This window comes from Streptomyces sp. NPDC045968 (assembly GCF_056430475.1).
In genome coordinates this window covers 114,000-170,989 of record NZ_JBWKLF010000002.1, presented here as the reverse complement: position 1 = coordinate 170,989, position 56,990 = coordinate 114,000, and the positions used below count along the sequence as shown (strand labels likewise).

Genomic DNA, 56,990 nt, shown 5'->3' with positions numbered 1-56,990 from the left:
CTTCTCCCTGGCGCTGAACCCGTCGGCGGGTACCGTCCAGCAGGGCGGCTCGGTCACCACCACCGTGCTCACCAACACCACCACCGGCACGGCCCAGTCGGTGACCCTCACCGCCACCGGCCTCCCCTCCGGAGTGACCGCCTCCTTCAGCCCGGCGACGGTCCAGTCCGGCCAGTCCTCGGTACTTACCCTCTCCGCCACGTCCAACGCGGCGCCCGGCGCCTCCCAGGTCGTCGTCAAGGGCCAGGGCGCCACCCTCTCCCACACCGTCGACTACACGCTCAACGTCGGCGGTACGCAGCCCGGCACCGACCCGCCGGACATCTCCGTCACCAACGTCCAGGCGCACCTGACGCAGTTCGGCACCATCGCCTCACAGAACGGCGGCCACCGCCGGGCCGGCAGCGCGGGACACACCCAGTCGCTCGCCTACGTGAAGGGCAAGCTCCAGTCCGCCGGATACACCGTCACCGAGCAGAACTGCTCCACCTGCACCTACCCGTCCAACAACCTGATCGCCGACTGGCCAGGCGGTCCCACCGAGCAGACCGTCATGTTCGGGGCGCACCTCGACGGCGTATCGGCGGGCCCGGGCATCAACGACAACGCCTCGGGCTCCGCGACCCTGCTGGAGAACGCGCTCGTCCTCGCGCAGAAGAACCCCACCATGACGAAGCACGTGCGCTTCGCCTGGTGGACGGACGAGGAACAGGGACTCAACGGCTCGGAGTTCTACGTCAACCAGCTGACCAGCGCCCAGCGCACCGCGATCAAGGGGTACTACAACTTCGACATGGTCGGCTCCACCAACGCCGGCTACTTCATCAACAACGTCAACTCCACCACCTCCGTCCCGCTCAAGGCGTACTGGACCTCGCTGAATCTCGCCCCCGAGGAGAACGTCGAGGGCCAGGGCCGCAGTGACGACGCGTCCTTCCAGGCCGCCGGCATCCCCACTTCCGGTTACGCGGCCGGCGCGAGCGCCCGCAAGACGTCGGCGCAGGCCGCCAAGTGGGGCGGCACCGCCAACGCCGCCTACGACCCCTGCTACCACAGCTCCTGCGACACGACGAACAACATCAACGCGACCGTCCTGAACCGCAGCGCGGACGGAGTCGCCTACGCCGTTTGGAAGCAGGCGGTCGGCAGCGACACCCCGGCGCAGGACTTCTCCCTCGCCACCAGCCCGGCGTCCGGCAGCGCCGCCCCGGGCGGCAGCGTCACCTCGACGGTGCAGACCACCACCCTGAGCGGCAGCGCGCAGACCGTGGCCCTGTCCGTCTCCGGCGCGCCCAGCGGCGTGACCGCGACCCTGAGTCCGTCCTCCGTTCAGTCCGGGAACTCCTCGACCCTCACCGTTCAGATCGGCGCCACGGTCCAGCAGGGCACCTACACCCTCATGGTCACGGGCAGCGGCACGGTGAGCCACAGCACCACCTACACGCTCACCGTCGGCGGGGGCGGCGGGACGTGCACCGCACGTCAGCTCGTCGTCAACGGCGGCTTCGAGAACGGCACCAGCCCATGGACCACCACCTCGGGCGTCATCACGAACCAGGCAGGACAGCCACCGCACGGTGGTTCCTACACGGCATGGCTGAACGGGTGGGGCAGCACCCGCACGGACAGCGCGTCGCAGTCACTGACCATCCCGTCGGGCTGCGCCGATCACCGGCTCTCGTTCCATCTGCACATCGACACCGACGAGACCGAGAACGTCGCCTATGACACCTTCACCGTGTCCCTCGGCGGCCAGACCCTGGCGACGCTGTCCAACCTGGACGCGAACACCGGATACGCGCTGAAGTCCTATGACGTCTCGCAGTTCGCGGGCCAGACCGTCACCCTGAAGTTCAACGGTGTGGAGGACCAGTCCCTCCAGACCTCCTACGTCGTGGACGACGTCACCCTCCAGGTGAGCTGACCCGCGGCAGACCCCGACGACCGGCGTCCGCCCCCGGCCCCACGGCCGTGACGGGCGCCGGTCGACTCGTCGGGGAGGCCCGACTGTCGTACCCTCCCGCTAGATTGCCCGCATGAGTGAATTCGTACTGGTAGCAGGCGCGTGGCTGGGATCGTGGGCCTGGGACGAGGTGGTGCCCGAACTGCGGGCGGCGGGGCACGGCGCGCACCCGTTGACACTGACCGGCCTCGCCGAGAAGAAGGGCCTGGCGGCCGGCCAGCAGACCCATGTCCAGGACATCGTCGAGGAGGTGGAGCGCCTCGGTCTGCACGACGTCGTCCTGGTCGGGCACAGTTACGCGGGCATTCCGGTCGGACAGGCCGCCGAGCGGCTGGCGGACCGGCTGACCCGGGTGGTCTTCGTGGACTCCAGCGTTCCGGCCGACGGCGAGTCGTTCGCCTCGGCCTGGTGGCAGGGCCGGGAGAAGCTGGAGACCCCGATCAGGGACAACGGAGGCTTCTGGGCGCCGCTTACCGCCGAGGACTGCGAGGGCCAGGACCTGACCGCCGAACAGACCGCGCGGATCGTGGCCGGAGCGACCCCGCATCCGGGCGCCACGCTGACCGAGCCCGCCGTCCTCGCGCGCCCGCTCGACGAGCTTCCGGCGACGTACGTCAAATGCCTGCTCGACGGCGCCGAGCCCAGCGAGGACGTCGCCGAGCTGCTCAGGAGCGAGCACTGGCAGCTGGTCACGATGGACACCGGGCACTGGCCGATGTTCTCCAGGCCCGCGGAACTGGCCGCGATTCTGCACCGGGCGGCCGTAGGCGGCTGACCACGGTGATCGATTGGCGGGGGTGGGAGCCGAGGCCTAACGTCGATGGGGTGAGCCACTGCCTTCACCGCTGATGCGAGGCACACCCATGACGAGCTCCCACGCGAAGCCCTCCCGTACTGCCGCCGCCCCGGAGCGGGGCCGCGGCAGCGGGATGGCGCTGCTGGTCATCGCATCCTGCCAGTTGATGGTGGTCCTCGACATCACCATCGTGAACATCGCCCTGCCGCACATCCAGACCTCGCTGGGCTTCTCCACCGAGACGCTGTCGTGGGTGATCAACGCCTACACGCTCACCTTCGGTGGTCTGCTCCTGCTCGGAGGCCGGCTGGGCGACATCCTCGGCCGCCGCAGAGTCTTCATGTTCGGCATCCTGCTGTTCGTCTTCGCCTCTCTGCTCGGCGGGCTCTCGCAGGAATCCTGGCAACTGCTCGCCGCACGCGCCCTCCAGGGCGTCGGCGGCGCCATCGCTTCCCCCACGGCCCTCGCGCTCATCACCACGACCTTCCGCGAAGGACCCGAGCGGAACCGGGCCTTCGGTGTGTTCGCCGCCGTGTCGGCGGGTGGCAGCGCGATCGGCCTGCTCGCGGGCGGGCTGCTCGTGGAGTGGCTCGACTGGCGCTGGATCCTCTTCGTGAACGTGCCCATCGGCCTTCTGATCGTGTTCGCGACGCCCCGTTACATCCGTGAGTCGGAACGTCACCCGGGACACTTCGACATCCTCGGCGCGCTCACGTCGACCGCGGGCATGGTGTTGCTCGTCTACGGCTTCATCCGCGCCTCCGAGGACGGCTGGCGCGACGGCCTGACGCTCGCCGCCTTCGCCGCAGCCGTCGTGCTGCTCGTCGTGTACCTGCTGATCGAGAACAGGTCGAGGCAGCCCATCACGCCCCTGTGGATGTTCCGCGACCGCAATCGCGCCGGCTCCTACGGAATGATGCTGAGCCTCGCCGCGGCGATGTTCGGCATGTTCTTCTTCCTGACGCTCTTCGTCCAGAACATCCTGGGCTTCAGCCCCCTGCGGGCCGGTCTCGCCTTCCTGCCGGTGAGCGTGATCATCGCGGTCGGCGCGGGAATCGCCTCGCAGCTGCTGCCCCGGTGGGGCCCCAAGCCGTTCATGGTGGTGGGCGCGGTCCTGGCTGCGGCGGGACTCGCCTGGCTGACGCTGACGGACATCGACAGCACGTACCTCGGCAGCATCCTCGGGCCCATGCTCGTGTTCGGTCTCGGCATGGGTATGCAGTTCGTCTCGCTGACGCTGATGGCGGTGTCGGGGGTGGAGCCCCGCGAATCCGGGGCGGCCTCCGGCATCCTCAACGCCACGCAGCAGGTGGGCGGGTCGCTCGGCCTGTCCATCCTCGTCACGATCTTCGGTACGGCCAGCCGTAACGAGGCCACCGACCAGGTCCCGCGCTTCATGGCGGAGGCGACCCCCGCCGAACTCCTGGAGTTCCGCAGGACAGGGGAACTGCCGGGGAGCTGGGGCGACCAAGTGCTGACCTCGGGCATTTCGAGCGCGTTCATCGGCGCCGCCGCCCTGGCGATCGTCGCGGCGTTGATCGCCCTGATCGTCATCCAGGTACGCCCCGGCGACCTGGAGCGCCTGCGCGGCGGCGGTGCCATGCCGCTCGGACCGGCCGGGGACGGCCCCGAGGAGGCGGCCGACGCCGGCGCGCCCTCCGGAGCACCGCCCCGCAGCTCCGGCCTGCCCGACGGACCGGCCGACGGACCCGCCGACAGGCCCCCACCCGCGCGCTGACGCGCCCCTCCCCGCCCGGACAGAGCATCCGGCGAGACCCCACACGTGATCATGGTGGCTGAGACGCGTTGTCGCGATACGGGCTGCGACGCGCGGAGCGGAGCACGTACACTCGGCCCGCACTCGCGCCCACCGGCGGGGAGTGTACGCAACTGATACACGGAGAAGTTCGACATGAGTTCCGCAGACAGGTCCGAGGCACCGATCTACGCCAGTCTCGTGCAGGAGCAAGGGGACGTACTGGCCGAGGTCCGCAGGGTGGCCGAAGAGGCACTCCGCGACGCGGAACGCGCGATCGACTTCAGCGACCTCCGGGCGCCGGTCGCCTTCCGGTGATCCCGGCCACACCCGCCGCCTGACCACCGACTACCCGGCCGAACGGCCCTGACTGGGAACCCGTTCACCCGTTCGATAGGTTGACCGGTCATGTGGGCTATGAGCGCTGTCGCATACCGTCGGCTCGGCACGGCCGGCTCCGTCGCGGCCGTCATGGGCGGCTGGGCCGCCGGAAAACTGCCGGCCCGCGACCCCTGGGGACTGTGGGTACCGCACGGGTCCGCGCTGACCACGTCCGCCGCCGTCCTCGCGTACGCCGGACTGACCCTTCTCGTCGTCGCCTGGTGGCAGTACGGCCGGGCGGGCGCCTCGGTACGCGAGTCGCTCGTCACCCTCGTCTGGTGGACGGCGCCGATGCTGCTGGCACCGCCGCTCTACAGCGCCGACGTGTACAGCTACATCGCCCAGGGCGCCATGGTCATCGAAGGGCACGACGTGTACGTCGTGGGGCCCTCGGTGCTCGACCCCGGCGGGCTCGGCGGCGACGCCGCCGCGAGCGTCGGCGGGCACTGGACGGACACCCCCGCACCGTACGGCCCCTTCTTCCTCGTGCTCGCCCGCGCCGTGACCTGGCTGACGGGCGGGACGATCGTGCCCGCCGTGCTGGGCATGCGGCTCATCGCCGTGGGCGCGCTCGTGCTGATCGTGTGGGGGCTGCGGCACCTCGCGCGCGAGCACGGCAGGAGCGAGAGCGCCGCTCTCTGGCTCGGGGCGCTCAATCCGCTGCTGCTCATGCATGTCATCGGCGGCATGCACAACGACGGGCTGATGATCGGGCTCATGCTGGCGGGCGTGGTCCTCGCCGTGCGGGGCCGCTGGGTCACGGGCAGTGTGCTCGTCGGGCTCGCCATGATGGTCAAGTCCCCGGCGGCCGTCGCGCTGCTGTTCATCGGCGTCCTCGTGGCCGGAGCCGCCACCGGCCCGTACGCCCGTCGGCTGGCGAAGGGCCTGCTGGGGCCCGGTCTGGTCGCGGCGGCGGTCGCCGTGGCGGCCACCCTCCTCGCCGGAACCGGCTTCGGGTGGCTGCACACGCAGAGCGTCGCGAGTACCATCCACACCGCCCTGTCGGCGACCAGCGACATCGGGCTCGGCCTGGGCCACCTGTTGCACCTGACCCTCGGCACCGACCCGGCCACGGCCAAGTCCGTCGTCCAGACGCTGGGGCTCGCGGCAGCGGTCGCACTGATCCTCCACCTGGCCTGGCGCGCCCATCGCGGACGTGTGGAACCGGTGCCCGCCCTCGGGCTCGCGCTGCTCGCCCTCGTCGCTCTCTCGCCGATGGTGCAGCCCTGGTACCTGCTGTGGGGGACAGCGGTCGTCGCCGCCACCGCCTCGCACGGCCGCGCCCGCACCGTCGTGACCGTACTGTCGGCGGCCCTCGTGTACGAGACACATCCCACGGGGAGCACCCCGCCCTACGGCTTCGTCCTCGCGGCTGTCGCCTGCGTGATCGGCACCCTGCTCGTCCGCCGCGACCGGACCGCGCCGGACGGAGTCCGGCTGCCGGGCCCGCGCCGTGCCGGGCCTGCCGGCGCCGGGGAATCCAGCGCCCGACGGGTGGGCTCCGGTTCCGTTTGACATGCGGTGGCCGGGTGGGAGGGTTGTCGGTGTGCCGGGTGCCGCTCCGTGCCCGGCCGTGTGACCGCCGCGCGGGCGACGCGAAGGAGGACGGGCGATGAAGGGTGACCGGACGTCCCAGATCTGCGGGCACCTCGACGACGTACGGCCCGTGACCCCCGACAGCCAGGACTCCTGCCCGGAGTGCGTGGCGCGGGGCGACACCTGGGTGCACCTGCGGGAGTGCCAGAGCTGCGGACACGTCGGATGCTGCGACTCCTCGAAGAACAAGCACGCCACCGCCCACTTCACCGCCAGCGGCCACCCGCTCATCCGCTCCTTCGAGACGGGCGAGGGCTGGTGGTGGTGCTACGTGGACCAGGTGTCCTTCGACATCGAGGGCGTCCTGCCGGCCCGCCCCGTCTGAACGTCCAGGGCGTCCAGGAGCCAGTCGTGGGCGGCGCCCGCCGTCGGCTGCGACGGCCCCGCCAGCTCGGCGACGAGCTGCCAGTAGCGGTCGATACGGGGATCCTCCGCGAGCACCCCGGCGAGCCGGCGCCGGAAGCCGCGAGTGTCGCGCGCGCCGTAGGAGCGGGCGTAGGCGGAGACGAAGCAGTCGAGTGCCTCACCCTCGCACCCCGGCCGCCGGGCCCGGAGCTCCGGTGACGCCAGGGCGTACGCCTCACGGAGACCTTCGTAGAGCACGGCCGGACGGTAGCCCTTGTCGGCCCGGTGCGCTTCCGGCTGGCAGTGCGCGGCGGCGACGTGCACGCCGGAGACGAAGGCGAACAGCCGGGCGAAGGACAGCACCTGGGCCGGGGTCGGATCGGCGGGTGGCTGCGGGATCGCCTGGTCGACGACCGCTGAGACCAGCGGTGCGGGAAGCCGAGGCGGCAGCCAGTGCCGCCAGAAGCGCGCAAGCAGGGTGGTGTCGGGCGGGAGCTGTACGACGCCGATCAGCGCGAGCCGTTCCGCGCGTTCGTGCGGGGTGCAGTCCTGGAGCAGTTGGAGTGCGGCCTCACGCCAGCGCAGGGCGGCGAGCCGGGAACCGAGCTCCTTCAGCCGGCCCGCGATGACGTCCTCCAGCGCGTCCTCCTCGTCGAGAACCCGGCCCACGTCCGGCACGGGCAGGTCGAGCGTGCGCAGGGAACGGATGAGACGCAGCCGGTCGACGGCCCCGGGGCCGTACCTGCGATGGCCGCCCGTGCTGCGGGTGGCCTCCGGCAGCAGCCCCCGGTCCGAGTAGAAGCGGACGGTCTTGACGGATACGCCCGCGTGCTCGGCGAGCTCTCCGATGCTCCACATGCCGTCAGGCGCCAACGCTTGTACCTCCCTCAGGGGGAGTTACTACGGTACCGGCGACGGCGGGCGGCCCCTGGGGCAGGGGCCCCGCGGACCCCACCTGCGAGGAGACGTACATGACGGCATTCATCCTGGTGTCCGGCACTTTCACCGGCGGCTGGGTCTGGCACGACGTGGCCGCGGGGCTACGGGAGTCGGGCGCAGACGCCTATCCGGTGACGCTCACCGGCATGGGAGAGACCGGCCCTCCGGCGGAGCCCGGCACGGACCTGGAGACGCACATCCAGGATGTCGTGAGCCTGATCGACCAGCTGGACGTGCCGGAGGTGGTGCTCGTCGGCCACGCCTACGGCCTGTACCCGGTGCTCGGCGCCGCCGGCCGGCGCCCGGACCGCGTCGCCCGGATCGTCAACATCGACGGGGGCCTGCCCCAGGACGGCGACCCGGCCCTGGGCCTCGTACCCGACCAGGCCGTCAGGGACCGGCTGCTGGGCCCCTCCGGACCGGCCGGGGACGACGGACTGATCATGCCCCCGCCGCTCGACGCGTGGCAGCGCTGGGGGAGCGTCGAGGGTCTCGGCGCGGAAGGACTGGCGAGGCTGGCCCGCCACGCCGCACCGCAGCCGGCGGGCACCCTCACCCAGCCGCTCGCGTTGTCCGCGGCGGTCGCGGAGGTGCCGCTGACCGGTGTCCTGTGCACCGCCAACGGGTCGAGCATCCAACTGGTCGAGTCCGCGGTGGGTTTCGGGGACCCCCGCTTCCAGGCGCTCATCGACCCCCGCGTGACGTTCTTCGAACTCGCCACCGGACACTGGCCGATGCTCTCCGTCCCCGGCGAACTCGCCGCGGTGCTGGTCCGGGCCGCCGCGGGAGAAGGCCACCGGCTGCCCGCGACGGTGAAGGAGCAGCCCGTCCATATGCGCCCCTTCCTCCTGGACGTACCGGAGCGGCCGCGCGAGCGGGTTGGCCGGGTCGACCTCCACCTGCCCGGGGGCGAAGGCCCGCGCCCCGCCGTGGTGTTCGTGCACGGCGGCCCACTGCCCGCCGCCGTGCGGCCGACCCCGCGGGACTGGCCGACCATCGCCGGCTACGGCCAGTACGTGGCGCATCTGGGCGGCGTGGGAGTGACGCTCGACCACCGGCTCCACGACTTCGCCGACTACGGGCGGGCGGCCCAGGACGTCGCCGACGCGGTCGAGCTCGTACGCGCCGACCCGCGTGTCGACGGGGACCGCGTGGCGCTCTGGTACTTCTCCGGCGGCGGCCTGCTCTCCGCGGACCCGCTCGCGGAGCCCCCGCCGTGGCTGAGGTGTGTGGCGGCGACCTACCCCGTGCTCGCGCCGCTGCCCAACTGGACACGTGTCGATCCCCGGTTCCGGCCCGTGGAGGCGGTGCGCGGCGCGGGACGGCTGCCGATCGTGCTGACCCGGGTCGGTCTCGAACAACCGGAGATCATGGCGACGGTCGAGGAGTTCCTGACCGCCGCCAAGGAGTGCGGAGCGGACGTCGACGTGGTCGACGTGCCCTCGGGGCACCACTCGTTCGAGGCGATCGACCACACCGACGAGGCGCGCGCGGCGGTGGAGCGCGCGGTACGGACCGTACTGGGGCACCTGCGGAGCTGAGGCGCCCCGCCGGTCGTGACTACTCGAACCGCGAGGGGTCGCCCGCCCCACGGCGTACGATCTCCGGCTCGCCGCCGGAGAAGTCGATGACCGTGGTCGGCTCGGTGCCGCAGTCACCCGAGTCGACCACGACGTCCACCACGTGGTCGAGGCGTTCCTTGATCTCCCAGCCCTGCGTCAGCGGCTCCTCCTCGTCCGGCAGGAGCAGGGTGCTGGACAGGATCGGCTCACCGAGTTCCGCGAGCAGCGCCTGCACGACGGCGTGGTCGGGGATGCGCACGCCGACCGTCTTCTTCTTCGGATGCATCAGCTGGCGCGGCACCTCCTTCGTAGCCGGGAGGATGAAGGTGTAACTGCCGGGTGTCGCCGCCTTGATGGCCCGGAACACGTCGTTGTCGACCTGCACGAACTGGCCCAGCTGGGCGAAGTTCTCGCAGACGAGAGTGAAGTGGTGCCGGTCGTCGAGGCCGCGGATCGACCGGATGCGGCCGATGCCGTCACGGCTTCCCAGCTGGCACCCCAGCGCGTAACAGGAATCCGTCGGATACGCGACGAGCGCGCCGGAACGGATGCTGTCGGCCACGCTGCTGATGGTGCGCCGCTGAGGATTCTCGGGGTGCACGTCGAAGTACTTCGCCATCCGCCGAGTCTAGGGCCTCAGGGCCGCACGCCCCGACGACCGGACGGCGTTCCCGCGCCCCGCCGCCCTCGCGGGGCACCGCCCGTGCGCGGAAGTCCTCCGCGCACGGGCGGCCTCGGCCTCAGCGCGGCAGTCCCCAGCGGCTGCCCTTCGCCGCCGCCACCAGTTCGGGCACGGTGCCGAGTTTGGCGCGTGTCCGGCCCTGGCCCCGGCCGCGCGATAGCTCGGCCCGGTCGATGGCCGCCAGACCGCGGGCGTCGACCAGCCGGCGGTTGCGGCTCCGGACGAGGCGCCGGAAGGCGGTGGCCGTCCGGGCCGGTGCGGGCAGGGCGCCGGCGACGGCGTCGGCGAGGAGTGTGCTGACGGTCTCCGCCGCGCAGGTGCGGTTGGCGCCGATGCCGCCGGACGGCCCGCGCTTGATCCAGCCGACGACGTACGTTCCGGGCTGCCCCGTCACGCGGCCGCCCTGGTGCGGAACGGTGGCCGTCGCCTCGTCGAAGGGCAGGCCGGTCACGGGCACCCCGCGATAGCCGACGGCCCGCAGGAGCATGCCCGCCGGTATCTCCAGGTCGCCTGAGGTCCCCGTCACCCGAGCGGCCCGGACGGTGTCCGTCCCGAGCACCTCCACGGTCGAGGAGTGGAAACGCAGGACGATGCGGCGTCCGTCGGCCGGGGCGAGGGACCAGTCGACCGTCCTCCGGGCCACGTTCCGCAGCAGAGCGGCCTTCTCCTTCGGCGCGGCGCCGTCGATCGTCGCGCCGGTCCGCGGATCGTGGTCGTCGACGACGAGTTCCACACCGGCGAGGTGCTTGAGGGCCAGCAGTTCGGAGGCGGTGTACGCGGCGTCCTCGGGGCCTCGGCGGCCGAGCAGGACCACCTCGCGCACCTTCGATGCCCGCAGGGCCGCGAGCGCGTGGTCGGCGATGTCGGTGCCGGCCAGCGTTTCGGGGTCCGTGGCGAGGATGCGGGCGACATCGACCGCGACATTGCCGTTTCCCACCACGACCACGCGCTCGCCGGAGAGGTCGACGGCGTCCGCGGCGACCTCGGGGTGAGCGTTGTACCAGGCAACGAACGTGGTGGCCGCGATGGAACCCCGCAGGTCCTCGCCCCCGACGCCGAGGCGCCGGTCCGCGGAGGCACCCACCGCGTAGATGACCGCGTCGTGGTGCGCGGCGAGCTCCTGAGTGGTGACGTCCTTGCCCACCTCGACACCCAGGACCATCCGCGCCCGTGGGTGGTCGTGGAAGCGGGCGAAGGTCTCACCGACCTTCTTCGTCGCCGGATGGTCCGGTGCGACGCCGTACCGGATGAGGCCACCGGCCACCGGCAGCCGGTCGATGAGGGTCACTTCGGCATTGGTGTGCAGCAGCAGGTCCTCGGCGGCGTACATGCCGGCCGGGCCGGTGCCGACGATCGCGACCCGGATCGGAGCGAAGTCGGACGGCACACCGCGCTCGAAGGACGGCTCGCCCCAGGCGTGGAAGTTCGGCCCCGCGCCGGCCGGTTCGGGCTCGGCGTCCGCGAAGTAGTCCGCGTTGATGGCGGCGTACTCCTGCTGCGCCGCGGGGAGGCTGTCCACCGGGAAGATCGCGTCGACCGGGCAGGCGTCGGCGCAGGCACCGCAGTCGATGCACGTCTTCGGATCGATGTAGAGCATCTCCGTGCTGCCGAACTCCCGCTCCTGCGGGGTGGGATGGATGCAGTTGACCGGACACACGGCGATACAGGTGGCGTCGCTGCAGCAGGTCTGGGTGATGGCGTAGGTCATGGCGTCGGCTCGGCTCCGGTCGGGCGATCGGCTCGGGTCAGATCTCGGGTCAGATGAGGTTGGCGCGCTTGTAGAAGAACAGCGCCGGCCGGGTGAGGAGACGTGCCGAGGACAGGAACTCCATGAGGCCCGCACAGCTGGAACGCATCAGGGACCTGTGGTGCTCGTTCGCCGCCGCCTCGGTGAGGGCGCGCTGCGTGTCGAGGCCGGCGTTCGCGTAGACGTCCCGGTTCACCATGCTGGTGACGATGAAGTAGGAGGCGATCGCGATCACGAGGGCGTTCAGCTGCCGACGCAGCGGGCCCGCGTGGCGGAGCCGCTTGCGGGTCTCGTCGCGAGCGAACTTCATGTGCCGGGATTCCTCGACGACATGGATGTTGTTGATCGTGCGGACGAACGGTACGACCCGCTCGTCGCGCATCCAGTCGCGCTGCATGACGTCGAGGACCTCCTCGGCGACGAGGATCGCGGCGTACGCGGCCTCGCCGAAGGCAAGGGTCTTGAAGGCCCTGCCGAGTTCGACGACTCCCCGGCGGGGCTTGTAGGCGGGGGCTCCCAGTTTGGCGGCGCCCCGGGCGAACATGATCGAGTGCCGGCACTCGTCGGCTATCTCCGTGAGCGCCCACTGGAATTCGGCGTCGGTCGGGTCCTTGGTGTAGATGTCGCGCAGCACCATCTGCTGCAGGATCATCTCGAACCAGATGCCGGTGCTGGCCACCGACGCGGCCTCCTGGCGGGTCAGTTCCTTGCGCTGGGCGTCGCTCAGCTCCTGCCAGTAGGCCGTTCCGTAGAGCGTGCTCCACTCGGGGCTCGCACCGTGGAAGTCCTTGTCCAGCGGGGAGTCCCAGTCCACCTCGGTGGCCGGGTCGTACGACAGCTTCGCGGACGAGTCGAGCAGCCGCCGTGCGACGTCCTGCTCCTGGAGCCGGTCCTGTTCCTCCGGCCGAAGTGTGCTGCTTGCCATGCTGCGGCTCCTTGAATCGAGAGGTCGACCCGACGCCGGCCGCCTCGTCGTCCCCATCGCGTGCCCGCCGATGGGACCGATGGCCGCCACGCGCCATCCACGCTTGTTAGACACCGCGTCTAGCAAGCTGTTAGGCGGAAGGTACAACACGACGGGCGCGTGGGCCTACCCCCGGTAACAAAATGCGTGGGATCTCTCCACGGGGCTGCCGCCGCGTCTCCATGCCTTGCTACTCGCGGTCGAGCCCCTCGGACGCGTCGGCCAGGTCCTCATCGGCGGGACGCGAGCGGCCGAGGCGCAGCCGGCCCCGGAGTTTGTCCACCAGCGGGTATTTCTCCCGTTGTTCACGGGACTGGCGGTCCAGTTCCTCCACCAGCCGCTGGGAGCGCTTCTCCACGTCCAGTTCGTCCAGAATCCGGTCGACCTCCGCCAGCAGCGCTCCGTGCAACTGCCACTGGCGCGGGTGCTGCTGTACGCCGCCGAGCAGCAGGAAAGCGGCGACCTCGCGGCTCTCGCGGCTGGCGGCCAGCTCTTTGAGCAGCCGGTCCTCCGCCGCGTCGGCGTTGACGCTGACCTGCGTGGTGATGAGTTCGGCGAAGCTCTCCACCGCACGGGCCATATGCGAGAGGAGCTTGTGCAGGGCGGCAGCGGTCTCGGGCTGGAAGAGCGGCTCGTCCGTCCGCGCCTTGGCGAGGTCGGTCAGGGTGCGGCACACCGTGCGGAGCACCACCGCGCAGATCTCCAGGGTGTCCAGCCCGGTCCGCAGGACGACCCGGAAGAGCATGCCCTCCTTGACGCGGGGGTTGAGCCGGAGACTGTCCTCGGCCTGCCGCAGTGACGCGTCCACCTGGACGATGTCGTGGTCCAGCCGCCGCGCCTCGTGCAAGCGGTCGGCGGCCACCGCCACGGTGGTGTGGCCGACCACCTCGTCGCTGAGGCAGAGCAGCAGCCGCCGCATGCGGCCCGCGAGGTGCTCGATGGCCTCGCTGGCCGGCTGCACCCATACCGGTGGCGCGAACAGGACGTTGAACAGCAGCCCGACGACCGCGCCGATCAGCGTTTCGAGCACCCGGTCCCAGGCCGTCGCGGCCACACGCGTCACGCCCAGCACCAGCATCGCGCTGATCGCCACTTCGGGTACGAACTCACCGGCACGGACGAAGCGCCCGAGCACCAGGGACGCGAGGATGATCAGTCCAAGGCTCCACCAGCTCAGCCCCACCAGAGAGCTGAAGCCGATGGCGATGACCACGCCGGCCACCACCGCGTTCACCCTGCGCATGCTCGTGGTGAGGGTGGAGTAGAGGGTGACCTGGACGACGAGCAGCGCGGTCAGGGGCGCGGTGAGCGGCGCCGGTTCGCTGCTCAGCATCAGGGCGACGACGTAGGAGATCACGGCGGCCACGGTGGACCTGACCGTCTGCACGACCACCGGCTCGTTGTGCCGCCGGACGAGATTCAGCAAGGGGTCGGTGACTTCGGGCACTCTGTGAATCCTCCGGGGCCTGCGGGCGGGGGGCAACAGCTGCCGCGGCCGGGGAACCGGTCACCTGCTGCCGAAGGGGCCCGCGCGGCAGAGCCTCCGTCACGCCGCCCGCGGCCCTTGGGCCGTGCGGGAGACAGTAAGTGGCGCTCTGCCGGGCGGGCCCGCGACATGCCGTCCGTTCGGACCCGGGCCCCGGTTGGGCTATCCGGGGACGGCCCCGGATCGGCTACCGGTCGTCCGTGCTCCTCTCGTCCCGGCCGCACGGCTCAGCCGAAGAAGCTCCTGCGCAGATGCTGGTCGAAGAAGCGCTCGATCAGGCCTGACGTCAGGACTCCCGCCTCGCCCGCGGTCGGACCGCCGTACCGGGTCGTGTGGACGGTCGTGCGCAGAGGCGGTGACTGTTCGAGCGCGCCGGTGTTGAAGAAGCCGTGGTCGGCGCCGTGGACCAGGACCAGGGTCGCCTCGCCGCCCGCCTCGGCCAGCGCCTCGAACAGCCGTCGGCTCTGCGCCGGGCCGACGAGCAGATCGGCGTCGCCGTGCAACAGCAGGAACGGCGGTGTTCCCCCGGCCACGTGGGTGACCGGGCTCGCCTCGGCCGCGCGTCCGGGACGCACAGTGGTCGGCCCGTCGAGCAGTCCCCAGGGCGGGGACGTGGGGTCGATGTCGTTGAGCACCCCGCCCGGAAGCCGGTCGCTGTCCAGATGGGAGAGCGAGGTGGGGCCATAGCCCTCGACGACGGCCTGGACCTCGCTCGACCAGCCCGGGTGCCCTCCCTCGCCTTCCCACTCCGGGGCGCCGCCGGTCGTGCCGAGCAGCGCGGCCAGGTGCCCGCCGGAGGAGCTGCCCCACACTCCGACGCGGTCCGCGTCCAGGCCGTACGTGTCAGCGACGGACCGCAGACAGCGCACAGCCGCCTTGACGTCGTGCAGTTGCGCCGGCCAGATCGCCGTCCGGCTCGACCGGTACTCGACGTCGGCCATGGCATAGCCCCGCTGCGCGAACAGCCGTCCCAGATGCGGGCCCATGCCGCGGGCGGCCCGCTGCCAGCCCCCGCCCGGCAGCCAGATGACGACGGGCCGCGGCCCGACGGCGTCCTGGGGCAGATACAGGTCCAGGCGCAGTTCACCGCCCGTGGCGGGGCGGGAGAAGACCAGGTCACGGCAGACGCGCACCGCCGCTTCGGGTGCGGTGGGGCCCGGTGGGGAGGTGGCGGCCAGGCCCTCGACGTACGCGTTCATCAACTCGGCGTTGCGGCGGCGCTGTGCCACGGCGGCGGGATCATTCGGAACCGGGTGCGTGCTCATGCGCCGTCCCACCGCTGCCCCGGGGCGGGGACGTTCCTGTACTGGGTGAACGCCTGCCGCATCCGGTCCGGAGAAGGCACGTAGGGCCGGCTGATGGGCAGATCGCGTTCCTCGGTCAGCGTGCCCAACGCCTGGAAGAAGCGTTCGAACCCCCCGGTGGAGACGCCGAGGACCTTGTTGTACTCGCTCTCGGTACGGTACGAGTGCACGATCCCGGCGGGTACGTAGCCGAAGTCGCCCGGGCCCAGCAGCCTGCTCTCCTGACGGCCGTCGGGGTGTTCGAGGAAGACGCGGGCGGAGCCCTCGACCACGTAGAAGATCTCGTGCACATCCTCGTGGGAGTGCGCGACGATCAAATCCCCCTTGGGCTGGCGCGTGGTGAAGACACCGAACTGCCCCTGCGTTTCGTCCGCCGACAGCAGGACGGTCACGATGCTGTCGAACAACGTGGCGCGTTCGCCGTCACCGTCCTCCAGGAAGAAGGGGGCGGGCTCGCCCGGAAGCACCCCCTGCCACGACGGCTGCTGCTTACTGCGGACCTGATCGAATGTCACGGGTGCCTCCGTAGGGCGGTGGTGAATACGATCGAGTCTGCTGAGGGGCCTGGGCCGAATCCACGACGCGTTGGCCCAAGCCTTATAAGGCTGAGCCTAAGATCGCAGGTCAGCGCGGTGGCCCGGCGGTCACTCGGAGCCGGCTCGCCGCGATTCACGACGGGCGACCCGCACGGCGAGCTGCTCGAATGCCCGGATCGCCGGAGCGGGGGCCCTGCTTGAGCGCAGCAGATAGATCGTGGCGTCCCGCAGACCGCGCACCGGTACGAAGGCGATACCGGACCGGCTGGAATCCGCTGTCGCGGACGCTCCCGCGATGTTGACCCCGAGACCGGCCGCGCAGAAGTCGAGGACTTCCTCGAAGGTGTCGGCGACGTACGCGACATCGGGCACGAACCCGTCGCTGCGCGGAAGGTCCAGCCAGCGCGTCAGGGCGTCGTCCCCCGCGGTGGCGACGAATCGCTCCTGCGCGATCTCCTTCACCGTGACGCTGTCACGACCCGCCAGTGGATGGGCGGTGCTCAGGACCAGGACTCTTTCCTCGGCCCACAGGGGCACGGCATGGATTCCGGGGTCGGGCGGGGCCGCCAGGCCGGGAGCGAAGGCCAGATCGACCAGGTCCGTCCGCAGCGCGTGCAGGGAGTCCGCGAATCGCAGCCGCCGGATCGTCCACCTCGCGTCGGGCAGCGCCCCTGCGGCCTCCTGGAGGATGGCCGAGGTGATACGCCCGCCCACCACCAGCCCCACGCGCACCGGGGCTCCGGCGGCTCGTCGCTCCTCGGCCCAGCTCACCACCTCGTCGAGGGCCGCGATGGAGCGACGGGCCAGTGGCAGCAGTTCGGCCCCGGGCCCGGTGAGCGTGACCTGCCGCGGGCTCCGCCGGAAGAGGGGCGCGCCGAGGCGCCGCTCCAGCGCGGCGATCTGCTGGCTCAGGGAGGGGGCCGCGATGCGCAGCCGTTCCGCCGCGCGGGCGAAGTGCAGCTCCTCCGCCACGGCGACGAAGTAGCGCAGCTGCTGGATCGTGAGATCCACGGAGATCCTCCCGAGGGGTCAGGGCCGGTCCGGGGCCCTTCGCCGTCGGAACCGCTGTGGTCGACCCCCGAGCTCACGCCGCACGCTACGCCGTTCGGGTCAGGACGCGCCCTCAGTGCTATGCGGCGAGCGCCTCGTCGATTTCCCGTACGAAGGGTTCCAGGTCGCCCGGGTTGCGGGAGGTGATGAGGTTCCAGCCGCCCGTGTCGTCGGTGACGACGGCCTCGTCGGTCCAGTCGCCTCCCGCGTTGCGGATGTCGGTCCGCAGCGAGGCGTAGGAGGTGAGCCGCTTTCCCCGGACGACGCCCGCTTCGACAAGAGCCCATGGTCCGTGGCAGATCGCCGCGACGGGGCGGCCGGACTCCGTGAAGGCGCGGACGATCTCGGTGGTGGGGCCCTGGAGCCGCAGGGTGTCGGCGTTCAGGGTCCCGCCGGGCACGAGCAGCAGGTCATAGCGTGCCGGGTCCACGTCGGCCAGCGTCAGGTCGGGCCGGACGGCCTTTCCCGGATTCTTGTCGCCGACGAGTGTCTCCACGTCGTCCATCGACAGGGCGGCGACATCGACCTGGGCGCCCCAGCCGCGCAGGTGCTCGACGGGGACCACGAGTTCGTCCTGCTCGACACCGTAATTGGTGACGATGGCGAGTACGTTCCGCTTGCTCACGTCATTCTCAGTCATCAACTGTCACCTTTCTCGACGCTGCGTATCCATGGTGATCGCGATTCCCTGGGTTCCCCCGAATTCCGAAGCCATACATAGGCGTCACCGGCCCGACGTCCCGTCGCGACGGGAGAAAGGGGCCGTGCGCCCCGACTCGGTCCATTGCAGATTCATTCCAACGGCAGCTCCGGAGATGCGGCGGAGTGACCGACCGGCAGGATCGATGTGTGAGAACCCGATTCCTCGGCCCGCAGCTCTACGAACGCCGGCTGGACGGGGAGGGTGGATGCCCCCGGGAGGCCGCCCATGACAGCGCCCAGGCACCGGCCGTCGACCGGCAGCCCCCTAGGGCTCCGGCCCGTGGCGGTGCTCTTCGACCGTGACGGCACGCTCGTCCATGACGTGCCCTACAACGGCGACCCGGAACGGGTCCGCCCGGTCCCGGGCGCCGCCGAGGCCGTACGCCTCGTACGTGAGGCCGGCATGGCGACAGGCGTCGTCAGCAACCAGTCCGGCATCGGGCGCGGGCTGCTCACCCATGACGACGTGCGCCGGGTCAACCTCCGCGTCGACGAACTGATCGGGCCGTTCGACGTCTGGGTCTACTGTCCCCACCACCCGGACACCGGATGCCCCTGCCGCAAGCCGCGCCCCGGACTCGTCACCGACGCGGCCCGGCGCCTCGGCGTGCGGCCGGCCGACTGCGTCGTGATCGGCGACATCGCGGCGGATGTGCTCGCGGCCAGGGCGGCCGGCGCGGAGGGCATTCTGGTCCCCAGTGCGGTGACCAGGCCCGAGGAGACGGCAGCGGAGGCCGATCCGGCCCATGACATCCTCGGCGCGGTCATGCGTGTCCTGGCCCGTCGCAGTCACGTCCAGGACGTCCCTCGCGTGGACGGGCGGCCGGGCTGACCGTACTCGTCGTACGCCTTGAGCGAGGGGGACGGCGCTGAGGCTGTCTTCCCAACCGTCAGCGCCTCCGCCGCCGCGTACGTCGGCGGCCTGTTGTACGGGGTACCCAGACAGCCCGGTACAAACGTGGCCGCCCCGTGAGCCACGTATCCCGATTGAAGCCGCGCATCGGGGGAACCCGGTCGCGCAGAGGAAGGCACCCGGCGCCGATACGTGACACGGCACAGGCCGAGGGAGAGACATGGGAAGGCACGCGGACCTCGTCCGGGCCATGGCCCGGAAAGCGAAAGCCGCCAAGCTCAAGGCGGAGGGCGCCGCACTGGACGACGAACGCCGCAGGGAAGAGGGACGGCGTCTGGACGTCGCTGCCCGGCGGGTGGAATCGGAAGCGAGAGCGACCCGAGGCACCCCCGGCCATTGACCCGACGCACGCCCCCGAGCCATTGCACGCATACGACTGAACCGCTGACGACTGAATTCCGAACGACTGAACCCGTACGACTCCCACGGGACCGGAACAGGGCCGTCCCACCGGGCCGGCGCGAGCCCACGTGAGCCCATCCGGATGACCCGGTGTTTGCCACGCCCCGAGCCGGATACCCAGCAGGGCGGCGCGCCGAGCGCGCGGCCCGTGCCGAGGCAGCCGAGGCATACGAACCGCCACCAGGAGAGCTGAATGACTGACGAGAAGAAGAAGCAGCTGGACAGCGTCCGTGCGCCCGACCCGGCGGACGGGCCGCTCACCACCGACCAGGGTGTGGCCGTCGAGCACACGGACGACTCGCTGACGGTCGGGGACCGTGGTCCCACACTGCTGGAGGACTTCCACTTCCGGGAGAAGATCACCCGGTTCGACCACGAGCGGATTCCCGAGCGCGTGGTTCACGCTCGCGGTGCTGGGGCCTACGGCTTCTTCCAACCGTACGAATCCTGCGCCGAGTTCACCCGGGCCGCCTTCCTGCAGGACCCGTCCGTACGTACCCCCGTCTTCGTGCGGTTCTCCACGGTGCAGGGCCCGCGCGGCTCGGCCGACACGGTCCGAGACGTACGTGGGTTCGCCACGAAGTTCTACACATCCGAAGGCAACTACGACCTGGTGGGGAACAACTTCCCGGTCTTCTTCATCCAGGACGGCATCAAGTTCCCGGACTTCGTGCACGCGGTGAAGCCCGAACCGCACAACGAGATCCCCACCGGGGCGTCCGCGCACGACACGCTCTGGGACTTCGTCTCCCTCCAGCCCGAGACTCTGCACACGATCATGTGGCTGATGTCGGACCGGGCGATCCCGCGCAGCTACCGGATGATGCAGGGCTTCGGAGTCCACACGTTCCGCTTCGTGACGGCGGACGGGCGCGGAACCTTCGTGAAGTTCCACTGGAAGCCCAAGCTGGGCGTCCACTCGCTCGTCTGGGACGAGGCACAGGAGATCCAGGGCCGCGACCCGGACTTCAACCGGCGCGATCTGTGGGACACCATCGAGGCCGGTGTGTACCCGGAATGGGAACTGGGCGTGCAGCTCATCCCGGAAGAGGACGAGCACTCGTTCGACTTCGACCTGCTCGACGCCACGAAGATCGTGCCCGAGGAACTGGTCCCGGTCCGCCCCATCGGCCGGATGGTCCTCAACCGCAACCCGGACAACTTCTTCGCGGAAACGGAACAGGTGGCCTTCCACACCGCCAACGTGGTGCCCGGCATCGACTTCACCAACGACCCGCTGCTCCAGGCTAGGAACTTCTCCTACCTGGACACCCAGCTCCTCAGGCTGGGCGGCCCGAACTTCGCCCATATCCCGGTGAACCGGCCCGTCGTCGAGGTGCGCAACAACCAGCGCGACGGCTTCCACCAGGAGCAGATCCACACCGGGACCAACTACACGCCGAACTCGCTCGGCGCGGGCTGCCCGGTCCTCGCCTCGACCGAGGCGGGAGCGTACCGGCATCTCACCGAGCAGGTCGACGGCCGGACGATCCGGCGCCGCAGCCCGAGCTTCGACAACCACTACCTCCAGGCCGCACTGTTCTGGCGCAGCATGACGGACTGGGAGCAGCAGCACATCATCGACGCGTTCCGCTTCGAGCTCGGCAAGGTCTCGGCGAAGGACGTACGCGCCCGGACGGTCGAGCAGCTGGCCCTCGTCTCGGCCGACCTGGCGAAGGCCGTCGCGCAAGGCGTCGGTGTGCACGCGCCCGAGGGGTCGCAGACCCCCACCCCCGAGCCCTCCCCGGCGCTGAGCATGGAGAACAACAAGGGCGACGGTTCGATCGCCACCCGCCAGATCGCCGTGTTGGTCACCGACGGCGTGGACGACGCACAGGTCACGGCGGTCAAGGAGGCGCTCACCGCGGACGGCGCCATCGTCGAACTGCTGGCTCCCCAGGACGGCACGGTCCGCACCGCCGGAGGCGGCACGCTCGCCGTCGACCGCGCGCTGCCCACCGTGGCCGCCGTGCTCTACGACGCCGTCATCCTGCCGGACGGGGCGCAGTTCTCCGACGACCCGGTCCGCAGGTTCGTCCGTAACTCCTACCGCCACGGCAAGCCCATCGGCGGATACGGGGGAGCGACCTCCGCCCTCGCGGACTTGCTGCCCGCTGCCGTGACCGGCCCGGAGGGCGACGACCACGGTGTGGTCACGGCCTCGGCAGGCGACAACGGCTTCAGCACGGCCTTCGCGGCGGCGGTCGGCAAGCACAGGTACTGGGACCGGCCGACTCTCGCCTGACCCGGCGGCGCGGGACGTACGGAGGCCGAAGAACATATGAGCTCTTCCCCGTACGTCCCCGCCCGTGGGGGCGTCGCCGTACTGGGTCACGGCGGCCAGAGCCCGCGCGAAGGGCGACGGCGGCCCGCGCCGGCCGCCGGTCGGCGCGCCTCGGCGGCGCGCCCCTTCGCGTACGGCATTCTCTGTGGCTGATCTGGGCCGATGGCGAACGGAACGCACCTCGGCAGATGGAGGACATCGGTGTGACAGTCACTTTCGGAACAGCATTTCAGCAGACAGGCAGTTCGGTTCTGATCAGCGCCGAGGGTGACCTGGATGCCGCCGCCGAGGCGTCTCTCGCGCGCGCCCTGGACAGTGTGCCGCCAGGCACCTCGGTGGTGGTCTTCGACATGTACGGGGTTCCGTTCATGGACTCGGCCGGTCTGTTGCTCTTCCTCGCCCTGCACAGGCGGGCCGAGTGCCGTGGCCTCAGGGTCGTCGTCGGCGGCTGGCAGTCGCAGCCGCAGCAGGTGATGGAAGCCCTGGCCGATCTCCCCGGCGGCAATGTGCACCCCCGTGAACGCGCCGCGCTCGTCGGCTTCCGCCGGATGGTCGAGGACCGGGCCCAGCGGCAGAGACACCTGGCCCGGAAGGCCGCGGCGTCAACCGATCTCCGCGTACAGCCCTACTCATAGGGAGCAGAACCATGGCGACCAAGGTTTCCGACTACGTCCTCCAACGCCTGCGCGAATGGGACGTCGAGCACGTCTTCGCCTACGCCGGTGACGGCATCAACGGCCTTCTCGCGGCATGGGGACGGGCGGACAACGACCCCAAGTTCGTCCAGGCACGCCACGAGGAGATGGCGGCCTTCGAGGCCGTCGGTTACGCCAAGTTCTCCGGCAGGGTCGGGGTCTGCGCGGCCACTTCCGGCCCGGGAGCCATCCATCTGCTGAACGGCCTCTACGACGCGAAGCTCGACCACGTCCCCGTCGTCGCGATCGTGGGACAGACCAACCGCAGTGCCATGGGCGGCTCCTACCAGCAGGAGGTCGACCTGCTCAGCCTCTACAAGGACGTCGCCTCCGACTTCTGCGAGATGGTGACCGTCCCCGAGCAGCTGCCGAACGTGATCGACCGGGCCATGCGCACCGCGTACGCCAAGCGGACGGTCACCGCGGTGATCATCCCCGCGGACGTACAGGAGCTGGACTACTCGCCGCCGACCCACGCGTTCAAGATGGTGCCCTCCAGCCTCGGTTCGAGCACCTTCGCGCCCGTCCCCGCCCAGGAGGACATCACGCGTGCCGCCGAGGTGCTGAACGCGGGCGAGAAGGTCGCGATCCTGATCGGGCAGGGAGCGCGGGGTGCGCGCGCCGAGGTCGAGGTGGTCGCGGAACTCCTGGGCGCCGGCGTCGCCAAGGCGCTGCTCGGCAAGGACGCGCTCCCGGACGACCTGCCGTACGTGACCGGCTCCATCGGCCTGCTCGGCACCCGCCCCTCGTACGACCTGATGCAGGGCTGCGACACCCTGTTGGTCATCGGCTCCAGCTTCCCGTACTCCCAGTTCCTGCCGGAGTTCGACCAGGCGCGCGCCGTACAGATCGACATCGATCCGTTCATGATCGGGCTGCGCTACCCCTTCGAGGTCAACCTGGTCGGTGACGCCCGCGCGACCCTGGCTGCCCTGCTGCCCCAACTGAAGCGCAAGAAGCACGGCGCCTGGCGCAAGCAGATCGAGAAGGACGTCGCCCGGTGGTGGGAGGTCATGCAGCGGCGGGCGGAGGTGGAAGCGGACCCCGTCAACCCGGAATACGTCGTGCACGCCCTCGACGACCTGCTGCCGCTCGACGCCATGATCGCCGCCGACTCGGGGTCCGCCGCCAACTGGTACGCCCGCCATCTGCGGATGCGCGGCACGATGCGCGGCTCGCTCTCCGGCACGCTCGCCACGATGGGACCGGGAGTGCCGTACGCGATCGGCGCCAAGTTCGCCCACCCGGGCCGGCCTGCCATCGCCCTCGTCGGAGACGGGGCGATGCAGATGAACGGCATGGCGGAACTCATCACCGCCGCCAAGTACTGGCAGGAGTGGGAGGACCCCCGGCTGATCGTCGCGGTCCTCAACAACGGGGACCTCAACCAGGTCACCTGGGAGATGCGCGCCATGTCCGGCGCACCGCAGTTCCTGCCCTCGCAGGCTCTCCCCGACGTGCGCTACGCGGACTTCGCCCGCTCCGTCGGCCTGGACGGGGTACGTGTGGAGAAGCCGGACGAGGTCGAGGCCGCGTGGCAGCGGGCCCTGGCCGCCGACCGGCCGTTCGTCATCGACTTCCGGACCGACCCGGCCGTGCCTCCGATCCCGCCGCACGCCGACCTGGACCAGATCGAGGCGGCGGCGCTCTCGGTCCTCAAGGGCGACAGCGACCGTGGAGCCGTCCTGCGCCAGGGGATCAAGGCGAAGATGCAGGAGATGCTGCCAGGCCACCGCCGGGATTCGGGGTCGGCCGGCCGGCCAGGGCAGTAGCCACCGCGGGCCCGGTTCGGTCCGGGCCTTCGCTCAGTGTGTCGCGGAGGGGCCGGCGAAGCGCGGATCGTCGGCCCCCACGTCTACGCGTCGTCACCCGTGGGCGCTGCGGGTGGGTCGGGGTGCCCGAAGAGCAGGTCGTACCCAGGGGGCAGCTGCAGCAGTAGGCGCCGTGTGAGGTCCTCGCCGGCGGCATCGGCCGCGACGCTCAGGACCGCGCCGACGTCCCAGAGGGCGGTCTGTTCGGTCGCTCCCTCGATCCACGCCGCCGTGGCGCGGACGAATCGTTCGGGGGAGAGCGGTTCGGCCGCCTGCAGAGGGTTCAGGAGGATCAGAGCGAACGTGTCGGGCAGTCGCGCGGCCAGTTCGGCACGCTCCTCGCCCACCAGATGGGCGCCGAGCAGCGCGAGGACGGTGCGCGCCGCCCGTTCCGCCTCGTGCGGCGAGCGGTAGCTGCCGCGCTCCCGGACGGCGTCCATGAACGCCGGCCAGCTCATGTGAGTCACCTTTCGACCTCCCTGCGGGTCGAGGGAAGGAGGCGGAGAGCGGACCATGGGAGGGGAGAACGTGCCCGCCCCCGCCGCACGGCTGATGCCAGCCGTGATACCTCCCTCCGTTGTAACATGTCGTCGAAGCGATGACAAACATGATGTCGCCTGATCGATGACGGCTCGGAAGGGGGTCCGCGCATGCGGGATCCGGCACGGACCGAGCCCGCGTCGGGGGCCTCCACGGCCCTGGCGGCGATGGACGCCCTGAGCGTCATAGAGGCGGCGGTGGCCGACGCTCAGTCCCGGGATGCGGGGCAGCGGCCCACCGGCGCCGCGTCCGCCCCGAACGCTGAGAAGTCTCTGGCGGCGCTGCTCCTGCTCCGCGAGATCAGGCAGCGGCTGGCCGCCTGGGAGCCCGCCCTCATCGAGGAGGCCCGCGCCGGCGGAGCGAGCTGGGCCGAGCTCGCCGGACCCCTCGGCGTCACGAGCCGCCAGGCGGCGGAGCGCCGGTATCTGCGCCTGCGCCCAGGCGCGTTGGGCAGTACGGGTGAGCAGCGCGTACAGGCCACACGGGACCACCGGGCGGCCCACCGCAGCGTCGCCGCCTGGGCCCGCGAGAACGCGGCGGGCCTGCGCCGGCTCGCGGGCCAGATCACCGCGCTGACCGACCTGCCCGCCCCGGCACGGGCCCCCCTCACGCGACTCACCCACGCATTGGCCCAGAACGACGCGGCGCTGCTGGTCGCCCCGCTCAGTGACACCCAGAGCCACCTGGGCCCCGGACACCCCGGCCTCGCGGCTCAGGTCGCGGACATCACGCGCACGGCCGAATCGCTGCGGCTGCACAGCAACAACCGGCGTCGCAACGGGGAATGACCCCGAAGGGGCCGTCCACACCGGCGTGAAGTCCGTGGCCACGCGCACTGGCCGCCACCGCCGATGGACCATCTCAAGATGCGAGCCGCGCTGCGTTCATCAGACTGGATTCATGGCAGAGCAACGTCGCAAGCGCGGTACGCAGACTTCGACAGCGACCCACTCCCGACGCGCCTCATCCGTGCGCGGGCCCGTGCAGGCCGCTCAGGCCGCCTGCGAGAGCCTTGACGGCTTGCTCGGCCACCCCACGGAAGGCGTGTCAGCCGTGCGGCGCAGCGATGACGGCTGGTGCGTCGTCGTCGATGTGCTGGAAGTGCCGCGTATCCCGGACACCACAAGCCTTCTCGCCTCCTACGAAGTGCAACTCGACGAGGACGGCGAACTCATGGAGTACCGCAGGGTCCGCCGTTACCGGCGGGGCGCCGCCGACGAGTGATTCCTGCGTGCCCGACAGCTGGAAGGACGCCTCATGACCACGACGACCTATTCGGACGAAGTGGCACCATGCCCGCCGCGCGCGGGCACGCTGTACGACGTACTCGAGCTCATCCTCGACCGGGGAATGGTGATCGACGTCTTCGTTCGTGTGTCTCTGGTCGGCATCGAGATCCTCAAGATCGACGCCCGCATCGTGGTGGCGAGCGTGGACACGTATCTGCGGTTCGCCGAGGCATGTAACCGGCTCGACCTGGAGCGTGACTCGGGCAGCACGACCGTGCCCGAACTCCTGAGCGGCAGTGCGGCCAAGTCCATCGGCAAGCGCAAGGTGCGCAGGGCCGCTGATTCGGTCGGCGACACCGTGCGCAAGGCGGTCGGCGCCAGGGAGGACTCCGACGAGCCCGATGAGGACGAAGAGGAGCGTGAGGAGCGGCCCAAGAAGCGGCGTGCTCCCGCTCGCAGCAGCAGCAGCAGTGGAGCGAGCCGCCGCCGACGTGTGGAGGCGTGACCGGTGACAGCCAACGGTGTGTACGTCTACGCGATCATCCATGCCGACAGAGCGCTGCCCGATGACGTCGGCGGGGTGGGTGGTCCGTCCGTGGCCGTACGGACCGTCGGACACGGTGCGGTCGCCGCCGTGGTCAGTGAGGCTCCCGCCCAGTTGCGTGCGCGACGACGTGATCTCCTGGCGCACCAGGACCTGCTGCTGCGCCTCACCGACGACGGCCCGGTGCTGCCGATGCGCTTCGGCATGGTCGCGCCGGACGAGGAGACCATCAGGGCGCAACTGGGCCGCGCCGAAGCCGCGCACCTCGCGACCCTCGCTCAGCTGGACGGCCGGGTCGAGGTCAACCTCAAGGCGTTCCCGGCCCAGGGCTCCCTCGCTGCGCTGGTGGCCGAGGACGGGAACGTCAGGCGGCTGCGCGAGGAAGTGCGACGCCGCCCTGCCTACGACGCCAGCGTGCGCCTGGGTGAAGCCGTGGCGGCGGCCCTGTCCCGCCGGGCGGCCGAAGCGGGCAGAAAGGCACTTCGCGCACTCACCCCCCTGGCGCGATCTGCTTCCGCGGGGCCGGAGGTGCAGGGCTGCGTGCTCAACGTGTCCTTCCTCCTCGACCGGAGCGACAGCGACGCCTTCCGTGCCAAGGCGCTCGTGCTCGCCGACAAGTACCGCGAGCACGCCGAACTGCGGCTGGCGGGCCCGCTGCCCTGCTACAGCTTCGTCGGCTCCGACTCCGCGACCGCTACGACGGCGGGTGTGTGACATGGGGCTGATCACCGGGCTCCTCACCCTGCCGCTGGCGCCGGTACGCGGCGTGATCTGGGTGGCGGAGAAGGTCAACGACGCGGCCGAGCGCGAATTGCATGACCCCGGGGTCATCCGTGCTCAGCTCGCCGCGCTCAACCAAGAGCTTGAAGACGGAAACATCGACCTGGAGGAATTCGAGCGGGAAGAGGAGCGGTTGCTCGACCGGCTGCACACGGCACGGGTCGGCCCTGCACCGCACGAACGAAGGTGACTCGGCTATGGAAGACACGACCAAGGTGACACTCGCGGCTGCGGTGGTGGGCGGCTATGTGCTCGGCCGTACGAAGAAGGGTCGTATGGCGATCACCGTCGCGACCTATCTCGCCGGCAGACGGTTCGGGCTCGAACCGCGACAGCTCGCGGCCGAGGGGATGCGCAGGCTCGGTGAGATGCCGCAGTTCGCTGCTCTGCAGGATCAGTTGAAGGGTGAAGTTCTCGATGCGGGCCGGGAGGCGATGACGGCCGCTGCCAATCGCAGCCTGAACTCGCTCGCCGATGTCATCGGCGAACGCACGGCCCGGCTCGGTGAGTCGAAGTCGGAAGGCGACGAGGACGAGGGCGAGTACGAGGACGAGGAGTACGAGGACGAGGACGCGCCCGAGGGCGAAGGCGCGGAGGACGAGGAGGAATACGAGGACGAGGAGGAAGAGCCGGAGGACGAGGAAGAGGAAGAGGAAGAGCCGGACGAAGAGCCGGACGAGGACGAAGAGCCGGACGAAGAGGAGGAGCCGGAGGACGAGGAGGAGCCGGAGGACGAGGAACCTGGCGAAGAGCCGGAGGAGGACGAGGAGCCGGAAGAGGACGAGGAGCCGGAGGAGGACGAGGAGCCCGCGAAGCCCCGGCGTCGCCCGGCACGTGCGACCGAGAGCCGGGCCCCTTCCCGTAAGCCGTCCGGTGCGCGCGCGAAGAAGGCCGCTCCGGCCAAGAAGGCGGCGGCGAAGAAGACCGCTCCCGCCAAGAAGACGGCCTCCGCCAAGAAGACGGCACCAGCGAAGAAGGCAGCACCTGCGAAGAAGGCAGCGGCCAAGAAGTCCGCTCCGGCCAAGAAGTCGGCTGCCAAGAAGACGACCCCGGCGAAGAAGTCCCCGGCGAAGAAGACCGCGGCCAAGAAGTCCGCCCCCGCGAAGAAGACGGCCGCGAAGAAGACCGCTCCGGCCAAGAAGTCGGCTGCGAAGAAGTCGGCTGCGAAGAAGGCGCCGTCGAAGCGAACAGCCGCGTCCAAGCGCGCGGACCGGAGGAGGTAGGCGGCCATGGCCAAGACGGAATCGGATGACCGCGAGGAAGAGGAGTCGGGCATTGACCGACTCCGCGGAGAGCTGACCAGCTACCTGGGCGCGCAGGCGGAGCGACTGGTGTCCAAGGCGGGCGACAAGCTGACGGATGTGACCAGTCAGCTCGGCGATGTCGCCGAGAACGGCGGGTCGCTTCCCGCTGTCGGCGCGCGCGTCCTGCAAGGCGAGTCCCCGTTGAAGGCGTTCGTCGGCCAGAAGGTCAAGGACGTCAAGGACAACGTCGTGGGCAAGGCCAAGGAAGCCTTCGGCGGCGGCGGCGGAAAGGGCAAACGCAAGTCGAGCGGCGGAAAGCTCATGAACATCATCGAGGTCCTCGATGTGGGAGTGTCGCTGCGGTTTGCCTATGACCACTGGACCCAGTACGAGGAGTTCAGCTCCTTCGCCAAGGGTGTCCAGGACGTCTCGACGAGCGACGAAATGACGAGCGACTGGAAGGTCAAGATCGGCCCTTCGACGCGCGGCTTCAAGGCGACGGTCCAGGAGCAGGTGCCCGACGACCGCATCGTGTGGACGTCCGAAGGGGCCAAGGGAACGACGCGCGGCGCTGTGAGCTTCCATGAACTGACGCCGAACCTGACGCGCATCGTTCTCGTCGTCGAGTACTACCCCTCCGGCTTCTTCGAGAAGACGGGCAACCTGTGGCGCGTCCAAGGGCGGCGTATGCGCCTGGACTTCAAGAACTTCCAGCGGCACGTCACCCTCGCCCAGGAAGAGGCCGACGGCTGGCGCGGCGAGATCAGGGACGGCGAGGTCGTCAAGTCCCACGACGAGGCCATGGAAGAGGAAGAGGCGGCCGAGTCCGAGGAGTCGCAGGGCGACGAGGACGAAGGGGACGAGGACTGGGCCGAGGAGGAAGAGGAGGAAGGCGAGGAAGAGGAGCCCGAAGAGGAGGAAGAGGAAGAGGAGGAGCCCGAAGAGGAACTCGAAGAGGAAGGCGAGGACGAAGAGGGCGAGGACGAAGAGGAAGGCGAGCCCGAAGAGGAAGAGGAAGAAGAAGAGGAAGAGGAAGAGCCGGACGAGGAGCCGGACGAAGAGGAGGAGCCCGAGCCCCGCTCCAGGAAGCAGCGGAAGGGCAGGGGGCGTCGGCGTGACTGATATCGACTTCCGGCAGGAAGCGCACCCGGTTCCCGGCCCGCAGACCACGAATCTCGCCGACATCCTCGAACGCGTCCTCGACAAGGGCATCGTCATCGCCGGTGACATCAAGATCGACCTGCTGGACATCGAGTTGCTCACGATCCGTCTCCGCCTCTTCGTGGCGTCCGTGGACACGGCGAAGAAGGCCGGCATCGACTGGTGGGAGACGGACCCCGCGCTGAGTTCGCGTGCGGCCCGCGACGTGCTCAAGGACGAGAACGCAGACCTGCGCAGACGCCTCGAGGAACTGGAGTCCAAGGCTGACGGGGCCGGGACGCCCGCAACGACCAAGGAGAAACGAAGCACATGATCCAGCGCGGGCCCGAGGCTTCGGAAGCCACCGCTCTCTACGTGTTCGCCGTCTGCCGCGCTCTCGATCCCGCAACGGTGGCCGGCCTGCCGGGCGTCACGCACGAGCAGCCCGTACGCGCTCTGCCCTTCGGCCCGCTCACGGCGGTCGTGCAGTCCGTACGCGCCGCGGACTTCACCGACGAAGCCTGGCAGGCGCGCCTGGCCGACGAGCGCGAGCTCGAACGCTATGCGCGCGCTCATCACGCGGTGGTGACCGCGGTTGCTGGGCAGTGCCCCACGGTCCCGCTGCCGCTGGCCACGCTTTATCACGGTGAGGAGAGGGCGCGAGAGGCGCTGGCCCGGGAGTCGGAGCGTTTCGGGGCCGCCCTCCGGCGTATCGCGCACCACTCCGAGTGGGGCGTGAAGGTGTACGCCCCCACGGCGCCGGCCTCCACGGCTCCCACCTCCACGGCACCCACCTCCGCCGCTCCTTCAGTCACCCCCGCTTCGGCGCCCGCCGAACGCACGCGTCCGGCCCCCGGAGCGGGTCTGGCCTATCTGGACCGCAAGCGGGGACTTCAGGAGAGGCGCGAGCGGCGACAGGAGGAGGCGGCCCGGACCGCCGAAGCGGTCGACGCCGAGCTTCAGCTGCTCGCCAAGGAGTTCCGGCGGCTGCGCACCCACAGTGCCCAGCTGCCCGGGGATCACCGCGTGCAGGTGCTCAACGCCACCTACTTGGTGGCTGAGGACAGAGCACATGAACTGGCCCGCCTGACAGAGGTGTTGCGGAGCCGTACGGGCGCCGAGATCGAACTGTCCGGCCCGTGGGTGCCGTACTCCTTCGTCGGCGAGGTGTAGCCCGTGTCCGGTCACGTGGTGCCCTGGGACAACCCCGAGCCGCTCAGCGGCCCGATCGGAGTGCCGCTCGTCGACCTCCTCGACCGTGTCCTCGCCACCGGGGTGGTCATCAGCGGGGACCTGGTCATCGCGATCGCGGACGTACCTCTCGTACGGGTGTCGCTGCACGCACTCCTGTCGTCCGTCAACGAACGCGTTCCCGCGCCCTGGTCGGACGGAGGGCCCCTGTGACGAGCGCGCGAGTGGATCTGGACCGGGAGCAGATGGGGCGCGACCTCGTCACCCTCGTGCTGACCGTGGTCGAACTCCTGCGGCAGCTGATGGAACGGCAGGCGATCCGCCGTGTCGAGCAGGGCGACCTCAGCGAGGAGAAGGCCGACGAGATCGGGACGACGCTCATGCTCCTCGACGAACGTATGAAGGAACTCTGCGAGCAGCACGGTGTGCGACCGGAGGACCTCAACCTCGACCTCGGGCCGCTCGGCTCGCTGCTGCCGCGCGACTGACCGACCGGCGTCCGCACGGCCCGGAGCACGGCCGTGGGCCGGCGATCCGGAGAGGATCGTCGGCCCACGGTGTCCGTGAAGTCACTGCCGTGCGCCCGTCCGGGAGTCCGACGGGCCGTTCGTTCCGCGGTACCTAGAAGATGCTCACGCCGTACGCGCTGAGCGCCTCGGTCACCGGCTGGAAGAACGTGGTGCCACCGCTGGAGCAGTTGCCGCTGCCGCCCGAGGTGAGGCCGAGAGCGGTGCTGCCGGAGAACAGCGAGCCGCCGCTGTCGCCCGGCTCGGCGCAGACGTTGGTCTGGATCATGCCGTAGACGATGTCGCCGTTGCCGTAGTTGACGGTCGCGTTGAGACCCGTGACCGTACCGCTGCGCAGGCCGGTCGTGCTGCCGCTGCGCTGGACCGACTGGCCCACGGAGGCGTTGCCCGCGCCGGTGATGTCGCGGTAGGTGCCGTTGTACAGGTAGACACGGCCGTCCGCCGCCGAGGCGTTGGAGTGACGGATGATGCCGTAGTCGTTGGTCGGGAAGCTGGAACCCGTACGGGTGCCGAGCAGCGTGGTGTTGGCCGAGTTGGTGTACCAGGTGCTGCCGATGTTCGTGCAGTGACCGGCCGTCAGGACGTAGTACGTGGTGCCGCTACGGACGTTGAAGCCGAGCGAGCAGCGCCCGCCGCCCGCGTAGATCGCCTGGCCGCCAGCGATGAGCTTGTTGAACGTGCCGGGGGTCCGCTTGATCTCCAGTGAGCTGGCGCGGTCGCCGGCCGCCTTCTTGATCTTGGCTATCTCGGCGGCGGAGACGGTGGAGTCGGCGGTGAGGACGATTCTTCCGGTCGCCTGGTCGGTGTACCAGGCGGTGCCGGCCACGTCGGCTCCGCGCACGGCGTCGCTGGCGACGGCGAGCTGGGCGCTGGTGGCCCGGCTGTCGGTGGTGGCCGCGGACGAGGTGGGTGCGGCAAGCGCTGCGGCAGCCAGGAGCGCGGTGGCCACGGCGATCAGCCGTGCGCCGTTCGCGACGCCGCCGAGGGGGGACAGACGCTTGAGGTTCACTGCATCCTCCGGTGGGAGTGGGGGGCTCGCTGGGTGGGCGGGCCGTAGGGACGGGAACGGCACGTCCAGGTGGGGATATCCGCCATGGACCTGCCAATCTCGACGAGACGAATCCTGGGTGCAGGTGGTGGGTCGCTGCAAGGACGCCTTTCGGCCGTCTACGCGCGTTCATGTGGCCCGGAGCCCGACGGGTACGGCGGTGGCCCGGCCGGACGAGCGCACCGGGCGGGGTGGGGGAGTGCACTGCAAACGCTTGCCGAAGTTTGCTGATGGTGTCTCAGGTGGCCGTGACGAGTCCGCCGGGATAACCCCGCCGGTACGGCAGCGGAGCGGAACGACGCATACCGTTTCTCCAGTTCAGTCGTCGCGCCGCGCCGACGCCCCACCCCGGCGATGACGGTCACCCGCGCCCGGGCGGCCCGCTCCCGGTGCCGATCCGAAGAGGAGGTAGCGGGCGCACAGATACGCGGACGTCCAGCCCCCGGGCCGGGGCCCGCAGCGGCCCGTTCCACCTCTGACGCTCCGCGCCGGGCGGGCCCGGCTGAGGGCACCGGTGCCTCGGGTATGCCCCAGTCGTTCCCCTTCGCCCGGGTCGGCCGGATGTCCTGTTCCCGTCATCGTCGGTCGCAGGGCGGAAGCCGCGCTTCACCACCGGCCACGCCCGTACGTTCCGGGACCGGCCGATGTGGTCGCGCCCCTCCTCCTGGACCTGCACAATTCGGTTGTGATGGATGACGACCCGTACCTGTGGCTGGAAGACGTCGAGAGCGAGGCCGCGCTCGACTGGGTGGCCGAGCGCAATGCCGAGACGGAGGCCGCGCTGACCGCAGACGCGGGTTTCGACTCCCTGAAGGGCCGCCTGCGGGAGGTGCTGGACGCTTCGGACCGCATCCCGTACCCCGTCCGTCGTGGAGCGTTCCTCTACAACTTCTGGCGGGACGCCGAACACGTACATGGGGTGTGGCGGCGTACGACACCGGAGCAGTACCGCAAGGACGTTCCCGAGTGGGAGGTCCTGCTCGACATCGACGCGCTCCGCGCCACGGAGGGCGAGAAGTGGGTATGGGCCGGTGCCCGGGTGCGCCACCCCGCCTACGACCGGGCGCTGGTGTGCCTGTCGCGCGACGGCGGCGACGCCTTCGTGGTCCGCGAGTTCGACCTCGCCACCCGGGCGTTCGTCGAGGACGGGTTCCAGGTGGGGGAGGCGAAGACGCGGATCGGCTGGATCGACGCCGACACCGTCTTCGTCGGTGCGGACCTCGGCCCGGACTCACTGACCGACTCCGGCTATCCCCGTACGGTACGCAGATGGCGGCGCGGCACACCGCTGGAGGAGGCCGACCTGGTCTTCGAGGCCGAGACGGCAGACGTCTCCGTCTGGGCCTGGCACGACAGCACACCCGGCTTCGAGCGCGACTTCGTGGCACGCTCACTGGACTTCTTCCGCAGCGAGACCTACCTCCTGGCCCCCGACGACGCGCTCGTGAGGATCGACGTTCCCGACGACGCCCGTGCGTACGCCCATCGCCGGCATCTGATCGTCACCTTGAAGTCCGACTGGCTCGGACACCCCGCGGGCTCCCTGCTGGCCTTCGGCTTCGACGCCTTCCTGGCGGGCGACCGCACGGCGGAGGTCCTGTTCACTCCGGACGAGCGGACAGCTCTCGCCGGGCACACATGGACCCGTCACCATCTGATCCTGGAGACGATGCGGGACGTCAGCGCCCGCATCGAGGTCCTCACCCCCGCTTCCGGCGGTGGCTGGGCGCGGAAGCCGCTCGCGGACGTTCCGGCGCTGTCAGCCGTGGCGGTGGTGGACACGGACCCGGACGTCTCCGACGAATTCTTCCTCGACGTGTCCGGTTTCCTTCAGCCCTCCACCCTCTACCGCGGGGAGATCGGCGCCGACACGGAGATCCTCAAGCAGGTCCCGGCCCGCTTCGACGTGTCGGGCCTGACGGTGGAGCAGTCCTTCGCGACCTCCCGGGACGGCACCCGTGTCCCGTACTTCGTGATCGGCCCCGACCGCACCGCGACCGGTCCCGGTCCCACCCTGCTCTACGGCTACGGCGGCTTCGAGGTCTCCCTCACCCCCCACTACGGCGCGGTGACGGGCCGGGCCTGGCTGGAGCGGGGCGGCACGTACGTCATCGCCAACATCCGGGGCGGCGGCGAGTACGGACCGGCCTGGCACCAGGCCGCGCTCGGCGCCGAACGGCCGCGCGCCTTCGAGGACTTCGCGGCCATCGCGGAGGATCTCGTCGCGCGGGGCATCACGACCCCGGCCATGCTGGGGGCCGAGGGCGGAAGCAACGGGGGCCTGCTCATGGGCGCGATGCTCACCCGCTACCCCCACCTCTTCGGCGCGATCGTCACCCAGGTACCCCTGCTGGACATGCTCCGCTTCCACAAGCTCCTGGCAGGCGCCTCCTGGATCGCCGAGTACGGAGACCCGGACGACGCGGCCGACCACTCCCACCTCCGCACGATCTCCCCGTACCACCACCTCACCGCGGATCAGGCCTACCCACCGCTCCTCCTGATGACCTCCACCCGGGACGACCGCGTCCACCCCGGCCACGCCCGTAAGACGGCCGCACGACTGCGCGAACTCGGCCACCAGGTCCTGCTGTACGAGAACACCGGCGGCGGCCACGCGGGCGCCACCGACAACGAACAGTCCGCGTACAACAACGCGCTCGTGCACACCTTCCTGTGGCAGCAGCTCACCCAGCCGCGCGCCCCGCTTCCCGCTGCCGATTGACGACCTCGTGCACGATCGCGCCCGGACGGTCCGGGCGCAATCGTCCGTTTCGCAGCTCACTGTGAGGCCCGCGGTGCGCTGTTCGTATGAAATGAAGGACCATTTCGCACGTTCGGGTCCCGAGCAGATGTGCGGAATGCCGGAAGCCCGCAGAGTGGAGGGCGTCGGAAAGTGACGCCCAGCTCCGATGCGCAGGTCCGGGTCGTCACCGGTTACCCAGGGACAGGCGGTCCGCTGATTCCGGGGAGCGATGGAATGACTGCCCTTCAGCTATCGGTGGTGGTGCCGTGTTACAACGAGGCCGAAGCGATCGAGACCTTTCACGCCGCGTTGCTCGCCGCCCTCGAATCTCTGGGTGACGAGCTGGAAATCTGTTACGTGGACGACGGCAGCACCGACGGAACGCGCCTGCTGCTGGGCGGCCTCGCGGCTCTGGACCAGCGCGTCCGGTACACCGCGTTCAGCCGGAATTTCGGCAAGGAAGCCGCCATGCTCGCGGGGCTCCGTATGTCCCGGGGCGCGGCGGTGGTACTGATGGACGCAGACCTCCAGCACCCGCCCGAGCTCATTCCCCGGATGCTGGAGCTGCACCGGCACGGCTACGACCAGGTGATTCCGCGGCGCGACCGGACGGGCGACGGCGTGCTGCGCAACGCGCTCAGCCACACCTACTACGCACTGGTCCGCCGCTGCATGGACGTGGAGGTCGTCGACGGTTCCGGGGATTTCCGGCTGCTCTCCCGACGGGCGGTGGACAGCGTGCTCTCGCTGCCGGAGAGCAACCGGTTCTCCAAGGGAATCTTCTCCTGGATCGGATTCGACACGGTCAGCTTCCGCTACCGGAACAGGGAACGCGCGGCCGGCCAGTCGAAATGGGGAAGCAGAAGACTGCTGAACTACGGCATCGACGGATTGCTGTCCTTCAACAACCGGCCCCTGCGCCTCGCCATCTACACCGGATTCTGGGTCTTCGTCTCGGCGCTCGCCTATGCCCTCTGGACGATCGTCAACGTCGCGTTGAACGGCGCGGACACCCCCGGATACGCCACGCTGCTCACCGCCGTCGTGGCGCTCAGCGGGATTCAGCTGGTCACGCTCGGCGTCATCGGCGAATACGTGGGGCGTATCTACCACGAGGCGAAACACCGGCCGCCATATGTCGTACGGGAGACGAGCGAATCGTGCCCCGTGCTGCCCGGCACCCCGAAGCCCGTCGCCCCCGGTGAGCTCAGCGAGCTCGCGGCCGACCGGTCGCGCACCATGCGTCAGTTCGCTTCCTTCGTGTTGATCGGCTTCGTGAACACGGCGGTGTATCTCGCCGTCTACTACGTACTGAACCGATGGATGCCCTACCTGGCCGCCCACGCGGTGGGCTTCACGGTCAGCGTCATCGGCTCGTTCCTGCTCAACTCCTACATCACGGTGGGGACCAGACCGACCTGGCGCGGATTCGCGCGCTACCCCCTGTCGAGCGTCATCAACCTGGTGGCATCCGGGGCCCTGCTCCACCTCGCGGTCAGTGGACTGGGCATGGACAAGAACCTCGCCGCCCTGGTCGCGGGCGTTCTCGTCACACCTGTCTCTTTCCTATTGGCCCGATGGGCGATCACCTCGGGGCGGCGACGCACGGGCGTACCGCCCGGGCGGCCGGACGAAACCCCTTCCGAGCCTCCGATGATCAAGTCCGACAGTCTCTGAACGGTCCCTGAACGGCAGTCCGTGACACCGAGGCACTGACCCGAATGTCCCCCGGCGACGAAAGGCACCTCCGCACATGGTTGGCAGCGTCCCGGGAACCGCCGTGCCGGAACAGCCGGACGAGAAGCACGGGTCCAACGAGAAGTACGGGTCCGATGAGAAGAGTGGGGCCGACGGGGAGCGCGGGGCCGACGGGGAGCGCGTGCCGCCGGACGAACGGCCCCGGCAGTCGAGCACGCGCCCGTGGACCGGCCTCTGGGTAACCGCACTCGCCCTCCCGCCCCTCGGTCTGCTCGCCGCCGCGTCATGGTTCGGCCGCTGGGTCCGCCCCAGTGCCGACGACTGGTGCTTCCTGCCGGTCGTACGGGACGAGGGCATCGCCGGTATCGTCGGCAAGTTCTACCTCGACGACAACGGGCGGATCGCGAACGGTCTGCTGGTCGGCGCCTACGCGAAGTTCGGAGTCGCGGGACACCAGTGGTTCGCCCTGGTAAGCGGCGTACTGATGCTGGGCATCCTGTGGGCGGTGACCGTGGCGGCGCTGCGCGGAGCGGGAGTCACGGCGCCCCGTGGCACTGCGCTCCTGATCGCCTCCACGGTCACCGCGCTCTTCCTGTTCGTGACGACGAACACGTACAAGACGTTCTACTGGCCCGCCGCCTCCGTATCGCACACCGTGCCTCCCGTGCTCGCCTGCGCCGCGCTGATTCCGCTGCTGCGCGCGCGCTCCCGAGGAGGGAGGGTTCTCGCTCTGGCCGTCGCCCTCGTCATGGGTCTGTTCATCGGCACCCTGTCGGAGGAGACCACCGTCGTCGTAGGGGTCGTGCTCGTGGCCGTCATGCTGATCGGCCGCTGGGTCTTCCCGGCTCACGCCCGGTCCTACGCCTGGGCATGGTGCGCGGCCGGTCTCGCCGGGACCGGCGTCGGCGCCCTCGTCCTGCTCGCCTCACCGGGCTCGCGGGCCCGGCGCGAACGGTACGGCGCGCAGAACTCAGCCCTGCTCGCTCCCGACTCGCTGATCGGGTCGCTGCGAGGATTCGGAGAGATCATCGTCACGGTCGCCACGACCTGGCAGTACGTCGGAGCCGTCGCCGTGGGCCTGCTGCTGGGCCTGGTCGCCGACCGGGCCGACGGAAGCCCGACCCGCCCGCCCACCCATTGGCCCCTGCTCGCCGCCACCGGCACACTCGCGGTGCTCGTCTCCGGATACCTCTGTACGGTCATCACCTACCCGGCCTTCGGCGCGCGCGTCGCGACCGCCAACCGGCTCTGGAACGACTACCTGTTGCTGTACATCGCACTGCTCGTCGGCGCGGGTCTGCTCCTCGGGCAGGCCGCACGCCGGCTCGGTGGGCTCACCGTTCCTGTCAAGGCGGTCTGCGCCACGCTCTGCGTCCTGGTGTGCGTCGGGCCGGCCGTCTCGCTCGCCAACCTCGACACCAACATGCGGGCGCGCGCGCAGCGGTGGGACCACCAGGACCGATGGCTGCGGGAACGTGCTGCCGCGGGTGCCGAGGTGCTCCCGTACAAGCCGGTCACGGTGAGCGGAATGCTGGAGCCGTTCAGCCGCCAGGGGCGTAATCCCTGGCCGGCGGGGTGCGTCGCCGACTACTACCACCTCGAACGCGTCACGTACTCGACCGAGCTGCCCGGCTCTCCGTAACGTCGAGAAGCTTCGCGCACGACGCCGCCGTGCACTCGGGAGACCTGACCAGCGCACCCGCACCCCTGGGAGCAAGCGAGGCCGTCGCCCTGCACCCGGCCGGCCTCACGACAGCAGACGTACGCCTCGTCGTGGCATCGGATCTTGCCGGTGGGCTTGCCTGGCCGCAGCGCGCGGGACACACCGGTCCGCCTGCTCAGTGAGCCGTGGACCGGCTTAACCCCTCTGCCCTGGCCCGGAGTCCCGACGGAGGCGGAACAGCTCCACCGTGAGCCTCGCCGCCCGTAGCCCGACGGGCGGGCGGCGTATGAAGCCGGGCGGGCAGTATCTCAGGGGCGGTTGTCAGTGCTCCCCCTTACGCTGTGTCTCACTTCGCGATCTGTGAGGGGGGATACCTCGAGGTCGTCTGTTAACCCATGCGTACACGAGGTGATGCACCATGACTTCCGCCACCCCGGACGAAGCGACGGCGCCGGACGTCAACAGCTTCCAGGTCGACCTGCGCGGGCTGGTCGACCTGCTGTCCCACCATCTCTACTCCAGCCCCCGGGTATACGTCCGTGAGCTGCTGCAGAACGCCGTGGACGCCGTCACCGCCCGACAGGCCCTCGACCCCGCCGCGCGCATCCACATCCGGCTCCGCGCCGCCGAGGGCACGGTGTCCATCGAGGACAGCGGCATCGGTCTGACGTCCGAGGAGGTCCACACCCTGCTCGCCACCATCGGCCGCAGCTCCAAGCGCGGTGGGGAGCACGGACTGGAGTCCGCCAGGCGCGAGTTCCTCGGCCAGTTCGGCATCGGCCTGCTCGCCTGTTTCGTGGTGGCGCGGCGGATCAGAGTCGTCACCCGTTCCGCACGCACGCCCGGTGCCGCACCGGTGGAATGGCTCGCATCCGACGACGGCTCGTACACGGTCCGGGTGCTGCCGGACGAGGCACGGCCCGAGCCCGGCACCACCGTGTACCTGGAGGCGCGCCCCGGCGCGGGGGAGTGGATGGAGCCCTCCCGTGTCGAGACACTGGCCCGCGACTTCGGATCGCTCCTCCCGTACGACATCACGTTCGCCGACACGGACGGCAGCGAGCGACCGGTCACCGATCGTCCCGCCGTCTGGGACCGCGCCTACCCCACCCCGGCCTCCCGCCGGGTGGCGCTCGCAGGGCACTGCACACGCGTCTTCGGATTCACTCCGCTCGACACCATCGACCTCGACCTGCCGGTCGCCGGAGTACGCGGAGTGGCGTACGTACTCCCAGAGCCGACCAGCCCCGCGCACAAGGCCGGGCACCGCACCTACCTCAAGGGCATGCTCCTCACCGATCACGCGAGCAACCTGCTGCCCGACTGGGCCTTCTTCGTACGGGCCGTCGTGGACACGGACTCGCTGCGGCCGACCGCCTCGCGCGAGAACCTGTACGACGACGAGACACTCGCCGCCGTACGTGACGCGCTCGGCGCCCGCGTCCGGCAGTGGCTGACCGAGCTCGCCGCAGGTGACCCGCAGCGACTCTCGGACTTCCTGCGCGTCCACCACCTCGGTGTGAAGTCACTGGCCCGCCACGACGCGGAGCTCTTCGAGCTCATGCTCCCCTGGCTGCCCTTCGAGACCAGCGACGGGAATGTCGGCCTGGAGGAGTTCGCCGCGGCACACGACGAGATCCACTTCACCCGGACCGTGGAGGAGTTCCGGCAGATCGCACCCATCGCCGCCGCCCACGGCCTCGGTGTCGTCAACGCCGGCTACACCTACGACGCCGAACTGCTCGCCCTGCTGCCCGCCATCCGGCCGGGTCTGAAGGTCAGCGAACTCGACGCCGGAGCCGTCACCGACCGGCTCGACCCGGTCTCCACCACCGCTGAGCTGGCCCTCGCCTCCTTCCTCGCCACCGCCCGCACCCGCCTGGACCCGCACGGCTGCGATGTGGCGCTGCGCGCGTTCCAGCCGGTGAGCGTGCCCGCGCTGTTCCTGGACGACCGTCAGGCACGGCAGGAGCGGGACCGGGTCACCGCCCAGGAGAACGCCGACTCGCTGTGGAACGACATCCTCGGCTCGCTGCGCGGCTCCGCACCCCGGGCCCGGCTGGTCCTGAACCACAACAACCCGCTCATCCGCCGGATCGCCGGCCTGCCCGACGACGAACTGACCGGCACCGCCGTCGAGTCGCTGTACGGTCAGGCGCTGCTCATGTCGCAGCGGCCCCTGCGCCCCGCCGACTCCACCCTGCTCAACCGTGCCTTCCTCGGGCTTCTGGAATGGGCGACCCACTCGAACACCCAGGAGAACCAGAAGTGACCACCATGACCCCCGAGGAGATCCGCCGCGAGCTCGGCGAGAACGCCCGCGCCCCGCACGGCACGGCGCGCAACGCGCATGCCGAGGCGCTTGGCGCTGCCGCCGAGGCCACGGGAGACCGGGAGCTGTTCCGCCGGGCCCTCGTCGTCATGATCGAGGCCTACGAGTACAGCGCCGAGCGCACCAAGATGGTCGTCCCCTTCGCCAGGCTGCTCCAGGAGTACGACCGTGACCCGGGCGCCTTCGCCTCCCACGAAGTGCACCGCCTCTTCTGGCGGTTCAAGTGGGTGGCCGGGCGGATCGTCGAGTCCCCGGAGATCCCGCTCACGGCGGTGGACGGCTGGCTGACGGACATGGAACGCCGCTACCGGCTGGCCGGATACAGCGAACGAGCCGTGCGGCAGGCCGAGTTCTACCTCGCCGACGCGACCGGCGACCAGGCCCGGATGGAGCGCGCCATCACCCGCTGGGCGGCGGCCGAACGGGACGCGATGAGCGACTGCCATGCCTGTGAGATCAACACCCAGGGCTGGTACTGGGCGCGCAAGGGCGACGACGTGAAGGCGATCGAGGTCTGGCAGCCGGTCCTGTCCGACGGCTTGGGCTGCATGGAGGAGCCCCACCGGGTGCTCGCCCACGCCCTCCTTCCCCTCGTCCGCGCAGGCCGGACCGATGAGGCCCGGACGTACCACCTCCGCGGCTACCGCATGGTCCGCGGCAAGGAGAGCCTGCTGCGCTCCATCGGTGAGCACATCGAGTTCTGCGCGCTGACCGGCAACGAGTCACGAGGCCTGGAGATCCTCGCCGAGCACGCCGGCCACCTCGGCCCCCTCGCGGACGTCGAGTCGCAGATGGAGTTCGCCGGGGGCGTCCTCGTCCTGCTGCGCCGGCTCACCGACCTGGGACACGGAGACGGACCCACCGTCTCGTACCAGGGCGCGATCCGCAGCGCGAAGGAGCTGTACGAGCTGCTGTACACAGCGGCCACGGACATCGCCGCCCGCTTCGACGCGCGTAACGGTACGTCGCTCGTCTCCCAGCGGCTGGTCGACCGGGTCGGACAGCAGCCGCTGGTGGGGACGCTGCCCCTGGGCGTGCGCAGTGCGGAGCTGCCCACCGCGCCTCGCCGTGCCCAGGCCGTCCGGCCGGACGGAACCGAAGCACGCCCGACGGAACGTGGCACAGCGGAAGGCGGTACGGAACCGGCCTTCGCCGAGCTCGTCGACCGCGCCCGTGCGGCCCGGCAGAAAGGGCACCCGTCCGCCGAAGGGCTGTGGGCACAGGCGGTCCGGCTCGCCGGAGAGGGCGGGGAAGGCACGGACGACGCCGCCCTCTCCGACCCCGCGTTGGCCGCGGACCTGCTCGCGCACCGCGCGGCGACCGCGGCGGTCGCCGGTGACCCGACGGCCCGTTCCCTGTACGCCGAGGCGGCCGCGTCCTACCGAGCCGCCGGACAGCACAGCCGGGCCTGCCACGCGCAGCTGGCGATCGCGGGGTGTGCCACACAGTTCGACGCCGATCCCGCGGAGATCCGGGAACTGCTCGCCGTTGCCATGCGCTCGGCACAGGCACTGGAGGAGACCGACCCGGAACGCCCTCGACGCCTCGTCGGTGCCGAGCTCACCACCCTGCGCATCGAGTCGCACCTGCGGGAACGGGCAGCGGGCGAACCGGAATCACCCGTGGACGACCGTCTGGTGGCTGATCTGGAAGCCTTCGTCGCCGAGCACGGCCATGAGCCGGCGGCCTTGACGGCCGGTGCGGGAAGTGTGGCCGACCTGGTCGCGGACGGCGAACTGCTCCTGGCGAAACTGGCCCTCGCGGTCGACGACCTCGACCGATCGGTGCCTCTGCTCAGCTCGGCCGCACGACGCCTCCTGGCGGCGGAGCAGCCCTGGGACGCGGTGGAACCGCTGTCCATCCAGGCCAGTGTGCTGGCAGCGCGCGGCGAGCTGGAGGCCGCGGAGTCCACCGCCCGTACCGCGCTCGGCCACGCCGCCGAGTTGGCAGGGGGCGCCGACCAGGCCGGCGTACGGCTGACCCTCGCGGACGTCCTGCTCCGCCGAGGTGATCAGGCGGAGGAAGCGGTGCTGCACGCCCTCGACGCGACGCACTGGCTCGACCAGGCAGGGCTCGGGGCCACATCGGGGGCCCGGGCCAGACTGCTTCTGGCACGGGCCTACGCGGCGGCCGAACGCACCGTCGAGGCGGCGGAGGTGCTCGCGTCGGCCCTGCCGGACCTGCTGGAGCACGGCGAGGGGGAGGGAGTACAGGCCAGGGAACTGCTCGGCGGCCTGCTCCGGGAGCTGCACGACCCGCGCGCGGCGGCTGAGCAGTATCTGCTGGCCGCGGAGACCGCCAAGGGGTGGGACGAGCCCCGGTTCGAGGCCGGTCTCGCCCACTCGGCCGGCGAGGCTCTCGCCGCCGCGGGACTGCACGGGGAGGCCGAAGCCGCCTACGGGCGGTCGTTGGAGCTCTGGCGGCGCGTGGGCGGCAACCCGGTGGCGGAGGTGCGCATAGTGCGCTCGCTGGCGTGGCTGGCCGCGGAGGACGAGGATTCCGAGGCGGGGATCGCACGGGCGCGCGACCTGATGGAGCAGGCGTTGTCCGTGGTCGACGGGTCCGAGGAGCCCGGGATGCGATACGAGCGGGCCCAGACCTGGCAGCAGCTCGCACGGCTGCTTCGGGACGGGCTGGCGGATGATGACGACGACGATGACGAGGGTAGGGACGCGGACCAGTCCTCGCGGGAGGCGCATGCCACGCGGGAGGAGATGGTGAGCCTGCTCGATCAGGCCGCCGCGCTCTACGCCGGGTTCGGAGAGGACGCACTCGAGGAGCGTTTCCAGTGCGTGGCCTACGCGGCATGGACGGAAGAGGAGCTGGGGCGTGCGGAGAGCGGAACCGCCCGAGTGACCGCTCTCATCACTGAACTCGCCGCACTGGAAGGGCCGCAGGCCGCAGAACTGAAGAATCGTGCGGAGGGGCTGCTCGACCAGCTTGGGTAGGCCGGTCGGCCGGCTGCCCGGCCCAGGGCTCATCTCCCCGCGGCGAGATGAGCCCTGGGCCGACGGTCTACCAGATCGCCTCGACCCACTCGGGGTGGTCGATGAAGGGGTTGCGGTTCTTCTGGTAGGTGTCGTAGATGACCTGGTTGCGCTTCTCCTCGAAGGCGCTCGGCGGGTCCTGCTCGTTCCACTGCTTCAGAACGGAGAGGCGGCCGTGGTACGGGACGCTGCCGTTGGAGACCGAGTCGTTGGGCTCCAGATCGGCCCAGGCGTCGTCCCCCTCGTATCGGACGGCCATGTAGAGAATCATGCGGGCCACATCTCCCTTGTCCGCGTTGCGCGGCTCGAAGGAGTTGGAGTCCGTGTAACTGCCGGCCGCGCCGCTGACCGCGCTGCCGCCGGTGTCGAAGTCCTTGTTGCCGCGGATGCTGTTGACCTGCACGTCCGCGGGGCGCAGGTGGTGGAGGTCGGTACCGGGGCCGGCCGAGGTGCCGAAGTCGCCGTGCGACTGCGCCCACACGTGCTCACGGTTCCAGTCGCCGACGTCGCCGCCGTTGAGGGTCTTGCTGCGTGAGGTTCCGCTGTACAGCAGGATCACGTTGCCGCTGTTGTTCGGGTCCTGGTCGGTGACCTTCAGCGCGTTCCAGACCGCGTCGTACGAGATCTTGGTCTGCGGGCTGATGATCGTGTGCAGCGAGGACTTCAGGCTCGTGCCGGTCTTGCCGATCGCGTTCTTGTAGTACGTGCTGTCGTACGCGGTGGTCGTGGCGCTCGCGGGACTCGCGGCGACCGTCGGAAGGGTCAGGCCGATGAGGACGGTGGATATGGCCGCCGCCGCCACCTTCCATCTGCCTATCTGCGCAACGGACATGGGGGTGCCCTTTCCCGGGGGACGGTACGCGTCGGACTGCGGCACGATGCCTCAACGGCGCCGCGTTCTACGCGTGTTGACTTTTTGTAACCGGGAGCATGGCACGGGGCGGCGGCCGCTCGCGTAACCGGGAGAAGGCGATTCCGTGACGTTCTCGCATACGCCGCAACCCCGCAGGCGAAACGTTCGTCCGGCTGACCGTCCCTGCGGCCCAGGAAAGCGAATGATCGACGGCGAGGGGTCCACGCGCGGCCCGATCGGCTGCACTTACTGCTCCGTACGGGGCAATATGGCCGCCGCTGGGAACACGGCTCCGTGATCATCAAGTGCCCGAGTGATCAGCGCTCGGGCACTTGCTGACCCATGAGGAGATCGCGATGCGTGTTCGTCATTCGCTGCTGTCCATCGGTGCCGCGGCGGCCCTGTGCCTGGGCCTCGCTCCCGCGGCGACTGCCACTGCTGCCGCCGGCCAGGCCGTGACGGCGCTGAACCCCTGCGGGTTCTACGAAACAAGCTCCGACGCCCGCTACAACCACTGCACCTCCGACGGATCGAACGTCATCATCGAGGTGGAGGTCTTCGGCCCGAACTACGAGCGCTGCGTGGGCCCCGGCGACACCTGGCTCGGCTCGGCGAGCAGCATTCAGGGAGCCCACTACGTCGGCCGCACCTGCTGACGCCGGACTGCTCGGCACCTCAGGAGTCCGTCACCGGGACGTGAGCGGCGCTCTCGGCGTAGGCCCGTGAGGGGTTCGGACGGGGGAGGTCTCCGCCGAGTCGGGTGTTGTTCCCACCGACGGAGACCGGCCCGGTCCGACGATGTTCCGTCAGGCATCGTGAGCCCGAAACCGCACCGGAGACCAGAGAACGACAGGGCGGCAAGGTGTCCTGCCCGGGCGCCATTTCGGTGTGCGACCCGAGTATCAATAGGGTGACCCCCATGTCTGCCACCTTGAGCTCCATAAAGACGGCCGCCGCGCTCCGGACAACGGCTCGTGTCTCCGTCGAGTTGCTGCTGGTTCTCGTCGCGGCCGCGGCGGCCGTGTGGGCGTTGGGCTGGATGTGGCCGGTCGTCTGGCCGATCGTCGTCGGCCTGTTCCTCACCACCCTGACCTGGCCCCCCACCCGCTTCCTGCGTCGGCACGGCTGGAACCCCGCCCTTGCGGCGTCGGCCGTCACCATCCTGTTCCTCCTCGTGCTCACGGCCATCGTGGCGCTGATCGCGGTGCCGGTCGCGTCCCAGTCCGGCGAGCTGACCGACGGTGTGGTCGAAGGCATCCAGAGGCTGCGCGAGTGGGCTGCCGGGCCGCCGCTGAACATCGGCGACGACCAGATCAGTGGTGCCTTCGACACGGCGATCGCGCGCGTTCAGGACAGCATCGGCAGCATGGTCACCGCCGTCGCCACGGGCCTGAGCACCGTGTTGAACGGTGTGGTCACCGCATTCCTCGCGCTGTTCCTGATGTTCTTCTTCCTCAAGGACGGCCCGCGGTTCCTGCCGTGGCTCACCCGTCAGCTCCCCGGCCGACTGGCCACCGACGTCCCGATCGTGGCCGCGCGCGGCTGGGAGACCCTGGGCGCCTTCGTACGCTCCCAGGCATTCGTCGGCCTCCTCGACGCCGTCTTCATCGGCCTCGGTCTGTGGATCCTGGGAGTACCTCTGGCGCTTCCCCTGGCCGTACTGACCTTCATCTCGGCCTTCGTCCCGATCGTGGGCGCCCTGTTCGCCGGACTGGTCGCGGTGCTCATCGCGCTGGTCTCGAACGGCCTGACGGATGCGCTGATCGTGCTGGCCATCATCCTCGTGGTGCAGCAACTCGAGGGCAACGTGTTCCAGCCCATGATCCAGAGCCGCGGACTCGGCCTCCACGCTGCGGTGGTCCTGCTGGCGGTGACATTGGGCGGCAGCGTGGCCGGCGTCGTGGGCAGCCTGCTCGCGGTACCGGTGGCCGCGCTGGTCGCGGTGGTCTGGAACTACCTGCGCGAGCAGCTCAGCGCCCCGTCGGCCGAGCCGGAGCCCGACGACTCGTACGCCGCCGGCGCCGCCGTCCCCTCGTAGCCACGCGAGCACCGGACCGCAGCGCGAAGGTGCTGCCCGACGCGGTGGGTGCGGTGCGGACGCCCGCCCGGCCCTGGCGATTGCGGAACGTGCGGAGCGTCGATCGCTCCGCAGGTTCCGCAATGGCGGCATATGAACGCGGCGGAAGACCGGGCCCTGTCCAGCGGCAGCTGCGGCTCCAGAAGCGAACACTCCCGATTCGCTGGATCCCCCGACCCCTATCCGAACCAACGAGCGCCACCGGTCGGAAGGTCGCATGATCCGCCGGACAGTGCCCAGGCGGGTACGGCTGGTCTTCGCTCGTGGGTACGGTGGTCGGTGCCGTCGAGGGCGGAACAGCGCAGGTCGAGCCTGCGGCTTCGACCCGCTTCGGCCGGGCGAGGAGGCATCGTGATCACGTGGCGTCGGGTGACCGAGGGAGACTTCGGGTTGTTGCAGGAATGGCTCCTGCAGCCACACGTTCACCGGTGGTGGCACCATGACACGTCCGCTGAGGCGGTCGCACGGGACTTCGGGCCGGCGGCGCGTGGCGAGGAGCCGTCCGAGGATCTGCTGGTCATGCTTGACGGCACCCCGGTTGCCCTGGTCCAGCGGTGCCGGTTCGCGGACTACCCCGACTACCGGGCGGAGTTGGCCGGCCAGGTCGAGTTGCCCGACACGGCGGTGACGATCGACTACCTGCTCGGCGACCCCGCGCGGGTGGGGCAGGGGCTGGGCCCGCGCATCATCCGGACGATGGTGAAGGCCACGTGGACCGACTATCCGGATGCGTCCGCAGTCGTTGTCCCGGTCCACACGGCCAACCGCGCGTCGTGGCGGGCGTTGGAGAAGGCCGGGCTCCGCAGGACTGGCACCGCCGACCTGGACCCGGACAACCCGGTCGACGACCGCACCCATTACGTCTACCGGATCGACAGACCCGCCGACGCAACCCCCGGCCCTCCCGCCCGGCCCTGACCACGGCGGTCTGCGCCCGCTTACGCTGGCCGGGCACGAGGACACACGGACGACGGAAAGTGGGCACGCATGGCACGGGTTACGGCTGTGAGCAGCAATGGAACGTACTCGTTCAGCAAACCGAACCGTACGAGCATCACGCTGCTCGCCGGGCTCGGCGTGGAGGGTGACGTCCACGCGGGGGAGACCATCAAGCACCAGTTCCGTATGACGTACGAGCCGGATCTGCCCAACTTGCGCCAGGTGCACCTCATCCACGAGGAACTGTTCGACGAGCTCGCCATGAAGGGCTTCACCGTCGCCGCGGGTCAACTCGGCGAGAACATTTCCACTCGCGGAATCGACCTGCTCGGCCTGCCCACCGGGGCCTTGCTGCGCCTTGGTGAGGAGGCGATCGTGGAGGTGACAGGGCTGCGCAACCCGTGCGCGAAGCTCAACGAATTCCAGGAGGGCCTTCTGCAGGAGGTTTTCGCACTCGACGAGAGCACAGGGGATTTCGTGTTCAAGGCGGGGATCATGGGTGTGGTGCGGCAAGAGGGACGGGTGCGTCCCGGCGACACCATCGACGTCGAACTGCCCGTTGGTCCGCACCGCCCACTGGAGCGCGTCTGAAGCGTGTCGCGGAACGCTCTGGTCTGGGCAATTTCTGTGTAAGCGTGCGGTGTTGCGCGCAAGGTGGTGTGGGTTGAGGCGTTCACCGGTCTGCGGACGGGCCAGTTTGAGCGGTTGTTAGGGGTGGTGCGTGAGTGTGGTGGTGAGGGCCCGCGGGGGTCGGGCGGCCGTGGTGCCTGGCGTTGGCGGGGCGGGCGCTGCTGGTGGCTGTGTACTGCCGGACGAACCGCACGATGCGGCAGCTCGCACCGCTGTTCGACTGCTCGCCGGCCACCGTATGCGGGGTCATCCATCGGCTGCGGCCGCTCCTGACGATCGAGCCCGCCCCCCGCCCGGCTGACGCCGTGGAACGGCTGTGGAGCGTGGACGGCACCCTGATCCCGGTCCGGGACCGGAAGGCCGGCGCCTCCTCACGCCACTACTCTTCTCCGCGAACGTGCAGGTCATCATCGACGCCGAGAGGAAGCTCGTGATCGCGCCGGCCCGCCCGGTACCCGGCAACACATCGGACACCAACAAGATCCTCCGCGACTGCCGGCAAGGCGGCAACGCCCTCCACTATGCAGTCCAAGCCGTCGCCACACTCCACAACCACGCCCTGGCCACATGATCGACACGGCCACACAACAACCCGGCCCCGCATGCCCAGCCCAAGGATTCTGCAACACGCTTTCGGGCGTGTATCGAAAGTGCGTGTGGCGGCTGGTGTGGCGTAGTAGTTCTGGAGAGCCACAAGACACGTCTCTCGCTTGGAGTTGTCGATGGCCGTTCGCCGTGTTGTACCCAATGTTCAGTCGGAGGCTGTGGAGGAGAGCCGAGAGTTCTACGGTCTGCTCGGATTTGAGGAGGTCATGAATCACGGCTGGATCATGACGCTCGCTTCCTCGTCGAGTCCGGCGGCGCAGGTCAGCTTCATGTCCAGCGACAAGACCGCGCCGGTCACTCCCGACATGAGTGTCGAGGTGGACGATGTGGACGCGGCTTATGCAGTCATGCGGGAGAGCGGTGCGGAGATCGTGCACCCTTTGCAGGACGAGAAGTGGGGTGTGCGCCGGTTCTTCGTCCGTGACCCCAACGGCCGGGTGGTCAACGTACTGGGCCACCGCTGACGGTCCTCCCGAGGCACGGGGGGAAGGTGCTGGTCACAGCACTCGTGGATGGCCGCGACGAGGACGGTAGCTGCGTAGCGGGCAGCGAGTCCGTCGTTTCGCGTGGCGACTGCCCGGTGCCTTATCGGCGGCCGCCGCCCGCCGAAGTTCGACAAGATCGACTACCGGGAGTGCCGAGTTCCTTGCAGTTGGGGGCCTGGTCGGCCTTGTCCGGGGCGGTGGATCGGCTCCGGCGTTTGCGCAGGTAAGGCGCGGTTCTCGTGGGAGGCGTACGCCTTGTCAGCGAGTACTCGGCTCGGACCTTCTTCAGTACGGGTACGGACTGAGGGGAGTCGCCACGCTGCCCAGCCGTGATCACGATCGGCAAGGGTCTCTAGCCTTGCTCGACGGCCTGTCGGCGTACGGGGTTCTCTCCCCAGCTGCGTACTGATGAGCGTGGCCAGCTGTTGGTACGTGCTCCTGATTCTGGTGCGCCATGGGCCCGCCTGGACCGGGAACAGGTCCGCGATCTGCTGTACCGGTTCTACCGACGCAGGCCTTCCCCAACCGCAGCGCCTGGCCACAACCGTCGAGACGTGGTGGTCATCAAGACCGTCGCCCGCGACGCCTACGGTTTCCGCAACCCCATCAGCCAGCCCTTACGCACCCGCTGCGCAACCACCCGGCGAGCCTGTGGGCGCCTCGACGCCCACTAATTTCGTTGAGCCTGCACCTGTGATCGTGTTGGCTAGCGGCGCCGAACTGTCAGTCCCGCAGGTGTCCGCTTGGCCGTAGCAGGGAGTTAAACGTGCAGGACAATGTCGTCGACCCCGGTGCCCATAATCGGGCAGCCTGGGACAAGTATGTCCAGGAGGGCAACGAGTGGTCGAGGCCGGTGAGTGCTGAGGATGTCGAGCGCGCTCGCATGGGCGACTGGTCGATTGTTCTCATCGGGCGTGAGCCAGTCGACCGCTCCTGGCTGCCGACGGACCTGACCGGCAAGGACGTGTTGTGCCTGGCCTCCGGCGGTGGCCAGCAGGGTCCGATCCTCGCCGCCGCAGGGGCGCGGGTCACCGTGTTCGACAACTCGCCCCGTCAGCTCGGCCAGGACCAGATGGTGGCGGAGCGCGACGGACTTGAGCTGCGCACCGTCCTGGGTGACATGCGCGATCTCAGCGCCTTCGGCGACGCAGCATTCGATGTTGTGTTCCACCCGGTCTCGAACCTATTTGTGCCCGACTTGGCACCGGTGTGGCGTGAGTGCTTCCGCGTCCTGCGGCCGGGCGGAACTCTGCTCGTGGGCTTCCTCAACCCTGATGTGTACTTGTTCGACCACGAGGCCCTCGACGAGCGCGGCGAGCTGGTCGTCGTGCACAAACTGCCCTACAGCGATGTCACGCAGTACTCCGCCGAGGAACGCGCCACGAAGTTCGGCGCGGATGCCGCTCTTGAATACAGCCACACCCTCACCGACCAGATCGGCGGGCAACTCGCCGCGGGGTTCGTCCTCACCGGCTTCGCAGAGGCACCAGACCAATCCAACGCATCCGCCCAATACATGTCGAAGTATTTTGCGACCCTCGCGGTCAAGCCGGGCTGACCCAGCCGTGGCGCCAGGCTCACGCCTGCCAGGGGCCGCAGGGGGTTCAGGAACCTGTGCACGAAGACCGGCTCCCCAGCGAGTGCACCGAAACTGTCTCGTCCCGGGCCTGGCCGACCGACGGGTTCCAATAACCGCCGCCCGGCCGCCCGTCATGACGTGGGCAGAGCCCGCGCCACCGGCGAGGCGTACAAGCCGCCCCACCCACCACAAGAAGGGCAGCGAACCCCGGCGCACCGAGGAGGGGCAAACTTGACGGCCTGGGCCATGTGCAGCGGGCACGAGGCCGAAGACTTCACGGGGTACATCGGTGGATCTCAGCTCAGTGATCATCGCTGTGGCAGGCGTCGCAGGAACCCTGGGAGGGGCGCTACTTACCCAGCGCGGCTCCGAACGAGCGAAGCGCCTGGAGATGGAGCTCGTTCGAGACCACGAGGAGGTCCGCGAAAACCGTTCGCTGCGACGCAACTGCTATGTGGAACTCAACCGAGATGCCAGGCAGTTCACCACCGCACTCAACCGCCACCTGCACGTCATGAGGGAACGCGGCGTGGAGGAGGTTGACAGCGACGCACTTGAAGAGGCGAAGAACGCGCACCGCGATCGATACTCCGAAGCGCAGATGATCGCCCCCGAAGAAGTGCTCATGCGAGCCAGCGTCGTCAACCAAGCCCTGAACAAGGTCTATGGCCAGGTCAAGCGCCTCGAACGCGGTGCCCCCGAACCAGGCGAAACGATGGAGACCGCGGTCCAGTCTCAGTACGAGGTCTGGGAGATGCTCCGAACCATGAGAACCGCTATGCGCCACGACCTCGGTGTGTCGCACGAAGATTGAGAGCTGGCACTCAGCTCAACGCGAGCTCTCTTGTCTACCTCGACCAGCAGGAATCTGATCGAAGCAGAGGTTATAGAAACAAGCCAGGTCAGGCGGTCGCCCCGGGACCGTCCAAGCCCTTCGCTGGGGCGGTGTTTCTGGGGCGTCGTCCTCTTTTCGGGACCCGCGGCTTGGCTTTGCGGGGACCGGCCTCGCGCTGGTGGGCCCGGCAGGAGGTCCAGTCGACCCCGGCCATGCCCCAGTGATCCGGCCGGTCGGCCAGGTCGGCGTCGGGCTGGACCGCGTGCAGGATGCTGTCCCAGGTTCCGTCCGCGACCAGCGGCGATGCCGTGCGTAGAGGGTTTTTCCAGGAGCCGCATCGTTCCGGGAGGTCACGCCACGGGACATCGGTGCGGATTCGGAACAAGATCCCCTTGAGCCCGTGCGGTGGTTGTTCCACCGGCCCCCCGGCCACCTGACAGACCGTGCAGGTAGGCGAGGGGTAGTGCCTCGTTGACCTGCGGGACCCTCACCACCTCGATGGCGCCTTCCGCAGCTGGTGGAACCCGTTGCGCGCACCATCAGGGAGTCGCACCAGGAAGCCTGCGGGCCAGGCCGCCCCTCGTCAGTGCCGTGGACGGGCCGGAGCCAGACCAGCCGCCTTCGACCGCGACGCCCACAAGCAGTCTCCCAGTCAGATCACCCGGAAGGCGTGACCGAGGACCATACGCCGAACCACTGCTCGGCGCCGAACTCCTCGAACCGCTCCACCTCGGTGAACCCCAGCTTGGCCGCGAGGCGCATCGAGCGGTCGTTGGCGGTCTGGGTGCAGAGCACCACCGGCTCGCCGGGGAGTACGTCGGCGAACCAGTCGAGTGCCGCTGCGCATGCCTCGGCGGCGTAGCCGCATCCCCATGCTTCCGGCAGGAATGTGTAACCGAGTTCGGCCTCCCCGGCGTTCGGATGGACGTGTCCCGGGCGCTCTGCATCGCGCCGATCGAGCGCGACCATGCCGATCATCGCTCCGCCGAGTTCGATCACGAAAAGACCGCTGCGCCGCCCGGGCACCTCTGGGACTGCGCGCTCGAGCTCATCACGCGATCGAGGGCCCCCGAGGTAGGTACGCACCTCTGGCGAGGCGAACAGCTCGATGAACGCCGCACGGTCCCGGGCCTCGGACTCGCGGAGCACGAGCCGTTCGGTCCTTATCGGGGCAGGCGGCCAGGCGACGAGGCCGAGTCCAGTCATGGCGGGCAACCTATCGCACACCCGTGAGAGTGATCAGTAAGGGACGGCCTAGTGCTGTGCGGGAGCTGCGGGCCGGGCTGCTCTGCTCAGCTCGGTCCCCCTCACGGCCTTCTCGCGGAATCCGCGCTCCTGGGCGACGCCTCCGCCCAATCGGGGATCCGTACGACCTGGACGCCGTCTTCGCGCGCTGGGCATCATCGGATTCGGCCTCGACGGCGGCCTAGGACTTGTCCGGCCGATCATGTTCGGAGCAGATGAAACCGGTCCGGCCACGGGCAGGACCGGCAACGGCGACTTCAGCATTCGTCCGGCCCCGGCCTGGACCGGGTCACCAGCACGACCGTGGGTCTTGTACGTGCTCTGGCGAGTGCCGGTCCTCTCCCCTGCCCAGGCCGGTTTGGACCAGGAAACCGGGGTTCGCGTCGCGCGACTGGGCTGAGGTGTGCACCCGCTGGGTGCCAGGGATGCCCACCTCCACGAGGACCCCGCCGCGGAACATCCACAGACCGAACAGGTCGTCGTCCTCGTCGTGCAGCATGACCTGCACGCAGGCGGGATCGTTCCACGGCAGGGACTCCAGGTCCTTGAGCACGCCGCGGCGCCCGTTCCACCGCTCGAACTCGATGTGCCAGCCCCCTACGAACCAGGGAATCTGCACGAAGCAGCCGTGCCAGGTGCGGGCCTCGTCCGGCCGCGTCAGCGGCTCCATCACCTCGTCCTCGTACCGCGCCAACACGATGACCTGCGCCATTCTGCTCATGCTCACATGTCACACCGCGCCGGGTACCGAGGGCAATCGTTTTAGGACCCGGAGCCGTCGGGGCTCCTTCGGCACGCGGAGTCCGCCGCCTAGGACTTGTCCGATCGGTCATGTTCGGAGCCAGATGGTGAGGGCTGCAGGTCGCGGTGCCGAGGTAGACATAACGGCGTTTCTCGTAGCGGGTGGCGACGGCTCGGTGCTGCTTGAGCCGGTTGCTGGCCTGTTCGACGGTGTTGCGTTTCTTGTACCGGTCCTCGTCGAAGCCGGGTGGTCGTCCATCGCGTGAGCCTTTGCGCAGGCGGGCGGCCTGGCTGTCGGTCTTTTCCGGGATCGTGTGCCGGATACCCCTGCGCCGCAGGTACTCGCGGCAGGGGCCGTTGCTGTAGGCATTGTCGGCCGCGACGCTGTCCGGCGTCTTGCGTGGCCTGCCCGGGCCGGACTTCGGGACGCGGATCTTCTCCAGAACAGGCTTGAACTGGGTGCAGTCCGCCCGCTGACCTGGGGTGACGAGCAAAGAGAGCGGGCGGCAGCGGCCATCCGCGCTCAGGTGAAGCTTGGTGGTGAACCCGCCCCGCGAGCGGCCCAGACCCTCACCTCCCGCACCACCTCCACCAGCCGGGCGTGCAGGCTCTGCCACGCGGTTTCGTCCTGGTGTTCTGGGACTTCCGCCCCCTTTGAGGCGGGTGCCGACGGGCGGGTCAGTGCGGGCGCCGGCCGCGTGCTGATGCGCCCGCACGATGGTGGAGTCGACAGAGATGTCCCAGTCGATCTCACCCGCTGCCTCGGCCTCGGCCTGGACCTGCTGGAGCAGACGCTCCCAAGTCCCGTCGCCCGACCACAGTCGGTGCCGTTCGTAGACGGTCTTCCACTGCCCGAACCGTTCGGGCAGGTCACGCCACTGAGCGCCGGTCCGGACCCGGTGTAAAATCCCGTCGATCACCTGCCGGTGGTCCCGCCACCTGCCACAATGCCCGCTGCTGACCGGCAGGAACGGCCGTAGCCGTTCCCACTCGGCGTCACTCAGATCACCCCGCCCCATGTCGGCATCAACCGCCCGGACACAAAGTGGTCACATGATCGGCCGGACAAGTCCTAGTCGGCCTCGAGGGTCGGCCGCCGACGCCCCGTAAGCCCCCCCTGGGAACCCCCGGCCCATCGAAACAGTGTGCGAAACATCCTGGCGTCCCTGGGGCGGCGCACGGCAGAATCCTCGACGTGAAGATCACCGCCCGCGAGCTCAATCGCGCCACTCTGAGTCGTCAACTCCTCCTGGAACGGGCGCCTCTGAGTGTCGTCGACGCGGTCCGTCGCGTCGTCGCGGTGCAGGCTCAGCACGCCCCCTCGCCCTACGTCGCCTTGTGGAATCGGGTGACCGACTTCGACGCGGCCGATCTGGACGCCGGGTTCACCGGCCGTGCAGTCGTCAAGGCGACGTTGATGCGGATCACGCTGCACACCGTGCATGCCGATGATTACCAGGTGTTCCGTGAGGCGATGCAGCCGACGTTGTACGGCTCGCGCCTGGGCTTCCGCTTCGCGGCTTCGGGGCTTGCTCCCGAGGACGGCGATGAGCTCGTGCCGGAGCTGCTGGCCTTCGCCGACCGGCCTCGCACGGCCGCGGAGATGAAGGCATGGCTTGAGGCGCGGCTCGGTGCGGACCGGCAACCGGGGGCGTGGTGGGGGATGCGGGCCTACGCGCCGCTGCATCATGTCGCCACGGGCGGCCCGTGGTCGTTCGCTGCCCGGTCGTCGTTCGTGGCGGCGGGGACGGGCCCCGTGCCCAGGGGGCGGGAGACGGTGACGCAGGCACTGCGGGCCCTCGTCCTGCGCTATCTGGAGGGCTTCGGTCCGGCCTCGGTCGCGGATGTGGCCCAGTTCGCCATGGTGCAACGGGCGCCGATCCGCCAGGCGTTGAGCGCACTCGGCGGCTCCGTCGAGCAGGTCGAAGGGCCCGACGGCGTCGTCCTGTTCGATGTCCCCGGCGCCCCGCGCCCGCCCGCGGACGTCCCCGCCCCGCCTCGGCTGATGGCCATGTGGGACAGCACCCTGCTTGCGTACGCAGACCGCAGCCGTATGATCCCGCCGGACTATCGCCGACTGGTGATCCGTAACAACGGCGACGTACTCCCGACGCTGCTGGTCGACGGTTACGTCGCCGGGGTGTGGCGGCCGGTCGACGGCGGCATCGAGGCCACGGCCTTCCACGATCTGTCGGAGGCCGTGTGGGAGGCGTTGGCCTCTGAGGCGCGGTCCCTGGCGGGGGTGCTGGCCGACCGGGATCCCCAGGTGTACAGCCGCTTCCATCACTGGTGGGCCAAGTTGCCTGAGGCCGAGACTCGCCTGCTGCCCGCTTAGGCCGCTCCGCAGCCCGCGTTGGGCTCCGGGCGTCCGCGATGCCAAGGCCAACTGGACCCACGTGTTGGCCGTCGCTTCACCGTGCTGACATCCCGAGGGATCGGCTCGGCAACGGGGTTCACCGAACCTGATATGGGCATGCCAATCTCGTCGCGTGCCCCACGCCGCGGTCGACGAGGAGGACACAGTTGAAGAAGAGTTCGCGGATTCGCAGAGTGTCGCTGACCCTTGGCAGCGCCATCGCCCTCGTCATCGCCTTCCCGGGCGGCGCCTACGCTGCTCCGCCCTCGGCGCTGCCCGCCGTCGCGGACGGCCTTGAGCAGACATTCCAACCGGCGTACGACTACGACACGGACGGGTGCTACCCCACCCCCGCCATCGGACCGGACGGCACGATCGCCACCGGTCTCAACCCGAGCGGCGCGCTCAACGGTCAGTGCCGTGACTCGTGGGACCTCGACAGCACCAACGGCTACGCGCGCTACAAGTGCAACAACGGCTGGTGCGCGATCATGTACGGCCTGTACTTCGAGAAGGACCAGGCCCTGGCCGGCAGCAGCCTCGGAGGCCATCGCCACGACTGGGAGCACGTGGTGGTCTGGGTGCAGAACAACCAGGCCCAGTACGTGTCCACTTCGGCCCACGGCAATTTCGACATCCATGGGCGTGACAGTGTCCGCTGGGACGGTACGCACCCCAAGATCGTCTACCACAAGGACGGTGTGAGCACGCACTGCTTCCGTCTCGCGAACGCCAACGACGAGCCGCCGGAGAATCATCAGCACAGCTGGCAGTTCCCCCGCCTCGTCGGCTGGAATGGCTACCCCGCCGGTCTCCGCGACAAGCTGAGCCAGGCCGACTTCGGAAGCGCCGTCTTCGGTCTCAAGGACGGCAACTTCAACAACCACCTCGAAAAGGCGAAGCCGGCGGGCATCGCGTTCGACCCCAACGCCTGACGAACAGCGACTTCCGGCGTCGGGGGGGGGGGGGGGGGGGGGGGGGGGGGGGGGGGGGGGGGGGGGGGGGGGGGGGGGGGGGGGGGGGGGGGGGGGGGGGGAGGGGGGTTCTGTGGGGCGGATGCA

52 protein-coding genes and 3 pseudogenes (1 of these 55 only partly in view) are annotated in these 56,990 nt (G+C 69.8%); 39 read left to right on the top strand and 16 right to left on the bottom strand.

From position 1 onward, the window contains the following. The 6 genes from AC07FA_RS06440 to AC07FA_RS06415 all read left to right on the top strand — a co-directional run. A protein-coding gene (locus AC07FA_RS06440) for a M28 family peptidase (RefSeq protein ID WP_479073570.1) crosses the window boundary here: on the top strand, positions 1–1,924 show its 3' portion. Its footprint begins 1,583 nt before the window's first position; 1,924 of the gene's 3,507 nt are visible here — the last part of the coding sequence; its start codon lies off the left edge, out of view; it ends in the stop codon at positions 1,922–1,924. Between the two features lie 112 nt (positions 1,925–2,036). After that, a complete protein-coding gene (locus AC07FA_RS06435) occupies positions 2,037–2,738 on the top strand; it encodes an alpha/beta fold hydrolase (protein WP_479073569.1) in 702 nt (233 codons plus the stop codon). An 88-nt stretch (positions 2,739–2,826) separates the two neighbouring features. Next, entirely contained in the window at positions 2,827–4,497 is a 1,671-nt protein-coding gene (locus tag AC07FA_RS06430) for an MFS transporter (RefSeq protein WP_479073568.1), read from the top strand. Between the two features lie 174 nt (positions 4,498–4,671). Continuing rightward, positions 4,672–4,833 (top strand): hypothetical protein, encoded by a 162-nt coding sequence (locus AC07FA_RS06425; protein WP_479073567.1) that lies wholly within the window; start codon positions 4,672–4,674, stop codon positions 4,831–4,833. Between the two features lie 90 nt (positions 4,834–4,923). Then, positions 4,924–6,411: a polyprenol phosphomannose-dependent alpha 1,6 mannosyltransferase MptB gene (gene mptB, locus AC07FA_RS06420; protein WP_479073566.1), complete on the top strand. Its 1,488-nt coding sequence runs from the start codon at positions 4,924–4,926 to the stop codon at positions 6,409–6,411. Between the two features lie 97 nt (positions 6,412–6,508). Next, the gene (locus AC07FA_RS06415; RefSeq protein ID WP_479073565.1) at positions 6,509–6,817 is read left to right on the top strand and encodes a UBP-type zinc finger domain-containing protein; all 309 of its coding nucleotides are present in this window, start codon (positions 6,509–6,511) and stop codon (positions 6,815–6,817) included. On the opposite strand, the gene AC07FA_RS06410 is transcribed toward AC07FA_RS06415, so the two are convergent. Further along, positions 6,760–7,695 (bottom strand): helix-turn-helix domain-containing protein, encoded by a 936-nt coding sequence (locus AC07FA_RS06410; RefSeq protein ID WP_479073564.1) that lies wholly within the window; start codon positions 7,693–7,695, stop codon positions 6,760–6,762. The genes AC07FA_RS06415 and AC07FA_RS06410 overlap by 58 nt on opposite strands. A gap of 113 nt (positions 7,696–7,808) precedes the next feature. Between AC07FA_RS06410 and AC07FA_RS06405 the strand changes: the two genes are divergently transcribed. Then, positions 7,809–9,317, top strand: coding sequence for an alpha/beta hydrolase (locus AC07FA_RS06405; RefSeq protein ID WP_479073563.1), 1,509 nt, complete (start codon positions 7,809–7,811; stop codon positions 9,315–9,317). Between the two features lie 19 nt (positions 9,318–9,336). On the opposite strand, the gene AC07FA_RS06400 is transcribed toward AC07FA_RS06405, so the two are convergent. The 8 genes from AC07FA_RS06400 to AC07FA_RS06365 form a co-directional block, all read right to left on the bottom strand. Beyond that, on the bottom strand, positions 9,337–9,957 hold the full coding sequence (locus tag AC07FA_RS06400; RefSeq protein ID WP_479073562.1) for an L-threonylcarbamoyladenylate synthase: 621 nt from the start codon (positions 9,955–9,957) through the stop codon (positions 9,337–9,339). A 121-nt stretch (positions 9,958–10,078) separates the two neighbouring features. Beyond that, on the bottom strand, positions 10,079–11,728 hold the full coding sequence (locus AC07FA_RS06395; protein WP_479073561.1) for an FAD-dependent oxidoreductase: 1,650 nt from the start codon (positions 11,726–11,728) through the stop codon (positions 10,079–10,081). Between the two features lie 49 nt (positions 11,729–11,777). Next, positions 11,778–12,692, bottom strand: coding sequence for an AurF N-oxygenase family protein (locus tag AC07FA_RS06390; RefSeq protein ID WP_479073560.1), 915 nt, complete (start codon positions 12,690–12,692; stop codon positions 11,778–11,780). Between the two features lie 229 nt (positions 12,693–12,921). Further along, entirely contained in the window at positions 12,922–14,178 is a 1,257-nt protein-coding gene (locus tag AC07FA_RS06385) for an FUSC family protein (protein WP_479073559.1), read from the bottom strand. A gap of 266 nt (positions 14,179–14,444) precedes the next feature. After that, complete coding sequence (locus AC07FA_RS06380) at positions 14,445–15,482, bottom strand: alpha/beta hydrolase fold domain-containing protein (protein WP_479073558.1); 1,038 nt, start codon at positions 15,480–15,482, stop codon at positions 14,445–14,447. Next, positions 15,479–16,036 carry a quercetin 2,3-dioxygenase gene (locus tag AC07FA_RS06375; RefSeq protein ID WP_479073557.1) on the bottom strand — a complete coding sequence of 186 codons (558 nt, stop codon included), beginning with the start codon at positions 16,034–16,036 and terminating at the stop codon, positions 15,479–15,481. The genes AC07FA_RS06380 and AC07FA_RS06375 overlap by 4 nt, the downstream gene beginning before the upstream one ends. 129 nt (positions 16,037–16,165) lie before the next feature. Beyond that, positions 16,166–17,068 carry a LysR family transcriptional regulator gene (locus tag AC07FA_RS06370; RefSeq protein WP_479073556.1) on the bottom strand — a complete coding sequence of 301 codons (903 nt, stop codon included), beginning with the start codon at positions 17,066–17,068 and terminating at the stop codon, positions 16,166–16,168. A 118-nt stretch (positions 17,069–17,186) separates the two neighbouring features. Next, the gene (locus AC07FA_RS06365; RefSeq protein ID WP_479073555.1) at positions 17,187–17,747 is read right to left on the bottom strand and encodes a type 1 glutamine amidotransferase domain-containing protein; all 561 of its coding nucleotides are present in this window, start codon (positions 17,745–17,747) and stop codon (positions 17,187–17,189) included. 288 nt (positions 17,748–18,035) lie between these two features. On the opposite strand from AC07FA_RS06365, the gene AC07FA_RS06360 reads away from it, so the two are divergent. The 5 genes from AC07FA_RS06360 to AC07FA_RS06340 all read left to right on the top strand — a co-directional run bounded on the left by AC07FA_RS06360 (position 18,036) and on the right by AC07FA_RS06340 (position 23,875). Further along, the gene (locus AC07FA_RS06360; RefSeq protein WP_479073554.1) at positions 18,036–18,641 is read left to right on the top strand and encodes a D-glycero-alpha-D-manno-heptose-1,7-bisphosphate 7-phosphatase; all 606 of its coding nucleotides are present in this window, start codon (positions 18,036–18,038) and stop codon (positions 18,639–18,641) included. A 241-nt stretch (positions 18,642–18,882) separates the two neighbouring features. Beyond that, the gene (locus AC07FA_RS06355; protein WP_479073553.1) at positions 18,883–19,062 is read left to right on the top strand and encodes a hypothetical protein; all 180 of its coding nucleotides are present in this window, start codon (positions 18,883–18,885) and stop codon (positions 19,060–19,062) included. A 255-nt stretch (positions 19,063–19,317) separates the two neighbouring features. Continuing rightward, positions 19,318–21,369: a catalase gene (locus tag AC07FA_RS06350; RefSeq protein WP_479073552.1), complete on the top strand. Its 2,052-nt coding sequence runs from the start codon at positions 19,318–19,320 to the stop codon at positions 21,367–21,369. Positions 21,370–21,611: 242 nt separating this feature from the next. Continuing rightward, entirely contained in the window at positions 21,612–22,043 is a 432-nt protein-coding gene (locus AC07FA_RS06345; RefSeq protein ID WP_479073551.1) for an STAS domain-containing protein, read from the top strand. Positions 22,044–22,054: 11 nt separating this feature from the next. Continuing rightward, positions 22,055–23,875 carry a thiamine pyrophosphate-requiring protein gene (locus AC07FA_RS06340; RefSeq protein ID WP_479073550.1) on the top strand — a complete coding sequence of 607 codons (1,821 nt, stop codon included), beginning with the start codon at positions 22,055–22,057 and terminating at the stop codon, positions 23,873–23,875. An 83-nt stretch (positions 23,876–23,958) separates the two neighbouring features. Here the strand turns inward: AC07FA_RS06340 and AC07FA_RS06335 are convergent, their stop codons facing one another. Then, a complete protein-coding gene (locus AC07FA_RS06335; RefSeq protein WP_479073549.1) occupies positions 23,959–24,372 on the bottom strand; it encodes a DUF2267 domain-containing protein in 414 nt (137 codons plus the stop codon). 192 nt (positions 24,373–24,564) lie between these two features. Between AC07FA_RS06335 and AC07FA_RS06330 the strand changes: the two genes are divergently transcribed. From AC07FA_RS06330 to AC07FA_RS06280, 11 genes are all read left to right on the top strand, one after another. Next, positions 24,565–25,242 carry a hypothetical protein gene (locus AC07FA_RS06330; RefSeq protein ID WP_479073548.1) on the top strand — a complete coding sequence of 226 codons (678 nt, stop codon included), beginning with the start codon at positions 24,565–24,567 and terminating at the stop codon, positions 25,240–25,242. 112 nt (positions 25,243–25,354) lie between these two features. Next, the gene (locus tag AC07FA_RS06325; protein WP_479073547.1) at positions 25,355–25,678 is read left to right on the top strand and encodes a gas vesicle protein GvpO; all 324 of its coding nucleotides are present in this window, start codon (positions 25,355–25,357) and stop codon (positions 25,676–25,678) included. A gap of 33 nt (positions 25,679–25,711) precedes the next feature. Continuing rightward, complete coding sequence (gene gvpJ, locus AC07FA_RS06320) at positions 25,712–26,188, top strand: gas vesicle protein GvpJ (protein WP_479073546.1); 477 nt, start codon at positions 25,712–25,714, stop codon at positions 26,186–26,188. 3 nt (positions 26,189–26,191) lie between these two features. Beyond that, the gene (locus AC07FA_RS06315) at positions 26,192–26,941 is read left to right on the top strand and encodes a GvpL/GvpF family gas vesicle protein (RefSeq protein ID WP_479073545.1); all 750 of its coding nucleotides are present in this window, start codon (positions 26,192–26,194) and stop codon (positions 26,939–26,941) included. Between the two features lies 1 nt (position 26,942). Next, a complete protein-coding gene (locus AC07FA_RS06310; protein ID WP_479073544.1) occupies positions 26,943–27,197 on the top strand; it encodes a gas vesicle protein GvpG in 255 nt (84 codons plus the stop codon). Between the two features lie 7 nt (positions 27,198–27,204). Continuing rightward, positions 27,205–28,230: a histone protein gene (locus tag AC07FA_RS06305; RefSeq protein ID WP_479073543.1), complete on the top strand. Its 1,026-nt coding sequence runs from the start codon at positions 27,205–27,207 to the stop codon at positions 28,228–28,230. 6 nt (positions 28,231–28,236) lie between these two features. Further along, positions 28,237–29,373 (top strand): SRPBCC family protein, encoded by a 1,137-nt coding sequence (locus tag AC07FA_RS06300; RefSeq protein WP_479073542.1) that lies wholly within the window; start codon positions 28,237–28,239, stop codon positions 29,371–29,373. Then, positions 29,366–29,725: a gas vesicle protein gene (locus AC07FA_RS06295; protein WP_479073541.1), complete on the top strand. Its 360-nt coding sequence runs from the start codon at positions 29,366–29,368 to the stop codon at positions 29,723–29,725. Before AC07FA_RS06300 ends, AC07FA_RS06295 begins: the two co-directional genes overlap by 8 nt. Next, positions 29,722–30,564, top strand: a complete 843-nt coding sequence (locus AC07FA_RS06290; RefSeq protein ID WP_479073540.1) for a GvpL/GvpF family gas vesicle protein — start codon at positions 29,722–29,724, stop codon at positions 30,562–30,564. The genes AC07FA_RS06295 and AC07FA_RS06290 overlap by 4 nt, the downstream gene beginning before the upstream one ends. Before the next feature lie 3 nt (positions 30,565–30,567). After that, the gene (locus tag AC07FA_RS06285; protein WP_479073539.1) at positions 30,568–30,795 is read left to right on the top strand and encodes a gas vesicle protein; all 228 of its coding nucleotides are present in this window, start codon (positions 30,568–30,570) and stop codon (positions 30,793–30,795) included. Then, a complete protein-coding gene (locus tag AC07FA_RS06280) occupies positions 30,792–31,070 on the top strand; it encodes a gas vesicle protein K (RefSeq protein ID WP_479073538.1) in 279 nt (92 codons plus the stop codon). Before AC07FA_RS06285 ends, AC07FA_RS06280 begins: the two co-directional genes overlap by 4 nt. A gap of 133 nt (positions 31,071–31,203) precedes the next feature. Here AC07FA_RS06280 and AC07FA_RS06275 read toward each other — a convergent pair whose 3' ends face one another. After that, entirely contained in the window at positions 31,204–32,118 is a 915-nt protein-coding gene (locus AC07FA_RS06275) for a S1 family peptidase (protein WP_479073537.1), read from the bottom strand. Between the two features lie 727 nt (positions 32,119–32,845). Between AC07FA_RS06275 and AC07FA_RS06270 the strand changes: the two genes are divergently transcribed. From AC07FA_RS06270 to AC07FA_RS06250, 5 genes are all read left to right on the top strand, one after another. Next, positions 32,846–34,882 carry a prolyl oligopeptidase family serine peptidase gene (locus tag AC07FA_RS06270; protein ID WP_479073536.1) on the top strand — a complete coding sequence of 679 codons (2,037 nt, stop codon included), beginning with the start codon at positions 32,846–32,848 and terminating at the stop codon, positions 34,880–34,882. Positions 34,883–35,137: 255 nt separating this feature from the next. Further along, complete coding sequence (locus tag AC07FA_RS06265; RefSeq protein ID WP_479073535.1) at positions 35,138–36,580, top strand: glycosyltransferase; 1,443 nt, start codon at positions 35,138–35,140, stop codon at positions 36,578–36,580. Between the two features lie 76 nt (positions 36,581–36,656). Next, the gene (locus AC07FA_RS06260) at positions 36,657–38,243 is read left to right on the top strand and encodes a DUF6056 family protein (RefSeq protein ID WP_479073534.1); all 1,587 of its coding nucleotides are present in this window, start codon (positions 36,657–36,659) and stop codon (positions 38,241–38,243) included. 439 nt (positions 38,244–38,682) lie between these two features. Further along, complete coding sequence (locus tag AC07FA_RS06255; protein WP_479073533.1) at positions 38,683–40,536, top strand: HSP90 family protein; 1,854 nt, start codon at positions 38,683–38,685, stop codon at positions 40,534–40,536. Further along, the gene (locus tag AC07FA_RS06250) at positions 40,533–43,544 is read left to right on the top strand and encodes a tetratricopeptide repeat protein (protein ID WP_479073532.1); all 3,012 of its coding nucleotides are present in this window, start codon (positions 40,533–40,535) and stop codon (positions 43,542–43,544) included. Before AC07FA_RS06255 ends, AC07FA_RS06250 begins: the two co-directional genes overlap by 4 nt. Positions 43,545–43,611: 67 nt before the next feature. Here the strand turns inward: AC07FA_RS06250 and AC07FA_RS06245 are convergent, their stop codons facing one another. Further along, complete coding sequence (locus AC07FA_RS06245; protein WP_479073531.1) at positions 43,612–44,415, bottom strand: endonuclease I family protein; 804 nt, start codon at positions 44,413–44,415, stop codon at positions 43,612–43,614. Between the two features lie 377 nt (positions 44,416–44,792). Here AC07FA_RS06245 and AC07FA_RS06240 point away from each other — a divergent pair, with 377 nt between their 5' ends. The 9 genes and pseudogenes from AC07FA_RS06240 (at position 44,793) to AC07FA_RS06200 (ending at position 51,566) form a co-directional block, all read left to right on the top strand. Then, the gene (locus AC07FA_RS06240) at positions 44,793–45,092 is read left to right on the top strand and encodes a DUF6355 family natural product biosynthesis protein (RefSeq protein ID WP_479073530.1); all 300 of its coding nucleotides are present in this window, start codon (positions 44,793–44,795) and stop codon (positions 45,090–45,092) included. Between the two features lie 263 nt (positions 45,093–45,355). Then, on the top strand, positions 45,356–46,474 hold the full coding sequence (locus tag AC07FA_RS06235; protein ID WP_479073529.1) for an AI-2E family transporter: 1,119 nt from the start codon (positions 45,356–45,358) through the stop codon (positions 46,472–46,474). Between the two features lie 390 nt (positions 46,475–46,864). Next, on the top strand, positions 46,865–47,431 hold the full coding sequence (locus AC07FA_RS06230) for a GNAT family N-acetyltransferase (RefSeq protein ID WP_479073528.1): 567 nt from the start codon (positions 46,865–46,867) through the stop codon (positions 47,429–47,431). 69 nt (positions 47,432–47,500) lie between these two features. Next, entirely contained in the window at positions 47,501–48,043 is a 543-nt protein-coding gene (locus tag AC07FA_RS06225; RefSeq protein ID WP_479073527.1) for an MOSC domain-containing protein, read from the top strand. A gap of 63 nt (positions 48,044–48,106) precedes the next feature. After that, a pseudogene (locus AC07FA_RS06220) lies at positions 48,107–48,653 on the top strand (helix-turn-helix domain-containing protein). Between the two features lie 151 nt (positions 48,654–48,804). Then, entirely contained in the window at positions 48,805–49,152 is a 348-nt protein-coding gene (locus tag AC07FA_RS06215) for a VOC family protein (protein WP_479073526.1), read from the top strand. Between the two features lie 787 nt (positions 49,153–49,939). Beyond that, on the top strand, positions 49,940–50,731 hold the full coding sequence (locus AC07FA_RS06210) for a class I SAM-dependent methyltransferase (protein WP_479073525.1): 792 nt from the start codon (positions 49,940–49,942) through the stop codon (positions 50,729–50,731). Then, positions 50,732–50,987: pseudogene (locus AC07FA_RS06205) on the top strand (NF041680 family putative transposase); the annotation flags it as partial. 69 nt (positions 50,988–51,056) lie between these two features. Then, entirely contained in the window at positions 51,057–51,566 is a 510-nt protein-coding gene (locus AC07FA_RS06200) for a hypothetical protein (protein ID WP_479073524.1), read from the top strand. Positions 51,567–51,664: 98 nt separating this feature from the next. Here the strand turns inward: AC07FA_RS06200 and AC07FA_RS06195 are convergent. The 4 genes and pseudogenes from AC07FA_RS06195 to AC07FA_RS06180 all read right to left on the bottom strand — a co-directional run. Continuing rightward, positions 51,665–52,013, bottom strand: a pseudogene (locus AC07FA_RS06195) (transposase); the annotation flags it as partial. Between the two features lie 231 nt (positions 52,014–52,244). Then, positions 52,245–52,793 (bottom strand): GNAT family N-acetyltransferase, encoded by a 549-nt coding sequence (locus AC07FA_RS06190; protein ID WP_479073523.1) that lies wholly within the window; start codon positions 52,791–52,793, stop codon positions 52,245–52,247. Between the two features lie 328 nt (positions 52,794–53,121). Further along, complete coding sequence (locus AC07FA_RS06185; protein WP_479073522.1) at positions 53,122–53,553, bottom strand: hypothetical protein; 432 nt, start codon at positions 53,551–53,553, stop codon at positions 53,122–53,124. Between the two features lie 108 nt (positions 53,554–53,661). Then, positions 53,662–54,592 (bottom strand): IS5 family transposase gene (locus tag AC07FA_RS06180; RefSeq protein WP_479073521.1). Its coding sequence is split into 2 segments (ribosomal slippage): positions 53,662–53,692 and positions 53,691–54,592, totalling 933 coding nucleotides; the frame shifts between segments, so codons are not numbered across the junction. Between the two features lie 176 nt (positions 54,593–54,768). On the opposite strand from AC07FA_RS06180, the gene AC07FA_RS06175 reads away from it, so the two are divergent. Then, positions 54,769–55,908 (top strand): winged helix DNA-binding domain-containing protein, encoded by a 1,140-nt coding sequence (locus tag AC07FA_RS06175; protein WP_479073520.1) that lies wholly within the window; start codon positions 54,769–54,771, stop codon positions 55,906–55,908. A gap of 188 nt (positions 55,909–56,096) precedes the next feature. Then, entirely contained in the window at positions 56,097–56,864 is a 768-nt protein-coding gene (locus AC07FA_RS06170) for an NPP1 family protein (RefSeq protein ID WP_479073519.1), read from the top strand. Positions 56,865–56,990: the final 126 nt, after the last annotated feature.

Excerpts from the sequence above, each read along its gene's own strand:
- AC07FA_RS06435 (WP_479073569.1), top strand. The coding sequence starts at position 2,037 with ATGAGTGAATTCGTACTGGTAGCAGGCGCGTGGCTGGGATCGTGGGCC.
- AC07FA_RS06430 (WP_479073568.1), top strand. The coding sequence starts at position 2,827 with ATGACGAGCTCCCACGCGAAGCCCTCCCGTACTGCCGCCGCCCCGGAG.
- AC07FA_RS06425 (WP_479073567.1), top strand. The coding sequence starts at position 4,672 with ATGAGTTCCGCAGACAGGTCCGAGGCACCGATCTACGCCAGTCTCGTG.
- mptB (WP_479073566.1), top strand. The coding sequence starts at position 4,924 with ATGTGGGCTATGAGCGCTGTCGCATACCGTCGGCTCGGCACGGCCGGC.
- AC07FA_RS06415 (WP_479073565.1), top strand. The coding sequence starts at position 6,509 with ATGAAGGGTGACCGGACGTCCCAGATCTGCGGGCACCTCGACGACGTA.
- AC07FA_RS06410 (WP_479073564.1), bottom strand. The coding sequence starts at position 7,695 with ATGTGGAGCATCGGAGAGCTCGCCGAGCACGCGGGCGTATCCGTCAAG.
- AC07FA_RS06405 (WP_479073563.1), top strand. The coding sequence starts at position 7,809 with ATGACGGCATTCATCCTGGTGTCCGGCACTTTCACCGGCGGCTGGGTC.
- AC07FA_RS06400 (WP_479073562.1), bottom strand. The coding sequence starts at position 9,957 with ATGGCGAAGTACTTCGACGTGCACCCCGAGAATCCTCAGCGGCGCACC.
- AC07FA_RS06395 (WP_479073561.1), bottom strand. The coding sequence starts at position 11,728 with ATGACCTACGCCATCACCCAGACCTGCTGCAGCGACGCCACCTGTATC.
- AC07FA_RS06390 (WP_479073560.1), bottom strand. The coding sequence starts at position 12,692 with ATGGCAAGCAGCACACTTCGGCCGGAGGAACAGGACCGGCTCCAGGAG.
- AC07FA_RS06380 (WP_479073558.1), bottom strand. The coding sequence starts at position 15,482 with ATGAGCACGCACCCGGTTCCGAATGATCCCGCCGCCGTGGCACAGCGC.
- AC07FA_RS06365 (WP_479073555.1), bottom strand. The coding sequence starts at position 17,747 with ATGACTGAGAATGACGTGAGCAAGCGGAACGTACTCGCCATCGTCACC.
- AC07FA_RS06360 (WP_479073554.1), top strand. The coding sequence starts at position 18,036 with ATGACAGCGCCCAGGCACCGGCCGTCGACCGGCAGCCCCCTAGGGCTC.
- AC07FA_RS06355 (WP_479073553.1), top strand. The coding sequence starts at position 18,883 with ATGGGAAGGCACGCGGACCTCGTCCGGGCCATGGCCCGGAAAGCGAAA.
- AC07FA_RS06350 (WP_479073552.1), top strand. The coding sequence starts at position 19,318 with ATGACTGACGAGAAGAAGAAGCAGCTGGACAGCGTCCGTGCGCCCGAC.
- AC07FA_RS06340 (WP_479073550.1), top strand. The coding sequence starts at position 22,055 with ATGGCGACCAAGGTTTCCGACTACGTCCTCCAACGCCTGCGCGAATGG.
- AC07FA_RS06335 (WP_479073549.1), bottom strand. The coding sequence starts at position 24,372 with ATGAGCTGGCCGGCGTTCATGGACGCCGTCCGGGAGCGCGGCAGCTAC.
- AC07FA_RS06330 (WP_479073548.1), top strand. The coding sequence starts at position 24,565 with ATGCGGGATCCGGCACGGACCGAGCCCGCGTCGGGGGCCTCCACGGCC.
- AC07FA_RS06325 (WP_479073547.1), top strand. The coding sequence starts at position 25,355 with ATGGCAGAGCAACGTCGCAAGCGCGGTACGCAGACTTCGACAGCGACC.
- gvpJ (WP_479073546.1), top strand. The coding sequence starts at position 25,712 with ATGACCACGACGACCTATTCGGACGAAGTGGCACCATGCCCGCCGCGC.
- AC07FA_RS06310 (WP_479073544.1), top strand. The coding sequence starts at position 26,943 with ATGGGGCTGATCACCGGGCTCCTCACCCTGCCGCTGGCGCCGGTACGC.
- AC07FA_RS06305 (WP_479073543.1), top strand. The coding sequence starts at position 27,205 with ATGGAAGACACGACCAAGGTGACACTCGCGGCTGCGGTGGTGGGCGGC.
- AC07FA_RS06300 (WP_479073542.1), top strand. The coding sequence starts at position 28,237 with ATGGCCAAGACGGAATCGGATGACCGCGAGGAAGAGGAGTCGGGCATT.
- AC07FA_RS06290 (WP_479073540.1), top strand. The coding sequence starts at position 29,722 with ATGATCCAGCGCGGGCCCGAGGCTTCGGAAGCCACCGCTCTCTACGTG.
- AC07FA_RS06270 (WP_479073536.1), top strand. The coding sequence starts at position 32,846 with ATGGATGACGACCCGTACCTGTGGCTGGAAGACGTCGAGAGCGAGGCC.
- AC07FA_RS06265 (WP_479073535.1), top strand. The coding sequence starts at position 35,138 with ATGACTGCCCTTCAGCTATCGGTGGTGGTGCCGTGTTACAACGAGGCC.
- AC07FA_RS06260 (WP_479073534.1), top strand. The coding sequence starts at position 36,657 with ATGGTTGGCAGCGTCCCGGGAACCGCCGTGCCGGAACAGCCGGACGAG.
- AC07FA_RS06255 (WP_479073533.1), top strand. The coding sequence starts at position 38,683 with ATGACTTCCGCCACCCCGGACGAAGCGACGGCGCCGGACGTCAACAGC.
- AC07FA_RS06245 (WP_479073531.1), bottom strand. The coding sequence starts at position 44,415 with ATGTCCGTTGCGCAGATAGGCAGATGGAAGGTGGCGGCGGCGGCCATA.
- AC07FA_RS06240 (WP_479073530.1), top strand. The coding sequence starts at position 44,793 with ATGCGTGTTCGTCATTCGCTGCTGTCCATCGGTGCCGCGGCGGCCCTG.
- AC07FA_RS06235 (WP_479073529.1), top strand. The coding sequence starts at position 45,356 with ATGTCTGCCACCTTGAGCTCCATAAAGACGGCCGCCGCGCTCCGGACA.
- AC07FA_RS06225 (WP_479073527.1), top strand. The coding sequence starts at position 47,501 with ATGGCACGGGTTACGGCTGTGAGCAGCAATGGAACGTACTCGTTCAGC.
- AC07FA_RS06215 (WP_479073526.1), top strand. The coding sequence starts at position 48,805 with ATGGCCGTTCGCCGTGTTGTACCCAATGTTCAGTCGGAGGCTGTGGAG.
- AC07FA_RS06190 (WP_479073523.1), bottom strand. The coding sequence starts at position 52,793 with ATGACTGGACTCGGCCTCGTCGCCTGGCCGCCTGCCCCGATAAGGACC.
- AC07FA_RS06185 (WP_479073522.1), bottom strand. The coding sequence starts at position 53,553 with ATGAGCAGAATGGCGCAGGTCATCGTGTTGGCGCGGTACGAGGACGAG.